Raw genomic sequence first — 55,904 nt, forward strand, 5'->3', positions numbered from 1 at the left:
CGGGGCACAGCTTCCCGGTGAACTCGGGGAAGTTGTTGGTGGCGTGCAGCCGCTCGATGGCCTCGTGCCAGTCGGTGCGGTAGACCAGGTCGTTCCACTCGGGGATGAGGTTGCCGAGCGGGCAGCCCTGGTGGCAGAACGGGATGCCGCAGTCCATGCAGCGGCTCGCCTGCTTCTCCAGCCTCTCCTTGCCGAAGTCCTCGTAGACCTCCGACCAGGACCTGATGCGCACGTCGACCGGGCGGCGCTGCGGGAGCTCCCGCTGGACGGTCAGGAAACCCTTCGGGTCTGCCATGGCGAGTCCCCCTCTCAGCTCTGCGCGGCGGCCATGATGGCCTCGTCGACGTCCCGGCCCTCGGCGCGGGCGGCCTCGGCCGCCTGCAGCACCCGCCGGTAGTCCCGCGGCATGATCTTGGTGAAGCGGGCCGCGGACGCGTCCCAGTCGGCCAGCAGCTTCTCGGCCACGTCCGAGCCGGTCTCGGCCAGGTGCCGTTCCACCAGCCCGCGCACGAACTGCGCGTCCTCGGCGGTGAGCGGCTCCAGGTCGACCATCTCGGGGTTGACCCGTTCGGCCACCAGGTCCAGCAGGTAGGCGATGCCGCCCGACATGCCGGCCGCCACGTTGCGCCCGGCCGGGCCGAGGATCACCGCGCGGCCGCCGGTCATGTACTCCAGCGCGTGGTCGCCGACGCCCTCCACGACCGCGGTCGCGCCCGAGTTGCGGACGCAGAACCGCTCGCCGACGACGCCGCGGGCGAACAGCTCGCCCGAGGTGGCGCCGTACAGGATCACGTTGCCGCCGATGATCTGCGTCGCCGGGTCGAACGCGGCCTCCGCCGGGGTGCGCAGGACGATCCGGCCCCCCGACAGGCCCTTGCCGACGTAGTCGTTGGCGTCGCCGTTCAGCCGCAGCGTGATGCCGCGGGGCACGAACGCGCCGAAGGAGTTGCCGGCCGACCCGGTGAAGGTGATGTCGATGGTGTCGTCGGGCAGGCCCTCGCCGCCCCACTTGCGGGTGATCTCGTGGCCGAGCATCGTGCCGACGGTGCGGTTGACGTTGCGGATCGGCAGGTCCAGCGTCACCTTGTCGCCGAACGCGATCGCGCCCTCGGCGAGCTGGATCAGCGTGTTGTCCAGCGCCTTGTCCAGGCCGTGGTCCTGGACGGTGGTCTGCCGCAGCGACGCGCCCTCGGCCACCTGCGGCCGGTGCAGGATCGGCGTCAGGTCCAGCCCGGCGGCCTTCCAGTGGTCCACCGCCTGCCGGGCGTCGATCATCTCGACGTGCCCGATGGCCTCCTCCAGCGAGCGGAAGCCGAGAGCCGCCAGGTACTCGCGGACCTCCTGCGCGATGAACTCGAAGAAGTTGACCACGAACTCGGGCTTGCCGGTGAAGCGCTCGCGCAGCACCGGGTTCTGCGTCGCGACGCCGACCGGGCAGGTGTCCAGGTGGCACACCCGCATCATCACGCAGCCCGACACCACCAGCGGGGCGGTGGCGAAGCCGTACTCCTCGGCGCCGAGCAGCGCCGCGACGACCACGTCGCGGCCGGTCTTCATCTGCCCGTCGGCCTGCACCACGATGCGGTCGCGCAACCCGTTCAGCAGCAGCGTCTGCTGGGTCTCGGCCAGGCCGAGCTCCCACGGCGCGCCCGCGTGCTTCAGCGAGGTGAGCGGCGAGGCGCCGGTGCCGCCGTCGTGCCCGGAGATCAGCACCACGTCGGCGTGCGCCTTGGACACCCCCGCCGCGACCGTGCCGACCCCGACCTCGGCGACGAGCTTGACGTGCACGCGCGCCTGCGGGTTGGCGTTCTTCAGGTCGTGGATGAGCTGGGCCAGGTCCTCGATCGAGTAGATGTCGTGGTGCGGCGGCGGCGAGATCAGGCCGACGCCCGGCGTGGAGTGCCGCGTCTTGGCGATCCACGGGTACACCTTGTGGCCGGGCAGCTGCCCGCCCTCGCCGGGCTTGGCGCCCTGCGCCATCTTGATCTGGATGTCGTCGGCGTTGGTCAGGTACTCCGACGTCACGCCGAACCGGCCCGAGGCCACCTGCTTGATGGAGCTGCGGCGCAGGTCGCCGTTCTCGTCGGCGACGAACCGGCGCGGGTCCTCGCCGCCCTCACCGGTGTTGGACTTGCCGCCGAGGCGGTTCATCGCGATGGCCAGGGTCTCGTGCGCCTCGGCCGAGATCGAGCCGTAGGACATCGCGCCGGTGGAGAACCGCTTGACGATCTCCGATACCGGCTCGACCTCCTCGATCGGCACCGGCGGGCGCACGCCCTCGCGCAGCTCGAACAGGCCGCGCAGCGTCATCAGCCGCTCCGCCTGGGAGTCCACCTGGCCGGTGTACTCCTTGAAGATCTCGTAGCGGCGGGTGCGGGTGGCGTGCTGCAGCTTGAACACCGTGTCGGGGTTGAACAGGTGCAGCTCGCCCTCGCGGCGCCACTGGTACTCGCCGCCGACCTCCAGGGTGCGGTGCGCGGCGTCGTTGCCGTTCAGCGGGTAGGCGCGGCGGTGCCGCTCGGCGACCTCGGCCGCGATGACGTCGAAGCCGACGCCGCCGAGCCGGGAGGTGGTGCCGGTGAAGCAGCGCGCCACGACCTGCTCGCCGAGGCCGATCGCCTCGAAGATCTGCGCGCCGGTGTAGGACGCCACCGTGGACACGCCGATCTTCGACATGACCTTCAGGACGCCCTTGCCGTAGGCCTTCACCAGGTTGCGCACGGCCTTGACCGGGTCCAGGCCGGGCAGCGCGCCGGTGCGGATCAGGTCCTCGACGGTCTCGATCGCCAGGTAGGGGTTGATCGCCGAGGCGCCGTAGCCGATGAGCAGCGCCATGTGGTGCGCCTCGCGGGCCTCGGCGGTCTCGATGACCAGGCCGACCTGGGTGCGGGTCTTCTCCCGGATCAGGTGGTGGTGCACCGCGCCGGTGAGCAGCAGCGCCGGGATCGCGGCCTTGGCCGAGTCCGAGCCGCGGTCGGACAGGACGATGATGCGCGCGCCGGCCGCGATGACCCGCGACACCTCCGAGCAGATCTCCTCCAGGCGCGCCTCCAGGGCCTCGCCGCCGCCGGCCACGTCGTACAGGCCGTGCACGACGTGGGCCTGCAGGTGCGGCAGGGAGCCCTCGTCGTTGATGTGGATGATCTTGGAGAGCTCGTCGTTGTCCAGGATCGGCGTCGGCAGCACCAGCCGCCGGCACGAGTCGGGGCCCGGCTCCAGCAGGTTGCCCTCGGGGCCGAGGGTGGACTGCAGGCTGGTCACCAGCTCCTCGCGGATGGCGTCCAGCGGCGGGTTGGTGACCTGCGCGAACAGCTGCTTGAAGTAGTCGAACAGCAGCCGCGGGCGCTCCGACAGCACCGCGATCGGGGTGTCGGTGCCCATCGAGCCGATCGGCTCGGCGCCGGTCCGCGCCATCGGGGTCAAGATGACCCGCTGCTCCTCCAGGGTGTACCCGAAGGTCTGCTGGCGCTTGACCAGGGTCTCGTGGGTCGGCACCTCGCGCTCGCGCTGCGGGAGCTCCTCGAAGCGGACCAGGCCCTCGTGCAGCCACTCGCCGTAGGGGTGCTCGGCGGCCAGCTCGGCCTTGACCTCGTCGTCCTCGACGATCCGGCCGGCCGCGGTGTCCACCAGGAAGATCCGGCCCGGCTGCAGCCGGCCCTTGCGGACCACGTTGCCGACCGGGATGTCCAGCACGCCCGACTCGCTGGACAGCACGACGAAGCCCTCGTCGGTCACCCAGTAGCGGCCGGGGCGCAGGCCGTTGCGGTCCAGCACGGCGCCGACGACGGTGCCGTCGGTGAAGGTCACGCTCGCCGGGCCGTCCCAGGCCTCCATGAGCGTGGAGTGGAACTCGTAGAAGGCCCGGCGCGCCGGGTCCATCTCGGTGTGGTTCTCCCACGCCTCGGGGATCATCATCAGCACCGCGTGCGGCAGCGACCGGCCGCCCAGGTGCAGCAGCTCCAGGCACTCGTCGAACGAGGCGGTGTCGCTGGCCTCGATGTCGATCACCGGGTAGATGCGGGACAGGTCGCCGGGGATGAGGTCGGACTTCAGCAGCGCCTCGCGGGCGCGCATCCAGTTCCGGTTGCCCTTGACGGTGTTGATCTCGCCGTTGTGCGCGACGAACCGGTACGGGTGCGCCAGCTCCCACGCCGGGAAGGTGTTGGTGGAGAACCGCGAGTGCACCAGCGCGATGGCCGACTGGAAGCGCGGGTCCGACAGGTCGGGGAAGAAGGGCTCCAGCTGCGGCGTGGTCAGCATGCCCTTGTAGACGAGGGTGCGGCTGGACAGGCTCGGGAAGTACACCCGCACGTCCTGCTCGGCGCGCTCGCGCATGCAGAACACCGCGCGGTCCAGCTCCAGGCCGGTCTTGCCGGTGTGCAGGCCGCGGGCGGCCGGCGCCACGAACAGCTGCGCGAAGTGCGGCATGGCGCGGCGCGCGGCCGGGCCGGCGAAGTTCGGGTCGGTCGGCAGCTCGCGCCAGCCGAGGACGGTGAGGCCCTCCTCGACGCAGAGCGTCTCGACGTGCGCCACCGCGGCGGCGCGCTCGTCGGCGTCCGCCGGGAGGAAGGCGATGCCGGCGGCGTACGCGCCGGCCTCGGGCAGCGCGAAGTCGCAGACCTCGCGGAAGAAGGCGTCCGGGACCTGGACGAGGATGCCGACGCCGTCGCCGTCGTCGGGCTCCGCGCCCACGGCGCCCCGGTGGTCCAGGTTCTTCAGGACGGTCAGGGCGTTCTGGACGATGTCGTGGCTCTTGCGACCGTGCAGGTCCGCCACCATGCCGACGCCGCAGGCGTCGTGCTCGTTGGCCGGGTCGTACAGCCCCTGGGTCTCGGGGCGGCCCGGCGTGAGGGCAGCAGCAGCCATCAACCCTCCCGTCGTCGTCGTGTCACTGTTCGATGTCAGTGCAGTCCGGGACGACGTTGGCCCTGCTGCGGTGTCATGACATTACATCACTGCCGGGATCATGCCCGACTCGACCAGATCGCGAAACTTCTCGGCGGGGTCGAGTTCCTGGGCGGTCCGTAGTGGTTTAGACCAGGATACCGGCGGGTTTTTCCGGGAAAACGCGCTGACCTCGGTGATCATCGTCACCGGGCGCCGATGTTTGACCCGCCGGTAACACGATACGTGACCGGGCGGATGCGCCGCCAGGGGCCCGGGAGGGGCCCGGATCAGTGCGCGGCGGCGACGCGGCCGAGCACCGCGGGCTGCTTGCCGCCCTCGATCAGCAGCGACAGCAGCGTCTCGTCGCGCCCGTCGCCCTTGCCGTCCAGGCGCTGCGCCCACGACACCACCGCGTAGTGGCCCATGGCCAGGCCGCGCGCCATGCCGTACCCGCGCCCGAACCGGTCCAGCGGCGCCGGGGCCGGAAGCGGCCGCACGAACCCGCCGCCGCGGCCGGCGCCGAGCCCGGCGACGACCCGGTCGGCCTCCGCCGCGCTCGCCAGGTTGAACACCGTCACCGACAGGGCGTAGCCGGCCCTGGTGTCGGCGTACAGGGCGCGCGCCGCCTGCGTGCAGCCCGCGCGGACCAGGTCGTCGGCCAGGGCGCCGCCCCAGACCGCCGCCGAGCACTCGCCGTCGAGCCGTTTGCCCTTCAGCGCCGGGCGGGCGCCGCCGCCGGCCGGGCGCAGCGTGCGCGCCGCGTCGGGGAAGGCCTCCTCGGCCGTCAGCGGGCCGCCGTCGGCGGCGCGCTGCGCGATCGGCGCGAACACGCCGGTGGAGGGGGCGCTGGAGTAGGACTCCGGCGACGGGCCGCTGTCGGCGGGCCGCACCGCTGCGTGGAAGGACGTGCCCCGGCGCGCCTTGCCGTCCTCGCCGCCGGTGACCGCCACCAGCACCGCGGCGAGGGCGACCGCCAGGCCGAGCGCCAGCGCCGCGCCGAAGTACAGCGCCCGGTGCCCGGAGCGGCGCGCGCGTTTCGCCGGCGCCTTCGGGGCGCGGGGTTCGGGACGCGGCGGGGCCGCGGGGCGGGCCGCTCCCCCGCCGCGCACCGCGGCGGTACGGCGGGGGGCGCCGCGGCGGGCGGGCTGACGCCGGCCACCGCCGCGGGTCGCCTGGGCTCGCCTTCGATCGTGGTCCACGACGGCGCAGACTACCGATCCCCGGCCGGTGCCGCGTCCCGGCGGGCCGGGGTCACTTCCCGCTCACCATCTGCAGCCGGGCCCACACGAAGTCGGCCGGGCCCTCGATCGGGATGCTCGCGTTGATCGCCTCGGTGAGGTTGGCGGGGTCGGCGCCGCCCGCCCGCTGCACCCAGCTGACCACGGCGTAGTGCCCGAAGGTCTTGGCGTAGGCGGCGCTGAAGCCCTTGGTGAACGCCGGCGCGCCGGGCGCGGCGAGGGGCAGCACGAAGCCCGAGGACGTCGCCGGGTCCAGCACGCGCAGGATCTGCCGGACGCCGTCCTGGTCCTGCATGTTGATCGCGATGAACTGGCCGACGTAGCGCTTGTCCTGGCTGACGTAGGAGCCGCGGGCGATCTGGCTGCAGCCGTGCTTGGCCAGGTCCTCCTGCAGCCGCGCGCCCCAGGTCACGGACTTGCAGTCGGACGCCACGTCCGAGGCCGCCAGCGTGTAGGCGTAGCCGCCGCCCTTCAGCGCCTTGGCGTCGGCGCCGAACACCTCGTCGGCGGTGAACGGCCGGGCGTCGGCGTCGCGCCGCGCCAGCTTGGCCATGCCCTCGCCGTCGTAGTCGGGGGTGTAGGCGACCGGCGATATCTGCGCGCCGTTCGCCGGGCCCGCGGGCTTCTTCTTCTCGCCGCCGCCGCCCAGCAGGACCACGCCGGCGACCACCGCCAGCGCGACCACCAGGGCGGCCGCGCCGCCGATCAGCACCTTCGGGCCGGGCCCCTTACGGCCGGGCCGGTCCTGCCGCCCGCCGGAGGCGGCGGGGGCTGCATCGGTGTCACGCGCCTCGATCACAGTCCGGGAGCTTATCGGCACCGCCACCCCGCGCGCTCCCAAAAGGGCGTTTTGTCACCTTGGTGGGGCGGCGGTCAGACGGCGCCGCCGCCGATCAGCGCCCCCACCCCGAAGGTGAGGGCCGCCGCCGCGCCGCCGAGCGCGAGCTGGCGCAGCCCGCTGAACCACCAGCTGCGGCTGGTGACCCGCGACACCAGCGCGCCCGCGCCGAACAGCCCGAGCGCCGACACGATCGCGGCGGGCCACAGGTTCACCGCGCCGAGCAGGTACGGCAGCACCGGCAGCAGCGCGCCCACCGCGAACGACACGAACGACGACGCGGCCGCCAGGACCGGCGAGGGCAGCTCGCCCGGCGCCACGCCGAGCTCCTCGCGGGCGTGCACCTCCAGGGCGTCCTCGGGGTCGCGCGACAGCTGCCGGGCCACCTCGGCGGCCGTCTCGGCGTCCACGCCGCGCTTCTCGAACACCGCGGCCAGCTCGCGCTGCTCGGCCACCGGGTGCCGGGCCAGCTCCAGCCGCTCGATCTCGATCTCGGCGGCGGCGAGCTCGGACTGCGAGGCGACCGAGATGTACTCCCCCGCCGCCATCGAGAACGCGCCCGCCGCCAGGCCGGCCAGGCCGGCCAGCAGCACGACCCGCTGGGACGCCTGCCCGCCGGCGATGCCGGCGATCAGCGCGAAGTTGGACACCAGCCCGTCCATCGCCCCGAACACCGCGGGCCGCAGCCAGCCCCCGGTGACGTCGCGGTGCTGGTGGTGGATCTCGGCGTCCAACCGGGTCTCCCTGCTCGATCAGGTGGTGGTGGCGTCCTGCGCCGTCTCCGCCCGGCCCGCGGCCTTGGCGCCGGGGTCCTTCTTGGGCTCGGCCTCGGCCTTGTCCTCGGCCTCGGGCTCCGGCCGGCCGGCGGGTCCCTCCCCGGGGCCCTCCGGCACGGCGCCGCCCTCGTCCGGCCCGGCCTCGGCGGAGACGTCGCCGCCATTGTCCCCGGCGGGGGCGGGCGCGTCCTCGGCGGGGTCGCCCGCGGGCTCCGCGGCGGCCTTCGGCGCGGGGTCCTTCTTGGACTCGGCCTCGGCCCGCTCCTCGGGCTCGGCGGCGGGCACGGGCTCCGTGGCGGCCTCGGGCCCGTCCACGGGCTCGGGCTCTGCGGCGGGCTCGGGCTCTGCGGCGGGCTCGGGCTCTGCGGCGGGCTCGGGCTCCCGGACGGGCGCGGGCTCCGCGGCGGGCTCGGGCTCCTCGACCACCGTCTCGGCCGCCGGCTCGGGCTCCGCAGCGGGCAGGGGCTCTTCGACCGCAGTTTCGGCCGCCAGCTCGGGCTCCGCGGCGGGCTCGGGCTCCTCGACCGCCGTCTCGGCCGCCGGCTCGGGCTTCTCCATGGCCACCGGCTGCGGCTCGGGCTCCTCGGCGGCCGGCTCGACGGCCGTCGCGGCCGGCGGAGCGGGCTCGGCGAGCGTCGCGGCCGGCTCCGCGGCCGTGGCCGTCGCGGCCGGCTCGGCCACGGGGACGTCGTCCACCGGAGCGGGGGCGTCCGCCGGGGCGGGGGTGCCGACGTTCTCCGGGCCGGTCTTGTTCCGCGCCCAGTACAGGTAGCCGACGGCGCCGAGGAACACCACCAGGCAGGTCCAGTCGTTCAGGCGCAGGCCGAGGATGACGTGGGCGTCGTCGATGCGCAGCCACTCCACCCAGGCGCGGCCGACGGTGTAGGCGGCCACGTAGAGGGCGAACGCGCGGCCGTGGGTGAGCTTGTAGCGGCGGTCGGCCCACAGCACCAGCACGGCGACGCCGAGGCACCACAGCGACTCGTACAGGAACGTGGGGTGGTAGGTCGCGACGTCGGCGTACTTGGGGTCGATCGCGCCGCCGTCCAGGCGCGGCCGGTGCGCGGGGTCGATCTCCAGGGCCCAGAAGGCGTCCAGCGGCCGCCCGTACAGCTCCTGGTTCCAGTAGTTGCCCCAGCGGCCGATCGCCTGCGCCAGGGCGATCCCGGGCGCGATGGCGTCGCCGAGGGCCAGCACCGACACCCCGTGCCGGCGGCAGCCGATCACCGCGCCGAGCGCGCCGAGCGCGACCGCGCCCCAGATGCCGAGGCCGCCCTCCCAGACCTTCAGCGCCCGCACCGGGTCGCCGCCCGCGCCGAAGTAGCGCTGGTAGTCGGTGATCACGTGGTAGAGGCGGCCGCCGACCAGGCCGAACGGCACGGCCCACACCGCCACGTCGATGATCACACCGGGGGCGCCGCCCTTGGCGGCCCAGCGCCGCTCGCCGAGCCATACCGCGACGACGATGCCAATGATGATCATGATGGCGTAGGCACGGATCGGGAGGGGCCCGAGGTGCCAGACACCCTGTGAGGGACTCGGGATGAAGGCGAGCGGCTGCATGAGCGATGACGTTACCGCCTCCGGCGGCCGCGGGCCGAACCTGCCGGCCGGTGATCCACGCCCGGGCCCGCGCGCCGTCCCCGGGCACGCCGAAGGGCGCGGCCGGCGGCCGCGCCCTTCACCGTCGGCCCCGCCCTAGGACTTGGCCTTCTTGCTGGACGTGCTCGGGCTCGGCGCGCCCGGGGAGGCCGGGGCGGCGGCGAGCAGCTCGCGCTCCAGGCCCTGCGGGTCGAACATGGCGTTCTGGCTGACCGGCTTGCCGTTCACCAGCATCGACGGGGTGCCGGCCTGGCGGCCGAGCTTCTCCTGCAGCAGCTTCAGGCCGGCCTCGGTGTTCTGCTTCACCTGGCCCGCGAACTGCTGGCCCGCCACGCAGGAGTCGTACTTGCCGCCGATCCCGGCGTCCTTGCCGAACTTCTTCAGCTGGTCGACGGTGAGCGCCTCGCGCTCGTCGGGCTGCTTGCGGTAGGCCACGTCGTGGAACTGGACGAACTTGCCCTCGTCGGCGGCGCACTTGCCGGCCACGGCGGCGCGCGTGGAGCCCTCGGGGTTGACGAAGGCGAGCACGTGGTAGGTGACCTTGATCTTGCCCTGGGCGGCGAGCTTCTTCAGCACGTCGCCGCTCTTGCCCTCGAACTCCTTGCAGATCGGGCACTGGAAGTCCTCGTAGAGGTCCACCGCCGCGCCGGTCGCGTTCGGCTGCGCCATGACGACCGCGCCGTCGGGCTGCACCGAGGTGGGGGCGAGCGCGCCCTGGTACCCCACCTTGTTCTCCTTGCCCTTGTTGTTCTGGATGATCACCGCGGCGACCACGACGACGGCGATCACGACGACCGCAGCGACACCGACCAGCAGGGCGCGCGTCCGCTTCTCCTTGGCGGCCTGGCGCTTGCGCTCCTCGGCCAGCCGCTCCCGGGCGGTCCGTTCCCGCGCGGCCTTACTCATCTGTTCTCCTTAGGGAAACTCACGTCGGGTGTCAGTGCTGCCCGGAGGGGGTCCCCCGGTCAGTCCTCGTGCAGGCCGAGGAGGCGGTCCACCGCGAACCTGCCCGGCGGCCGCATCGCGGTCCAGGCCGCGAGGGCGAGGAACCCGGTGTCCCGGAGGATCTCGCCCAGGTACTGGGGGTCGGCGGCCTTGCCGCCGCCCCCGAAACAGCCGCAGTCGATCTTCAGCCCGCGGGCCCACGCCTGCGCGATGCCCACGATGAACACCGCCATGAGCAGCCCGGACAGGATCGCGATGACGCGGGTGGCGAAGCCGGCGAGCAGCAGCACCGCGAGCACGATCTCCAGGATGGGCAGCGCGGTGGCGACGATGGAGGCGGCGCCGTCGGGCATCACCTGGTAGCCCTTGACGGCGACCTTCTGCACCTCGGCCGCCTGGCCGAACTTCACCAGGCCGGCCCAGCCGAGGACCACCGCGAGGCCCACCCGGGCCGCGAGGGTGATCCACGGGGCGTCCAGCCGGGCCCGCGCGGCGTACAGCAGCACCGCGACGATGCCGAGCCCGCCGGCGACGCCGATCCACTCCTGGTCGACCTTGGCCCAGGCCGTCCAGGCGAGCATGACCGCGAGGCCGAGGGCCGCGGCGGCGACGATCCAGGGCAGCGTGGACCCGGCGGAACCGGGCGTACCGGGCCCGGAGTCCTGCCTCGCCTGTTCTGTAACCACCGTCTCCTCATCTCACTCGGGGGGCCGCGGGGCGGCGGACCGCGACCACCCTAGAGGGCCGCGCGTAAACGCACCGTCAGAACGCGGCCCCCATCCTGCCATGAGAGAGGCGGGCGAGCGGGTCAGGCGCGGCCGCGGACCCCGGCGGCGAGGTCGGCGGTGAGCTCGCGGACCCCGGCCAGGCCACCGGCCGGGTCGGGGGCGTCCAGCAGGCGGCGGATGAACGCCGAGCCCACGATGACGCCGTCGGCGAAGCGGGCGACCTCGGCGGCCTGCGCGCCGTTGCCGACGCCGAGGCCGAGGCCGACCGGCAGGTCGCCGCCGTTCTTGGCGATGATCTGGCGGGTCCGCTCCACCAGCCGCGGCGCGCCGGTGTCGACCGCGCTGCGGGCGCCGGTGACGCCCATCAGCGAGGCGGCGTAGACGAAGCCCCGGCTGGCCCGGGTGATCTTGTCGATGCGCTCGTCGGTGGAGCTGAGCGCGACCAGGAAGACCCGGTCCAGGTCGTGGGCGTCGGACGCCTCGATCCAGGGGCCGGCCTCCTCGGGGGTGAGGTCGGGCGTGATGAGCCCGGACCCGCCGGCGGAGGCCAGGTCGCGCGCGAAGGCGTCCACGCCGTAGCGGTCGACCGGGTTCCAGTAGGTCATGACCAGGGTCGGCACGCCGGTGGCGGCGACCGCCTCGACGGTGGTGAACACGTCGGCGACGCGGGCGCCGCCGACCAGTGCCTGGTGCACCGCGTCCTGGATGGTCGGGCCGTCCATCATCGGGTCGGAGTAGGGCAGGCCGATCTCGATGACGTCGCAGCCGGCGTCGACCATGGCCTTGGCGGCCTCGATCGCGCCCTCGCGGGAGGGGAACCCCGCGGGCAGGTAGCCGACGAGCGCGGCGCGCCCCTCGGCCGCGGCCTTGTCGTAGGCGGGCTTGACGCTCATTCGGCCGTTCCCCCGGGCATGAGGCCGAAGTACTCGGCGGCGGTGTGCATGTCCTTGTCGCCGCGGCCCGACAGGCACACGACGATGACGGCGCCGGGGCCGAGCTCCTTGCCGACCTTCAGGGCGCCGGCCAGGGCGTGCGCCGACTCGATGGCCGGGATGATGCCCTCGGTGCGGCACAGCAGCGCGAACGCCTCCATCGCCTCGGCGTCGGTGATCGGCGCGTAGGTGGCGCGGCCGGTGTCGTGCAGCCAGGAGTGCTCGGGGCCGATGCCGGGATAGTCCAGGCCCGCCGAGATCGAGTGCGACTCGATGGTCTGGCCGTCCTCGTCCTGCAGCAGGTAGGTGCGCATGCCGTGGATGACGCCGACCGAGCCGCCGGAGATGGTGGCGGCGTGCCGGCCGGTCTCCACGCCGTCGCCCGCGGCCTCGAACCCGTAGAGCCGGACGCCCTCGTCGGGCACGAACGCGTGGAAGGCGCCCATGGAGTTGGAGCCGCCGCCGACGCACGCCACGACCGCGTCGGGCAGCTTGCCGGTGAGCTCCAGCACCTGGGCGCGGGCCTCGACGCCGATGATGCGCTGCAGGTCGCGGACCATGGCCGGGAACGGGTGCGGGCCCATGGTGGAGCCGACGCAGTAGTGGGTGTGGCCGACGGTGGCGACCCAGTCGCGGAACGCCTCGTTGCAGGCGTCCTTGAGGGTGCGGCTGCCGGTCAGGACCGGCACCACCTCGGCGCCCAGCATCCGCATCCGCGCCACGTTCAGGGCCTGGCGCTCGGTGTCGAGCTCGCCCATGAACACGGTGCACTCCAGGCCGAGCAGCGCGGCGGCGGTGGCGGTGGCCACGCCGTGCTGGCCGGCGCCGGTCTCGGCGATGAGGCGGGTCTTGCCCATGCGGCGGGCCAGCAGCGCCTGCCCCAGCACGTTGTTGATCTTGTGCGAGCCGGTGTGGTTGAGGTCCTCGCGCTTCAGCAGCACCCGGGCGCCGCCCGCGTGCTCGGCGAACCGCTTGGCCTCGGTGAGCAGGCTGGGGCGGCCCGCGTAGTTCTTCAGCAGGTCGTCCAGCTCGGCGGTGAAGGCCGGGTCGGACTTGGCGGCGGTGAACTCGCGGTCCAGCTCGTCCAGCGCGGCCATGAGGGCCTCGGGGGCGAAGCGCCCGCCGTAGATGCCGAAGTGGCCTTCGGCGTCGGGCACGGGCGCGCCGGCACCGCGCGCGGTGTCGATGGTCATCTGAATTCTCGTCCTGTCGTACGGAGAGGGCCTATCCGGTCAGTGAGACGTCGGACAAGCGCGCCATCGTTCGCGCAGCGGTTCCATGGGCATGGCCGTACCTTATCGGCTCCCGTCAGTTTCCCTGGCGGAGGGCGGGGTGGGCGCCGGCGGCGACCAGGTCGGCCACCGCGGTGCGCGGGTCGCGGCCGATGACCAGGCTCTCGCCGACCAGCACCGCGTCGGCGCCGGCGGAGGCGTAGGCGAGCAGGTCGTGCGGGCCGCGCACACCGGACTCGGCGATCTTGACGACGTCCTTGGGGATGAGCGGCGCGAGCCGGCCGAACACCGTGCGGTCGACCTTGAGGGTCTTCAGGTCGCGGGCGTTGACGCCGACGACCTTGGCGCCGGCGGCCAGGGCGCGCTCGACCTCGTCCTCGCTGTGCACCTCCACCAGCGGCAGCAGCCCGATCGACTCGGCCCGCTCCACCAGCGAGACCAGGGCGTCCTGCTCCAGCGCGGCCACGATCAGCAGCGCCACGTCGGCGCCGTGCGCGCGGGCCTCCCACAGCTGGTAGGAGGTGACGATGAAGTCCTTGCGCAGCACCGCGATGTCGACGTTGGCGCGCACCGCGGCCAGGTCCTCCAGGCTGCCGCCGAAGCGGCGCCGCTCGGTGAGCACGCTGATGACCTTGGCGCCGCCGGCCTCGTAGTCGCGGGCGAGGGCCGCCGGGTCGGCGATCGCGGCGAGCGCGCCCTTGGAGGGGCTGCTCCGCTTGACCTCGGCGATGACCCCGACGCCCTGGCCGCGCAGCGCGGCGAGCGCGTCGCGCGGGGCGGGGGCCGCGGCCGCCCGCTCCTTGAGCTCGTCCAGGGAGATCTCTCGCTGCCTTTCGGCGAGATCGGCCCGCACGCCCTCAATGATCTCGTCGAGCACACTCACGCGCTAGGCCCCCTATGTTCCGGCGGATGAAGCTCCGGTCGATCCGTGCACCGATCGTAGCCGCACCCGTCGCGGGCCCTCCAATCCGGGCCGCGCGGAGAAAGTCACATACCGGGTCAGGGCGCCAGGACATGGGCGAACGGCAGGTTGCGCACGACGCCGTAGCCGATGACGACGGCGAGCAGCACGCCCCAGAACGCCGGGCGGAACAACCGGGTGCGCATCGGCTCGCCGTGCGCCGCCAGCCACGTCCAGCGCCCCCACAGGTAGACCGGCAGGGCCAGCAGGACGAGCAGCAGCGGGTTGGACCCGAACGCGGCGGCCACGTCCCCGTGGACCAGGGAGTTCACCATCCGCAGGCCGCCGCAGCCCGGGCAGTAGTACCCGGTCAGGGCGAGCAGCGGGCAGGTCGGGTAGTGGCCCGGCTCGTGCGGGTCGACCAGGCCCACCACGGCGGTCGCGGCGGCGAGGCCGGCCGCGACGGCGGCGGGGGCGAGCAGCGCCCGGCCGGGCCGGGCCGCCCGCGGGCGCGGGGCGGGCGGTGCGGGTACGCGGGTCACGCCCCCAGCCTAGGACGGTACGGCCTAGGGCGCGTCCAGGACGTAGCCGACGCCGCGCACGGTGCGGATCGGGCTGCCCGCGCCGAGCTTGGCGCGCAGCTGCGCGACGTGCACGTCCACGGTGCGGCTGCCGGCGCCCGCGCCGGGCCCCCAGGCGGCCTCCAGCAGCTGCTCGCGGGTGAAGACGCGGCCGGGGTTGCCCATCAGGAACTCCAGCAGGTCGAACTCGGTGCCGGTGAGGGCGACCGGCCGCTCCCCCACCGTCGCGGTGCGGGCGTCGGGGTCCAGGGCGAGCGGGCCGGCGCGCAGCGGCCCCGGGCCGGGCTCCGGGACGCCGCCGCCGCGCAGCGCCGCCGCGACGGCCGCCACCAGCACCCGGGGGCTGAACGGGCGCGTCACCCAGTGGTCGGTGAACCCGGGGCCGCCGGGCGGGCCCGGCCGGCCGGCCCCCGCCGCCGTCACCGCCACCACGGGGGCGGGGCGGGCCGCCTCGGCGACCCGCCGGTACAGCTCGGCGGGCAGCGGCGCGGTGGACAGGTCGAGCACCACCGCGTCGGGGCGGATCCGGGCGGCGGTGGCGGGCGCCTGCGCCGGATCGCCCTCGATCTCGACGCCGTACCCCTCGCGGGCCAGGTAGCGGCGCTGCAGCTCGGCCACCGCGGGCTCGTGCTCGGCGACCAGGACCAGGCCGCCGCCCTCGTGGCCCGCGCGGGCGCTCACCGCCGGCGCTCGGCGGGCGCCGGCCCGTCCCCCGCGGTGGGGTCCTCGCCGCGGTCCAGGGACTTCCACAGGCCCGCGGCGTCGTCGTCGCGCGGGGCGGCGGGGGCGGGCGCGTCCGCGCGCTCGTAGCGCGAGGACATGCCGGGCCAGCGGGTGCTGCGGGCGAGGACGGCCAGGCCGGCGAGCACCAGCAGGACGCCGCCGGTGACCGAGACCATCCACCACAGGTTGACGTCCATCGCGGCGGCGGCGCCGAGCTTCAGCAGCGCGCGCTTGTCGCCAGCGACGTCCAGCACGTGGTCGCGCTGGACGCTGGTGACCGAGGCGTACACGGCGCCGGCGCCGAACGCGGCCAGCAGCGCCCCGACGGCCTGGCGGACCCGGCCCCGGGTGGCGAACAGCGCGGCCAGCCCGGCCAGCGCGGCCAGGCCGAGCGCGCCGGCGGCGCCGCCGAGGTCGCGGCCGGTCACGTGCTCGGTGAAGGGGGTGATGGCGCCGGCGGCGCGCACCGTGGCCCACACCCGCCCGGCCGCCAGCAGCACCAGGCCGGCGCCGGCGGCGCACAGCAGCGCGGTCAGGCCGCGCTCGCGGCCGGGGCTCATGACCCCTCGGCGGGCCGTTCCCCGACGACCGCGTCCAGCACGTCGGCGTCCCAGCAGGTGCGGTCGCCGGTGTGGCAGGCCGCGCCGACCTGGTCGACCTTCACCAGGATGGCGTCGGCGTCGCAGTCCAGGGCGACGGACTTGACCCACTGCTGGTGGCCGGAGGTCTCCCCCTTCACCCAGTACTCCTGGCGGCTGCGCGACCAGTAGGTGCAGCGGCCGGTGGTGAGGGTGCGGTGCAGGGCCTCGTCGTCCATCCAGCCGAGCATGAGCACCTCACCGGTGTCGTACTGCTGGCAGATGGCGGGGACGAGGCCGTCGGCGTCCCGCTTGAGGCGGTCGGCGATCTTGGGGTCCAGATTGGACGGGCGAGCGGACATGGGGTCCATTGTGCCGCCTCCCGGTGGTGAACGTACTGCGGTGGACACGCCGCGGACACGAAAGGACCCGCATCCCGGGCGGATGCGGGTCCTGACGTACGACTGGGTCTTACAGGGGGACGACCTGGTCGGCCTGCGGGCCCCGGTTGCCCTGCGTGACCTCGAACTGGACGCGCTGGTTCTCGTCCAGCGTGCGGTACCCGGAGGACTGGATCGCCGAGTAGTGCACGAAGACGTCGGGTCCACCGCCGTCCACGGCGATGAAGCCGAAGCCCTTTTCGGCGTTGAACCACTTCACGGTGCCCTGCTGGGGCATGTCTTTCTCCTTGCGGCAAAACATGGGCCCACACCTCGCGGGCCCGGCGCGGTCACTGCGGAACGCCCTCGCAACTCCGTACGGTCCCGGAAAAGCCAAAACGCCCGCTGCCATCAGTCCGCGGGCGTCCGTACAAACGATCGAGAACCACGACTGCAACCGACGGCCCCACCGTATCACCGGTTCCGGCTAAAGCGGAGGAGCCGCATCCCTTCTTGATTGCCATGCCGGAGAAGTCCCCGGTTAAAGGCTTCGACCACTCTGGTCCAGGGTCTTGACAGCCGCCGTGGCGCCCGCGAGCAGAAGGCGTCCGAACGCGCGCCGCAGCCGCCCGGACGCGCACAGCTGTCCAGAACCGGAAACTTTCTCAGGACATAACGGTCAATTCTTATCGGGTGTTCCAGCACTTCCCCGAAGAGGGGCGCAGTGACCTGCACCGGCGCCTCGCCCGCGCCGCGCGCATCTCCTCTAGGTGAACAAAGAACTCCATGCGGTGGATGATTTTGTACCCGCCAGGACTCATGCGATGACAACTCCAACGCCCCCGGCGAATCGTCCGCCCCGACCATCACAGAACGGCATCACTTCGTCGCGGACCGCATCCGGGCGGCCGCGGCCCGCCGGGTCCGCAGGCCGCCGTCCGACCCGTACGGGAATAGGCACCGGCGCCGGATGGTAGGCATTACCGGGCCCAACCCACCCGCAGCGCCCCCGACGGGTGGATCCCCGGGGCCCGTCGTATGTGAACAGGAGTGTGCTGTGCCACCAGGGTCTGAGCGCGTCAACCCGCGAATACTGCGTGAAGGGATCCGGGTACTGGCCGTCGCGATCCGCGCCGAGCCCCGCGTCTTCACGCTGTCGGTGCTCGCCAGCGCCCTCTACGCGGCGATGACGGTCGGCACCGCGCAGGTGCTCGGCTGGGTGACCGAGGACGTGGTGCTGCCCGCGTTCGCGTCCGGGCACACCACCGCCGGGGCGCTGACGGGCGCCGCCGCCGCGATCGTCGGGGTGGCGTTCTTCAAGGCCCTCGGCGTCGCCGGCCGCCGCTTCTACGCCGGGCTCATGCAGTACCGGATGCAGGCCCGGTACCGGCGCGAGGTGACCCGCCAGTACCTGCGGCTGCCGCTCGCCTGGCACCACCGGCACCCGACCGGGCAGCTGCTGTCCAACGCCAACGCCGACGTGGAGGCGTCCTGGGCGCCGCTCGCGCCGCTGCCGATGGCGGTCGGCGTGCTGTTCATGCTGGTGATCGCGGCGGTGTCGATCGTGCTCACCGACGTGACGGTGGCGATCGTGGGGTTCCTGGTGTTCCCGGCGATCGCGATGCTGAACGTGGTGTACCAGCGGCGCCTCGCGCCGGTGGCGACCCGCGCGCAGCAGCTGCGCGCCGAGGTCAGCGAGGTCGCGCACGAGAGCTTCGAGGGCGGCCTGGTGGTCAAGACCCTCGGCCGCGAGGACGCCGAGACCGCGCGATTCACCGCCCGCGCCCACGCGCTGCGCGACGCCAACGTCGCGGTCGGCCGGGTGCGCGGGCTGTTCGACCCCGTCCTGGAGGCGCTGCCGAACCTCGGCGTGCTGGCGGTGCTGCTGATCGGCTCGATGCGGCTGCAGAGCCACGCGATGACGGCGGGCGACCTGGTGCACGTGGCGTACCTGTTCACCCTGCTGGCGTGGCCGATCCGCGCGCTCGGCTGGGTGCTGGCCGAGGTGCCGCGCAGCGTCGTCGGCTGGAACCGGGTGCGCGGCGTGCTGGACGCCGGCGGGTCGCTGCCCTACGGCGAGCAGGAGCTGGCCGCCGGCGGCCCGGCCGCGCTGGAGGTCCGCGCGGTGCGCTTCGGCTACGAGGACGGCGCGCGGGTCCTGCACGACGTCTCCTTCGAGGCCGGCGCCGGGCGCACGATCGCGCTGGTCGGGCCGACCGGGTCGGGCAAGTCCACCCTGACGAACCTGCTGGTGCGGCTGGTGGACCCGGCGGACGGCTCGGTGCTGCTGGACGGCGTCGACGCCCGCGACGTGCGGGCCGGCGGCGTCGCCGCGACCGCCGCGCTGGTCCCCCAGCAGACGTTCCTGTTCGACGACACCGTGCGCGGCAACGTCACGCTCGGCCTGGACCTGCCCGACGAGCGGGTCTGGGAGGCGCTCCGCCTCGCCCAGGCCGAGGGCTTCGTCGCGGCGCTGCCGGACGGCCTGGACACCCGGGTCGGCGAGCGCGGCGCCACGCTGTCGGGCGGCCAGCGCCAGCGCCTGGCGCTCGCCCGCGCCCTGGTGCGGCGGCCCCGGCTGCTGGTCCTGGACGACGCGACCTCCAGCGTCGACCCGCAGGTCGAGGAGCGGATCCTGGCGGCCCTGCGCGAGCGCGACGCGGGCGCCACCGTCCTGGTGGTCGCCTACCGCAAGGCCACCATCGCCCTCGCCGACGAGGTCGTCTACCTGGACCACGGGCGGGTGACGGCGCGCGGCTCCCACGCCGAGCTGCTGGAACGGTCCGAGGGGTACCGCAACCTGGTCAACGCCTACGAGCGGGCCGAAGCGGAGCACGAGGCGATCGACCACGAAGCGATCGAGACCGGCGGCGAGGAGGCCCTGCGATGACGACCCTCAGTGAGGCGGCCGGGACCGAGGGGGCGCTGCACACGCTGCGGCGCGGCCTGCGGCTCACCCCCGAGTTCCGGGCCGGGCTGGCCGGGACGCTGCTGCTCGCCCTGGTGTCCACGGCGGGCCGGATCGTGGTGCCGATCGCGGTCCAGCAGACCATCGACAAGGGCCTCGGCCACGCCGGCGGCCCCGACATCGGCTTCATCCGCACCGCCGTCGTCCTCTGCGCCGTCGCGGTGCTGCTGACGGCGCTCAGCGCCTACGCGATGAACGTGCGGCTCTACAAGACCACCGAGGGCGGCCTGGCCACCCTGCGGATCCGGGCGTTCCGGCACGTGCACGACCTGTCGATGCTCACCCAGAGCGGCGAGCGGCGCGGCGCCCTGGTGTCGCGGGTGACCGGCGACGTCGACCAGATCAGCCAGTTCATGCAGTGGGGCGGGCTGATGATGATCGTCTCGCTCGGCCAGCTGGTGGTGGCGAGCGTGCTGATGGCGGTCTACTCCTGGCCGCTGGCGCTGCTGGTGTGGGCCTCGTTCCTGCCGCTGGCGTTCGCGCTGCGCCGGTTCCAGCGGCTGGTCTCGGCCGCCTACACCCGGGTGCGCGAGCGGACCGGCGACCTGCTGGCCGTGGTCGGCGAGTCGGTGGTGGGCGCCTCGGTGATCCGCTCCTACGCCGCCGAGGAGCGCACCGCGCGGCGCGTCGACGAGACCGTCGCGGCGACCCGGCACGCGCAGACCCGCGCGCAGGGCCTGGTCGCGCTGACGTTCCCCGTGAGCGAGCTGGTCGCGGCGCTGGCGACCGCCGCCGTCGTGGTGGCCGGGACGCTGCTCGGCGTCGGCGGCCACCTGACGGCCGGCGAGCTGATCGCGTTCCTGTTCCTGGTCACGCTGTTCGTCAGCCCCATGCAGACCGCCACCGAGGTCCTCAACGAGGCGCAGAACGCGATCGCGGGGTGGCGGCGCGTGCTCGGCGTGCTGGACACCGTCCCCGACGTCGCCGACCCCGGCGAGCGCGGCGAGACGCTGCCGCGCGGGCCGATCGAGGTGCGCTTCGAGGACGTGGGGTTCGCCTACCCCGGCGGGCCGCCGGTGCTGCACGGGGTGAACGCCGAGATCGCGCCGCGCAGCCGCGTCGCGATCGTCGGCGAGACCGGGTCGGGCAAGACGACCTTCGCCAAGCTGCTGACCCGGCTGATGGACCCCACGAGCGGCCGGGTGCTGGTGGACGGCGTCCCGCTGAAGGACGTGCGGTTCTCCTCGCTGCGCGAGCGGATCGTCATGGTGCCCCAGGACGGGTTCCTGTTCGACGCCACGCTCGCCGACAACATCCGCTACGGCCGCCAGGACGCCACCGACGCCGACCTGGAGCTGGCGCTGACCGAGCTCGGCCTCGCCGACTGGCTGGAGGGCCTGCCGCGCGGCCTGGCCACCCCGGTCGGGCAGCGCGGCGAGTCGCTGTCGGCCGGCGAGCGGCAGCTGGTCGCGCTCGCCCGCGCCTACGTCGCGGCCCCCGACCTGCTGGTGCTGGACGAGGCGACCTCGGCCGTCGACCCGGCCACCGAGGTCCGCATCCAGCGGGCCCTGGAGGGGGTGACGCGGGGCCGCACCGCCATCTCGATCGCGCACCGGCTGTCCACCGCCGAGGCCGCCGACGAGGTCATCGTGTTCGACGCGGGGCGGATCGTGCAGCGCGGCCCGCACGCCGAGCTGGCCGCCGTGCCGGGCGTCTACGCCGACCTGTACGCGTCCTGGGTCGCGCAACGGAGCATCTGATGCGGGGTTTTGACACGGGTATACGGACGGGCGCTAAAGCACTTGCCCGATATCTGTTCGCCTGCGCATTCTGCTGGGGTGAGCATTGAGGTCATGAGTGAATCGGCGGGCACCCTGCACGGTCAGCTGCAGCGGGGCCTCGGCAGGGCCGCGCGGCGCGCGGCCGGCAAGCCCGGCGCGGGCGAGTACGTGTACGACTGCGTGCGCCGGGATCCGCGCTGGGACTGGCAGTGCGAGTCGCGGTCGCTGTACTACGCCCGGTTGATGGTGGATCTCGAGCTGCCGGTCGGGCCGCTGGCCGAGCACCTGTTCGACCCGGCCGACCACGCCGACGAGGACGACCGCCGGGTGGGGCTGACCCTGCGGGTGCTGGCGGAGATGGTGCGGCTCAGCCGGCGTGAGGCCGCGGCGGTGCTGCGCGACTACGCCGAGGACGGCATGCACTGGTACGACGCGCTGAACGCGCTGGTGGACGCGGGCGATCCGGCGCTCACCGCCGGGCTGGACGAGCTGGTCGTGGCGCGCTGCGACGAGCCGGCGCTGGAGTCCCTGGTCGCCGGGCCGCGCAATCCGGTGATCGAGAGCTGGGCCGCGCGGCAGCCGCAGATCGCCGCGGCGGTGCGGCGGCAGCGGACCAGGCCGCCGATGCGCCGTCCGGCGTCGCAGGCCACGGACCGCTCCGCGTTCACCGACGCCGAGCTGCTGCGGCTGGCGCGCGGCGGTGACGACGCGGCGCTATCCGCTTTGTTCGAGCTGGGGCGCAGGCGCGCCCCGGCTCTTTTGGAGCTGGCCGACGAGCTGCTGCCGCAGCAGCCGGGCCGCTGGCGGAGCGCGCTGTTCCGGCCGCTGACGGATTTCGGCCCGGCCGCACTCCCCTACGCCCGCGTCTGGGCCACCACCGACGACGGGCGCGCTCCCATGGGGATGCACATCCTGGCGGCCCACGGGACCCGCCAGGACATCCCCATCCTGATGAAAGAACTGACCGAGACGATGGAAGAGGGCTACTGGCGCGGCGCCGCCGACCCGATCGAGGGCCTCGGGCGGCTGCGCGCCGGTGAGGCCGTCCCGCTGCTGAAGACCGCTTGGACCGAAACGCCCTATGCCCATCTGCGGCCCCGGGTGCTGACCGCGCTCATCCGGACAGCGCCGCACACCGCCGAGGCCTACGCCGTCGAGGGCCTGTGGGACTGCCAGTCCGGCGCCCGCGAGATCGCCGCCGGGTCTGCGCCGCTCACCGACGACACCCGGATCCGGTTGCAACGCCTGGAGCACGACGCCGCCGAGGAGCCCGAGGTGCGGGCCGCGGCCGCCGCCCGGGCGATCTGACCCCCTGAACCCCGCGCCGCGAGCGCGCGTACCTCCCACCGATCGCGTACCCCGGCGAGAGGATGGGCCATGCACCACCCCGGAGCGGCGCTGCTCGGCGGCGCCCTGCTGACACTGCCTGTGCTGGCACTGGCCGCGGCCTGCGGCGGCGCGGCGGGAGCCGGGCACGCCGGCCACACGGCCGCGCCGCCCGCCACGATCGAGCAGCTGGCCGCGAAATCCGGCTGCAGGCTGACCGGCACCCGCGGGGCGGAGGAGCTGCGGCAGGGCGCCTGCCGGACGGCCCGGGGCCGCTACACCCTCGTCGGGTTCACCACCGACCAGGGGCAGCGGGCGTGGCTGGCGGAGGCCAGGCCCTGGGGCGGGACGTACCTGGTCGGGACGCGGTGGGTGGCGGTCGGCCCGGAGCCGACGCTGCGGTCGCTGCGCGGCGAGCTCGGCGGCGACATCCTGTCCGGCGACGCACACCACGGCTGATCGGTTCCCCGCGCCGGGAAGGTCGAGGCCTGATCACCGCCGGGTACTACACGCGGCCGGCCCGGTTCCCCCCACAGGAGGGCGAAAGAGGCGTCACGCGCTCCCTAGACTCCCCGTCATGACCGTTTCCGCACGCCGTTCCCTCGCCGTTCTCGCCCTCGCGCTGCTGCCGCTCGGCGCGGTCACCGCCTGCGAGGGCCAGAACAGCAAGACCGACTGCGGGATCAACTCCTGCACCGTCACCTTCGACCGCGGCGTGGACGCGAGCGCGAACATCCTCGGCGTGAAGGCCAAGCTGGTGAGCGTGCAGAACGAGACCGTCACGCTGCAGGTCGGCGGCCAGCAGATCAACGTGCCGGTCGGCGACGGGCAGCAGCAGACCGACGGCGGGTTCAGCGTGTCGGTGCAGTCGGTCACCAAGGACAACGTGGTGGTGAAGATCAGCCACAACGGCTGATCCTGTCCTACCCCCGGCGTAGGGTCGCGCCATGCGCGATTTCAGTGCCCGGGAGCGGCGGGCCCGTCTGGCCGTCCGGCACCGGCTGGCCCCGTCCGCACGCACCGGCGACGTCCTGGAGATCGCCCGCTCGCTGGTGGCGCTGCACGCCACCGACCCGGCGACGGTGTTCCTCAGCGTCGCGGCGCGCAGCGGCACCGCCGGCCCGGCCGATGTGGAGGCGGCCCTCTACGACGACCGGACGCTGCTGCGGATGCTCGCCATGCGGCGGACCATGTTCGTGGTGCCGGTCGAGCTGCTGCCGGTGCTGCAGGCGGCCTGCGCCGACGCGCTCGCCGTCAAGCAGCGGCGCACCTACACCCGGTTCATCGAGCAGGCGGGCGTGGCCGACGACGCGGCCGCCTTCTTCGACGACGTCGCCGAGGGCGCGCACCGGGCGCTGCTGGAGCTCGGCGAGGCGACCGGCGCGCAGATCAGCGCCGCCGAGCCCCGGCTGCGCACCCAGATCGACACCGCGCCCGGCAAGTCCTACTCCAAGCCGACCTCCATCACCACCTGGGTGCTGGTGACGCTCGGCGTGGAGGGCCGGATCGTGCGCGGCCGCCCGAACGGGTCGTGGGCGAGCAGCCAGTACAAGTGGTCGCCGGTGGAGAAGTGGCTGCCCGGCGGCGTCCCCTCCGTCCCGGCCGACCAGGCGCGCGCCGAGCTGGTGCGCGCGTGGCTGCACGCGTTCGGCCCGGCCACGGCCGCCGACGTCAAGTGGTGGACGGGCTGGTCGGCGACCGAGGTCCGCAAGGCCCTCGCCCTGCTGGACACCGTAGAGGTGACCATGGACGGCGCGCCCGGCCTGGTCCTCGCCGGCGATCTGGAGCCGGCCGCCGAGCCCGAGCCCTGGGCGGCGCTGCTGCCCGCCCTCGACCCGACCGCGATGGGCTGGCAGGAGCGCGGCTGGTACCTCGGCGCCCACAAGGAGGCGCTGTTCGACAAGAACGGCAACATCGGCCCGTCGGTGTGGTGGGACGGCCGGATCGTCGGCGGCTGGGCCCAGCGCGCCGACGGCGAGCTGGTGGTGCGGCTGCTGGAGGACGCCGGCGCGGACGCGGTCGCCGCGATCGAGGCCGAGACCGCCCGCATGACCGCGTTCTACGGCGGCGTGCGGGCCGTCCCGCGCTTCCGCACCCCGCTGGAGCGCGAGCTCACCGGCTGATCCGCGAAGATGGGGGGCATGCCAGCAGAACGCATGCTTCCCACCCCTGAAGCAGAAGAACTCATCGCGCTGACCCGCGACATCGCCGCCAAGGAGCTGGCGCCGCGCGCCGCCGCCGCCGAGGCGGCCGCCGAGTTCCCCCGCGAGGTGTTCCGGCTGCTCGGCCGGTCCGGCCTGCTCGGTCTCCCCTACCCCGAGGAGCACGGCGGCGGCGGGCAGCCCTACGAGGTCTACCTGCAGGTCCTGGAGGAGATCGCGTCGGTGTGGGCGTCGGTCGCGGTCGGCGTCAGCGTGCACACCCTCGCCTGCTTCCCGCTGTTCAACTACGGCACGCCCGAGCAGCTGGAGCTGCTGCCGGACATGCTCGGCGGCGAGCTGCTCGGCGGGTACGCGCTGTCGGAGGCGCAGGCCGGGTCCGACGCGGCCGCGCTCGGCACCCGCGCGGTCCGCGAGGGCGACGCCTACCGGATCACCGGCACCAAGTCGTGGATCACCCACGGCGGCGAGGCCGACTTCTACGTGCTGTTCGCGCGCACCTCCGACGACGGCGGCCGCGGCATCTCCTGCTTCCTCACCGAGGGACAGGTGCCCGGCCTGACGTTCGGGCCGCCCGAGCGCAAGATGGGCCTCACCGGCTCGACGACCGCGCAGCTGCACTTCGACGGCGCGCTCGTCCCCGCCGGGCGGCGCCTGGCCGGGGAGGGGCAGGGCTTCCCGATCGCGCTGGCGGCGCTGGACTCGGGGCGGCTCGGCATCGCCGCGTGCGCGGTCGGACTGGCGCAGGGCGCGCTGGACCACGCCGTCGCCTACGCCGCCGAGCGGCGCCAGTTCGGCCGCCCGATCATCGACAACCAGGGGCTGGCGTTCCTGCTCGCCGACATGGCCGCGGCCGTGGAGACGGCGCGCGCCGCCTACCTGGAGGCGGCGCGGCGCAAGGACCGGGGGCTGCCGTTCGCGCGGCAGGCCTCGATCGCCAAGCTCGTCGCGACCGACGCGGCGATGAAGGTCACCACCGACGCGGTGCAGGTCCTCGGCGGCTACGGCTACACCCGCGACTTCCCGGTGGAGCGGTACATGCGCGAGGCCAAGGTGATGCAGATCTTCGAGGGCACCAACCAGATCCAGCGCATGGTCATCGCCCGCCACCTGGCCAAGGGCGTCAGGTAAGGGGCCACCGACCCGGCGGCCGGGGCGGATCGGTAGCCTGCCCTGCGGATCCCCCGAGGAGGCGCCCGTGCCGTCACTGCCGGAGCTGGAACCGGGCACGCTGCCGCCCGGGACGGCCGGCCTGCGCGCGCGGGTGCGGTCGTTCCTGGCGGAGGCGTCGTTCACGCCGCGCTGCGACAGCTGGCTGACCGGCGCCGACCCGGCGTTCAGCCGCGCCCTCGGCGCGCGCGGCTGGCTCGGCATGACGCTGCCGGCCCGCGCCGGCGGCCACGGCCGCTCGCCGCTGGAACGGTTCGTGGTGATCGAGGAGCTGCTGGCCGCCGGGGCGCCGGTCGCCGCGCACTGGATCGCCGACCGGCAGGTCGGCCCGAGCCTGCTGCACAACGGGACGCCGGAGCAGCAGCGGCGGTTCCTGCCGGGGATCGTGCGCGGCGAGTGCTTCTTCGCGATCGGGATGAGCGAGCCCGACTCCGGTTCCGACCTCGCCTCGGTCCGCACCCGCGCCGAACGCACCCGTGGTGGCGAGCACGGCGACGGCTGGCGTCTCACCGGCACCAAGGTGTGGACGAGCGGCGCGCATCTGGCGCACGCGATCCTCGTGCTGGCGCGCAGCGAAAGGGGCAGCGAGCGGCACGCCGGGCTGACCCAGTTCATCGTGCCGCTGCCCGCCGAGGGCGTGACGATCCGCCCCATCGCGTCCCTGTCGGGCGAGCATCACTTCAACGAGGTCGTGTTCGACGGCGCGTTCGTCCCCGACGCGCTCGTCCTCGGCAAGCCCGGCGACGGATGGCGGCAGGTGACCGCCGAGCTGGCCTACGAGCGGAGCGGCCCCGAGCGCCTGCTCAGCACGTTCCTGCTGCTGCGGCTGCTGCACGAGCGGGGCGCGGACCCGCGCGCGCTCGGGCGGCTCCTGGCGCGGCTGTGGGCCCTGCGGCAGGCGTCCCTCGGCGTCGCCGGGGCGCTCGCGCAGGGCCGCACGCCCGACGTCGCCGCCGCCCTGGTCAAGGACCTGGGGACGCGGTTCGAGTCCGAGGTGATCGAGGCCGCCCGCGATCACGCCGGCGCCGAGCCCGACCCCGGCTCCCCCGACCCGCTGGCCCGCGCGCTCGCCCAGGCGGTCGTGCAGGCGCCGGGGTTCACGCTGCGCGGCGGCACCAACGAGATCCTGCGCGGCATCGTCGCGCGCGGCCTGGGAGTGCGCTGATGGACGACCCGCTGCTGGCCGCGACCGCGGACGAGATCCTCGCCGCCGCCGACCCCTGGCCCGCGCTGGAGGAGGCCGGGCTCACCGCCGTCGGCGTCCCCGAGGAGGCGGGCGGCAGCGGCGGCACCCTCGCCGACGCGGCCGTGCTGCTGCGCGCGTCCGGCTACCACGCGGCCGCGGTGCCGCTCGCCGAGACCGGCTGGCTCGCCGGGCGGGCGCTCGCCGAGGCGGGCCTGCCGGTGCCGCCCGGCCCGCTGACGGCCTGTGCCGATCCGCGCCGGGTCCCGTGGGCGCGCGGGGCGCACCGGATCGTCGTCGTGCGGGACGGCGAGGCGCGGGTGTACGACCCGGCCGGCCTGGAGATCGTCCCGGGCGCGAACCTGGCGGGCGAGCCGCGCGACGAGATCGTCCTCGGCGGGGCGCGGCCCGTGGCGGCCGGGCCCTGCGGCGCCGACCTGCGGCTGCGCGGCGCGCTGGCGCGGGCGGTGCAGCTCACCGGCGCGATGCGGCGGGCGCTGGAGCTGTCGGTGCGGTACGCGGGCGAACGGGAGCAGTTCGGGCGGCCGATCGGCCGGTTCCAGGCCGTCCAGCAGGCCCTGGCCGAGCTGGCGGGCGAGGTCGCGATCGCCGACGTCGCGGTCCGGGCGGCCGTCCGCACGCCCGACGATCCGGTGGCGGTCGGGGCGGCCAAGGCGAACGCCTCCCGCGCCGCAGGGACCGTCGCTTCGATCGCTCATCAGGTGCACGGCGCGCTGGGCGTCACCGCAGAGCATCCTTTGCACACGATCACCCTGCGATTGTGGTCCTGGCGCGAGGAATTCGGCGGCGAGGCCTTCTGGGCGGGCGATCTCGGCGGCCGGGCGGCCGGTTCGCGCGATCCCTGGCCGTTCCTGATCGGTATGTGAGGGCATACCGTGGTTACCAGGCAGTAGCAACCCGTCGGGAGACCGCATGGCCATCAGGGACCGCCTGACCGCTCCGCAGCTCCGCCTGCCCCGCTACACCGTCCAGCGCGACCTGCCGGTGAGGATGCCGGACGGGGTGACGCTCCTCGCCGACCGCTACATCCCGCTCGGCGTGCGCCGCCCGCCGCCCACCATCCTGGTCCGCACCCCCTACGGACGCCGCGGACCCGCGTCGGTGCTGAACGGGCTGCCGTTCGTGCCGTTCGGGTTCCAGCTCCTCGTGCAGAGCGCGCGCGGGACGTTCGGGTCGGGCGGCGAGTTCGACCCGCTCGGCAGCGAACACGACGACGGCGTGGCCACCGTCGAGTGGCTGAAGAAGCAGCCCTGGTTCAACGGGTCGTTCGCCACCTACGGCGCCAGCTACCTCGGCTATTCGGCCTGGGCCCTGGCCGCCGACGCGGGCCCGGAGCTGAAGGCGATGTCGCTGCAGATCACCGCGTCGTCGTTCCGCGACGCCGCCTACGTCGGCGGGTCGTTCGCGCTGGAGTCCACGCTGACCTGGACCGAGCTCACCCACCGGCAGCAGCAGCCGTTCGGGCTGCTGACCGCGCCGCTGCTGTCGCGGCGCCGCGCGGTGCGCGCGGCCCGCTCCGGCCGCCCCCTCGCCGAACTGGACCTGGCGGCCGGCGGCGAGCCGATGCGCTTCTACCAGGACCTGATCTCCAACCACGGGGCGGCCAACCACGGCACCGGCGACCACGGGCCGGGCGACGCCTACTGGGCCAAGCGCGACTTCAGCGCCACCGTCGGCTCGGTCGAGGCGCCCGTCGCGCTGCTCGGCGGCTGGTACGACGTGTTCCTGCCCTGGCTGGTCAAGGACTACCTGGCGCTGCGCGCGGCCGGGCACCGGCCCCACCTGACGATCGGCCCGTGGTGGCACACCGACGCCCGGCACGGCCTGGTGTCGTTCCGCGAGTCCCTCGCCTGGTTCCGCGCGCACCTGCGCGGCGACTCCTCCGGGGTGCGCGCCGACCCCGTCCGGGTCTACGTCACCGGCGCCCGCGAGTGGCGCGACTATCAGGACTGGCCGCCGCCGGGCACCCGGACCGAGCGCTGGCACCTGCACGCGGGCGGCGGCCTCGGCCCCGGCGGCCCGCAGGACCACGAGCCGTCGCGGTACCGCTTCGACCCGGCGCGGCCGACGCCCGCGCTCGGCGGCCCGACGCTGCTCGGCAGCTCCAAGCCCGTCGACAACCGGCCGCTGGAGAAGCGCGACGACGTCCTGGTGTTCACCTCGCCGGTATTGACCGAGGACACCGATATCGTCGGGCCGGTCGCGGCGGAGCTGTACGTCCGCTCGTCGCGCGCGCACACCGACTTCATCGTGCGCCTCTGCGACGTCGCGCCGGACGGGGCGTCGCGCAACGTCTGCGAGGGCGGCCTGCGGCTGCTGCCCGCCGACGGCGACGTGCGGCGCGTCACGGTCGACATGTGGCCGGCCGGGCACCGCTTCCGCAAGGGCCACCGCGTCCGCGTGCACGTGGCGAGCGGTGCCTACCCCAAGGTCGCGGTCAACCCCGGCACCGGCGAGCCGCTCGGCGCCGCCCGCACCATGGTCGCCGCCGACCAGGAGGTCTTCCACGACCCCGAGCACCCCTCGGCGATCCTGCTGCCGTGCGCCGGCCGCTCCCCCGCGCCCGCCATCCCCGACCCCGCCGCCGAGCGGTGACTCACAGGCGCGCGGCGATGGCCTTGGCGAAGCGGTCGGCGGAGCCGGGGCCGTGCTCCAGGAACAGCGCGGGCTCGGTCAGCTCCAACTCCAGGACGACCGGCGAGCCGTCCGGGCCCGGGACCAGGTCCACGCGCGCGTAGAGCAGGTCGCCCTGGACTGCGGCCAGGGCCTGCCGGGCGACCGCGAGCTGCTCGGGCGTCGCCGCGGCGGCGGTGACCTCGCCGCCGCGCGGGGCGCCCACCACGCCGGTGCCCCGCTGCAGGATCGGGGCCTTGCGGGCGGCGTGGCTGAACTCGCCGTCGCAGAACAGCAGCGCCGTCTCGCCCTCGGTGTCGACGCCCGGCAGGTAGGGCTGCACCATGACCGTACGGCCGCGCAGGGACCGCAGGTGGGCGCGGGCCCGGTCCTCCTCCCCCGCGCGCCAGCGGGCGGTGCCGAGGGAACCGGCGGACACGGCGGGCTTGATGACGTACTCGTCCCAGTCGCCCGGGACGTCCGCGGGGTCCCAGCGCGTCGGGACGACCGGGACGCCCCGCTCCGCCAGGTCGCGCAGGTAGCGCTTGTCGGTGTTCCAGCGCAGCACCGGCGCCGGGTTCAGCAGCCGCGGGACCGAATCCGCCCAGGCCAGGAACTCGGCCGCGCGCTCGGTGTAGTCCCAGGTGGAGCGGACCACGACCAGGTCGTAGGCCGCCCAGTCGGCGCGCGAGTCCCACACGACCGGCACCGCGTCCACGCCGTCCACCGCGAGCGCGGTGCGGATCTGGACCGCGTCGTCGCTGCCGCCGGGCAGCGCGGCGCAGGTGGCGAGCGCGACCGTCACCGCACCACGCTCCCGGCGGCGCGCAGCTCGTCCTTGACCTGCCCGATGGTCATCTCGCCGAAGTGGAAGACGCTGGCGGCCAGCACCGCGTCGGCGCCCGCCGCCACGGCCGGCGCGAAGTGCTCCAGCGCGCCCGCGCCGCCCGAGGCGATCACCGGGACGGTGACCTGCGCCCGGACCCGGCGCAGCATCTCCAGGTCGAAGCCGGCCTTGGTGCCGTCGGCGTCCATCGAGTTCAGCAGGATCTCGCCGACGCCGAGCTCCTCGCCGCGCCGGGCCCACTCGATCGCGTCGATGCCGGTGCCCTTGCGGCCGCCGTGCGTGGTGACCTCGTAGCCGGACGCGGTGCCGGCCGCGCGGCGGGCGTCCACCGACAGCACGATGCACTGCGACCCGTAGCGGTGCGCGGCCTCGCGCAGGAACTCCGGGCGCGCGATCGCGGCGGTGTTGATCGACACCTTGTCGGCGCCCGCCCGCAGCAGCCGGTCCACGTCGTCCACGGTGCGCACGCCGCCGCCGACGGTGAGCGGGATGAACACCTGCTCGGCGGTGCGCCGCACCACCTCGTAGGTGGTGGAGCGGTCGCCCGAGGACGCGGTGATGTCCAGGAACGTCAGCTCGTCGGCGCCCTCGGCGTCGTAGCGGCGGGCCAGCTCGACCGGGTCGCCGGCGTCGCGCAGGTTCTGGAAGTTGACGCCCTTGACCACCCGGCCGGCGTCGACGTCCAGGCACGGGATGACCCGGACCGCGACGGTCATTTGACGGCCGCCAGGGCCTCTTCGAGGGTGAACGCCTGCGCGTACAGGGCCTTGCCGACGATGGCGCCCTCCACGCCGTCGCCGGTGAGGGCGGCGAGCGCGCGCAGGTCGTCCAGCGAGGACACCCCGCCTGAGGCGATGACGGGCTTGTCGGTGCGGGAGCACACCTCGCGCAGCAGTTCGGTGTTCGGGCCGCGCAGCGTGCCGTCCTTGGTCACGTCGGTGACGACGTAGCGGGGGCAGCCGTCGGCCTCCAGCCGGTCCAGCACCTCCCACAGGTCGCCGCCCTCGCGGGTCCAGCCGCGCGCGGCGAGCGTGGTGCCGCGCACGTCCAGCCCGACCGCGATCCTGTCGCCGTACTCGGCGATGATCTTGCGGCACCAGGCGGGGTCCTCCAGCGCGGCGGTGCCGATGTTGACCCGGGCGCAGCCGGTGGCCAGGGCGGCCTCCAGCGAGGCGTCGTCGCGGATGCCGCCCGACAGCTCCACCTTCACGTCCAGGCGGCCGGTGAGCTCGGCGAGCAGCTCGCGGTTGGAGCCGCGGCCGAACGCGGCGTCCAGGTCCACCAGGTGGATCCACTCCGCCCCCGCGCGCTGCCAGGCCAGCGCGGCGTCCAGCGGCGCGCCGTAGGAGGTCTCGGTGCCGGCCTCGCCCTGCACCAGGCGGACCGCCTGGCCATCGGCGACGTCGACGGCGGGAAGAAGGGTGAGAGTCATTGTTCGCAACCTTTGTCGGGGCCGTCAGGAGAGGGTGGAGAGCCAGTTCTTCAGCAGCTGGGCGCCGGCGTCGCCGGACTTCTCCGGGTGGAACTGGGTCGCGCAGAGCGGGCCGTTCTCCACCGCGGCGACGAACCGGTCGCCGTGCTCGGCCCAGGTGACCAGCGGCGGCTTCAGGTGGCCGGTCGGGTCGGGCCGCAGCTCCCAGCGCCGTACCCCGTAGGAGTGCACGAAGTAGAAGCGGGTGGCGGGGTCCATGCCCTGGAACAGCACGGTGCCCTCCGGGGCGTCCACGGTGTTCCACCCCATGTGCGGCAGGACGGGCGCGTCCAGGCGCTCCACCGTGCCGGGCCACTCGTCGCAGCCCGCGGTGGTGACGCCGTGCTCGACGCCCTCGCCGAACAGGATCTGCATGCCGACGCAGATGCCGAGGACCGGGCGGCCCCCGGCGAGGCGGCGGCCGATGATCTGCTCGCCGCGGATGGCGCGCAGGCCCGCCATGCACGCGGCGAACGCGCCGACGCCGGGCACCACCAGGCCGTCGGCGGCCAGGGCGGTGTCCCAGTCGGCGGTGACGGTCACCTCCACGCCGTGCCGGGCGATGGCGCGCTCGGCCGAGCGCAGGTTGCCCGAACCGTAGTCCAGGACGACGATCGAGGGGCTCACAGCCACATCACTCCTCCGAGGGCGGCGAGGGCCGCCAGTGCCAGCGCGACCAGCGCGCCGGCCTTCAGGCCCTGCCGGACCAGGCTGTACACGCCCGCCAGCAGGAAGGCCGCCAGGGCGAACAGCAGCAGGCTGGCGTAGGTCACTACAGCGATCCCTTGGTGGACGGGACGCCGTGCACCTTGGGGTCGAAGGCGACGGCGTCGCGCAGCGCGCGCGCCAGCGCCTTGAACTGCGCCTCCACGATGTGGTGGGCGTTGCGGCCGTAGGGGACGTGCACGTGCAGCGCGACCTGGGCGTTGGACACGAACGACTCGAAGATGTGCCGGGTCATCGTGGTGTCGTACTCGGGCCCGATCATCGGGGCCATCCCGGCGGGCTCGGTGTGCACCAGGTAGGGGCGGCCCGACACGTCCACGGTGACCTGCGCGAGGGCCTCGTCCAGCGGGATCGAGGCGTCGGCGAAGCGGCGGATGCCGGCCTTGTCGCCGAGCGCCTGCCGGAACGCCTGGCCGAGCGCGATCGCGGTGTCCTCGATGGTGTGGTGGCTGTCGATGTGCAGGTCGCCCCGCGTCTTGACGGTCAGGTCGAACGAGCCGTGCTTGCCGAGCTGGGCCAGCATGTGGTCGTAGAACCCGACGCCGGTCGCGACGTCGACCTCGCCGGTGCCGTCCAGGTCGATCTCGACCAGGACGCTGGTCTCCTTGGTCCCCCGCTCGACGCGGCCCTTGCGGCTCACAGACTCTCCTTCAATGCGGTACGGAAGGCGGCCATCTCTTCCGGGGTGCCGACGCTGACCCGCAGCCACTCGGGCGGTCCCACCTCCCGGATCAGCACGCCCCGGTCCAGCAGGTCCTGCCAGACCCTCCGGCGGTCGGGGAACGTCCCGAACAGGACGAAGTTGGCGTCGGAGTCGGCCACCGTGAAGCCCTCGGCGCGCAGCCAGGCGACCAGGGCGTCGCGCTCGGCGCGCAGCGCGGCGACCGAGCCGAGCAGCTCCTCGCCGTGCGCGACCGCGGTGCGCGCCACCGCCTGGGTGACGGCCGACAGGTGGTAGGGCAGCCGCACCAGCAGCAGCGCGTCGATGACGGCGGGGTCGGCGGCCAGGTAGCCGAGGCGGGTGCCGGCCATCGCGAACGCCTTGGACATCGTGCGGGTGACGATGAGGCGCGGGTTGCCGGGCAGCAGCGTCAGCGCGGACGGGGTCTCGGCGCGGCGGAACTCGCCGTAGGCCTCGTCGACCACCACCATGCCGGGCGCGACCTTCAGCACCGCCTCGATCGCCTCCAGCGGCAGCGCGGTGCCGGTGGGGTTGTTCGGCGAGGTCAGGAACACCACGTCGGGGCGGTGCTCCTGCACGACCTTCACGGCGCGCTCGGGCTCCAGGCCGAAGTCCGCGTCGCGGTGCGCGTCGATCCACCGGGTGTTGGTCACATGCGTGATCATCGGGTGCATCGCGTAGGACGGCTCGAAGCCGAGCGCGCAGCGGCCCGGCCCGCCGAACGCCTGCAGGATCTGCTGGATGATCTCGTTGGAGCCGTTGGCGGCCCACACCTGGCGGCCGGTCAGTCCGGCGCCGGGCGTGTCGGTGTTCAAAAACGTGGCGAGGTCCTCGCGCAGCGCGACCGCGTCGCGGTCGGGGTAGCGGTTCAGCGTCCCCGCCACCTCCGCGACGGCCTCGCCGAGCGCCTTCACCAGCCGCTCGGACGGCGGATAGGGGTTCTCGTTGGTGTTCAGCGCGTACGGGACGTCCAGCTGGAGTGCCCCGTAGGGCTCCCGGCCCCGCAGGTCGTCGCGGATCGGGAGCTCGTTCAAACCGGTCACGAAGGGATCTCCCAGTCGAAGCGGGCCTTGAGGGCGGCGCCGTGCGCGGGCAGGTCCTCGGCCTCGGCGAGCGTGACGACACGGGCGGTCGCCTCGGCCAGCGCGGCCTCGTCGTACTCCACGACATGGATGCCGCGCAGGAACGACTGGACCGACAGGCCCGAGGAGTGGCAGGCGCAGCCGCCGGTCGGCAGCACGTGGTTGGAGCCGGCCAGGTAGTCGCCGAGCGACACCGGGGCGTGCGGGCCGACGAAGACCGCGCCGGCGTTGCGCACCCGGGCGGCGACGGCGGCGGCGTCCGCGGTCTGGATCTCCAGGTGCTCGGCGGCGTAGGCGTCCACGACCGCCAGGCCGGCCTCGACGTCGTCGACCAGCACGATGCCCGACTGGCGCCCGGCGAGCGCGGCGGTGACCCGCTCGGCGTGCTTGGTGCGGGCGACCTGCGCGCGCAGCTCGTCCTCCACCGCGCTCGCCAGCTCGGGCGAGTCGGTGACCAGCACCGCGGCGGCGAGCACGTCGTGCTCGGCCTGGCTGATCAGGTCGGCGGCCACGTGCACCGGGTCGGCGGTGGCGTCGGCCAGGATCGCGATCTCGGTCGGGCCGGCCTCGGAGTCGATGCCGATGACGCCCTTCAGCAGCCGCTTGGCCGCCGCGACGTAGATGTTGCCGGGGCCGGTCACCAGGTCGGCGCGCGGGCACTCGTCGGTGCCGTAGGCGAACATCGCGATCGCCTGGGCGCCGCCGGCGGCGTAGACCTCGTCCACCCCGAGCAGCGCGCACGCGGCCAGGATCGCCGGGTGCGGCCGGCCGCCGAACCCCTTCTGCGCGGGCGAGGTGACCGCGAGGGAGCCGACGCCCGCCTCCTGCGCGGGCACCACGTTCATGACCACGCTGGAGGGGTAGACGGCGTTGCCGCCCGGCACGTACAGGCCGACGCGGCCGACCGGCACCCACCGCTCGGTGACCGTGCCGCCCGGCACGACCTGGGTGGTGGTGTCGGTACGGCGCTGGTCGCGGTGCACCTTGCGGGCGCGCCGGATGCTCTCCTCCAGCGCGTCGCGGACGGCCGGGTCGAGCGTGGCGAGCGCCTCGTGGACCACTTCGACGGGCACGCGGGTGCGCTCCAGCTCCACGCCGTCGAACGCATGGGTGTGCTCCCGTACCGCCGCCGAGCCGCGATGGCGCACGTCCTCGCAGATGGGCCGCACCTTCTCCAGGGCGGCCTCGACGTCGAAGTCGGCGCGGGGCAGCGTGGCGCGCAGGTCGCCCGGAAGCGAGCCGCGCAGGTCGATACGGGAAATCACCCGGCCAGTCTACGGAGTGACCACGCCCCGGCGCGCATCGTCTCAGGTGACGAGACGTGTCGTCAGACGCGCGGCCCGTCAGACGCGCAGCGTGCCGTCCAGCACCGTGACGGCCCGCCCCGACAGCACGACCCGGTCGCCGCGCAGCTCGGTGCGCACGTACCCGCCGCGCGCGGACGCCTGGTAGCCGGTGAGGGCGTCGCGGCCGAGGCGCTCCGCCCAGAACGGGGCCAGGGCGCAGTGCGCCGAGCCGGTCACCGGGTCCTCGCCGTCGCCTTCCAGGACGCGGGCGCCGAAGAATCGGGACACGAAATCGTGCTCCCGCCCGGGCGTGGCGCGGGCGGTGGGGACGACGCCGCGCGCGTCGATCCGGCCGAGCGCGGCGATGTCGGGCCGCAGCTCGCGGACGGTCTCCTCGTCGGCGAGCTCGGCCACCACGTCGTTCTGCGCGGTGCGGCCCACCCAGCGGAGCGGGGCGCCGAGCGCCTCGGCCAGGCCGTCCGGCGCGGCCGCCTCGGCGGGCGGGGTGGCGGGGAAGTCCATCCGCAGGCCGCCGTCCGCGGCGCGGGTGACGGTGAGGACGCCGCTGCGCAGCGTCCGGAAGCGGATCGGCCGGTCCGCCGGCACCGCCCCGGAGGTGAACAGGGCGTGCGCCGAGGCCAGGGTGGCGTGCCCGCAGAGCGCCACCTCCACCAGCGGGGTGAACCAGCGCAGCTCGTAGTCCTCTTCCCCTTCGGCGAGGGGGCGCACGAACGCGGTCTCGGAGTGCTTCATCTCGGCGGCGACGTGCTGCATCCAGGCGGCGTCCGCGGCCTGGTCCAGCAGGCAGACCCCGGCGGGGTTGCCGCGGAAGGGAGCGTCGGTGAAGGCGTCGACCACGAAGATCCTCATGGTCTCGACGCTAACCGGACCCCGGCGACCACAAAACGGCCATTCGCCGTAAGTGGCCTCAAACGCGGCCGGGCAGCCGGCGCAGGGGCGGCGGCAGGTCCCCGGGCACGGTGTCGTCCTCGGTGAAGCGGGCGTCCCAGCGGCGCGGGCACGCGGCGATCCAGCCGAGGACGAAGCCGACGGCCAGGCTGGCCGCGCTCAGGATGATCAGGTTGAGCCACATGTGGCGGGTCTCCAGGGTCGGTCCGGGGGAGCGACCCCCGGGTCGGCACCGACCGTAGTCCCGCGCGCACGGGAAGGTGGCCGGTTCGGCGCGGACTGGCCCAGGGTGACCAGGGCGCATGCCCCGAACGGGTGACATTGAGATTCCCAGTCGAAACCCCAGAAAGCTTCAGACTATGAGAATCCAGGCACCCATGACCGCCGTTCCGAACGTAGGCTGGCCGCATGGGCGTCCGGAGGGGGTGGCGGTGACCGAGCGGCTGGCGCTGTTCCCGCTCGGGACCGTGCTGTTCCCCGGCCTGGTGCTGCCGCTGCACCTGTTCGAGGAGCGCTACCGGCTGCTGATCCGCGACCTGCTGGAGCGCCCCGGGCCGCGCTGCTTCGGGGTCGTCGCCATCGAGCTCGGGCACGAGGTGGGCGCGCAGGGCGCGCGGCGCCTCGCCGAGGTCGGCTGCGTCGCCGAGGTGCGGGAGGCGCGCGAGCACGACGACGGGCGCTTCGACATCGTCACCGTCGGCACCCGCCGCTTCCGGCTGAAGAGCGTGGACCGCTCGCGCCCCTACCTGCAGGGCGAGGTGGACCTGCTGCCCGAGGAGGCCGGGCCGGGCGCCGCGCCGCTGGCCGTGCGGGCCGGGCGGCTGTTCGCGCTGTACCGCGAGCGGCTCGCCGCGGCCGGCGCCGCGGCGGCCGAGGCGCTCGACCCGCCGGACGATCCGGTGACGCTGTCGTACCTGATCGCGGCGACCGCGGTCCTGGACGGCCACGACAAGCAGCGCCTGCTGGCCGCCGAGAACGCCGCGCTGCGGCTGCGCGCCGCGCTCGGCCTGCTGGCCCGCGAGACCCGCCTGCTGGCGGCGCTGCCCACGGTGCCCGCCGGGCAGTTCCTGGACGGATCGGTCCACCCGAACTGATCACGGCACGGCAGACTGGCCCCATGAGCACAGCGCGGAACAAGGGCGGCAAGGGGACCCCGGCGACGGTCGCCGCCGCCAAGGCGAAGATCGATTTCACGCTGCACCCCTACGAGGCGGACCCGGCGGCCGAGTCCTACGGGCAGGCGGCGGCCGACGCGCTCGGGGTGCCGCACGAGCGGCTGTTCAAGACGCTGCTCGCCGAGGTGGACGGCGCGCTCACCGTCGGCGTCGTGCCGGTCTCGGCGTCGCTGGACCTGAAGGCGCTCGCCGCGGCGGCCGGCGGCAAGAAGGCGCGGATGGCCGACCCGCAGGACGCCGAGCGCGCCACCGGCTACGTGGTCGGCGGGATCAGCCCGCTCGGGCAGCGGCGGCGGCTGCCGACGGTGCTGGACGCCTCCGCCTCAGGATTCGCCACGATCTACGTCTCGGCCGGTCGGCGCGGCCTGCAGATCGAGCTCGCCCCCGCCGACCTGGTCTGCCTCACCGGCGCGCGCGAGGCCGCCATCGCCCGCGGGTAGCCGCTTGACCAGCAGCTCCAGCACCCCGTACGCGGCGACGGCGAGCAGCGGCCAGAACACCAGGACGCCGGTGGCGCGCAGGTCGGCGACGCCGGTGACGGTCCGCCCGTCGGGCGCGCCGCGCACCGCCCGCTCGAACCCGGCGAGGCCGACGTGGTGGCCGGTGCGCCAGGCCAGCACCGCCGCGGCCAGGCCGCCGGCCGCCAGGGCCAGGATCAGCGCCGCGTCGTTGCCGCGGCCGCCGAACAGGTAGGCCACGGCGCCGCAGCCGAGGCCGGCGGCCACCGCGATCAGCGCGAACCGGGCGTCGGCCCCGATCGGGCCCTGCCCGTCGGGGTCGGCGAGCAGCGGCTCGCCCTGCACCACCACGTACCGGACGGCGGGGGCGATCCTCGCCCACAGCAGCCCGGCCAGGGGGCCGAGCACGGTCACGATCGCGGTGGTGACCGCCCAGGTCCGCAAGGCCCTCACGGTCGCTCCCCGCACCTCGTACGCTCCTTGTAGACGCCCATCATCCGTCGGCGAAAGCCTAACCCTCCCCCGTCCACCGATCGACTCCCGGCAGGTGTCCGATTCACACCCCCGACCGGCCCGATTCTTGGGATAATGTGCCCGACATGTCCGGATTCAGTCCTGCGTTCGAACGCCTCGGCGCCGCGCTCGCCGCGGTGGTGCTCCACCAGCAGGAGACGCTGGCGGAGTTCCTGCCGCGCGAGGACTGGAGCGCCGACCTCACCGCGCGCAGCTACGTCAGCGGCGGTGTCGGCGTGCGCGTCTCGCTGCTCGGCAGCTACGCGGCGCGCGAGCGGACCTGGCTGTGGGGCTGGGCCAACCCGCAGTTCGGCGACGACCATCCGGCGGTCGCGCCGACCCTGGCCATCCGCGCCCTCGGCGAGCGCCTCGGCATCCCCGAGTTCGTCACCCCCGAGGTCGACCTCGGCTGGTACGACGGCCCGGCCGGGCACGGCGGCGAACTGATCGCGATGGCCGCCGGCGGCGTCCTCGGCGGCGGCGGCTACATCGGCGCCGGCTACGACGGCGGCTCGGCCTACCTGCACGTGGACGACCCCAAGGCGCCGCCCGCGGCCTGGGACCCGGTCCCGGTGCCCCGGCTGCTCACCACCGCGGCCGCCCTCTTCCCCCGCGACCCGCGCCTCACCCTCGCCCGCCTGCTCAGCCACCACCGCGTCCCCTACCGGGACGCCGACGGGGTCATGGAGATCGCCCTCCCGTCCGGCGGCACCGCCCGCGCCTACTTCGACGGCCTCGGCCGCTTCGCCGAATGGCAGGCCGAGCTCGTCCCCGCCACCCTGTGACCCGCCGCCCGGGCCCGTGCGGGCCCGGGCGCGTGGGGACGCACTACCCCAGGCAGGACGGGCCCAGCAGCTGCTTCAGGTCGCCCATCAGCGCCGGGGACGGCGCGACCCGCAGCTTGTCGTCCAGGCGGACCACCGTGGTGCGCGGCCCGTTCTGCAGGTGCAGGTGCACCTCGGACGTGCCCGGGTGGCTGACCAGCACCTCCTTCAGGCCCGCCACGATCGGCGGGGTGCAGCGGCCGAGCGGCAGGGTCACCGCGAGCGGCCCGAACGCGTCGCTGATGGTCAGGTCCGGCTGGGTCACCTCCATCGCGATGATCTTGGCGACGTCCTCGCGGCGGTCCAGCCGGCCCTTGACGGTCAAGATGGCGTCCTCGGCCAGCAGCGTGGAGCACAGCTGGTAGGACGAGGGGAAGCACATGACCTCGATCGACCCGGCCAGGTCCTCCAGCTGGAACATCGCCCACGAGTTGCCCTGCTTGGTGACCTTGCGCTGCAGCCCCGACAGCAGGCCCGCGACGGTCACCACCTGCCCGTCGGGCCGCTCCCCCTCGTTCAGCGACGCGATGGTGCAGTCGGCCTCGCGCTCCAGGATGTGCTCGATGCCGAGCAGCGGGTGGTCGGACACGTACAGGCCGAGCATCTCCCGCTCGAACGCCAGCAGCGTCGTCTTGTCCCACTCCTCGTTCTCGGGGATCGCCACCGCGAAGGCGTCGTCGCCGCCGTCGTTCTCCAGCGCCCCGAACAGCGAGTCCTGGCCGATGGCCTCCTTGCGCTTGATGTCGATGACCGAGTCGATCGCCTGCTCGTGCACCATCAGCAGCGCCTTGCGCTGGTGGCCGAGCTCGTCGAACGCGCCCGCCTTGATCAGCGACTCCACCACGCGCTTGTTGCACACGATCGGCGGGACCTTGCCGAGGAAGTCGTTGAAGTCGGTGTAGGCGCCCTTCTCCTTGCGCGCCGCGACGATGCCGTCGACCACGTTGGTGCCGACGTTGCGGACCGCCGACAGGCCGAAGCGGATCTCGGTGTCGCCCATCGGGGTGAAGTCGGCCTCGGAGGTGTTGACGTCGGGCGGCAGCACCTTCAGGCCCATGCGGCGGCACTCGTTCAGGTAGAGCGCGCTCTTGTCCTTGTCGTCGCCGACGGAGGTGAGCAGGCCCGCCATGTACTCGGCCGGGTAGTTGGCCTTCAGGTACGCCGTCCAGTACGACACCAGGCCGTAGGCGGCCGAGTGCGCCTTGTTGAAGGCGTAGTCGGAGAAGGGGACCAGGATGTCCCACAGCGTCTTGACGGCCTCCTTGGAGAAGCCGTTGTCGATCATGCCCTGCTCGAAGCCGACGAACTGGGCGTCCAGCTCGGCCTTCTTCTTCTTGCCCATCACCCGGCGCAGCAGGTCGGCCTTGCCGAGCGTGTACCCGGCCACCTTCTGCGCGATCGCCATGACCTGCTCCTGGTAGACGATCAGGCCGTAGGTGGTGTCCAGGATCTCCCGGAGCGGCTCCTCCAGCTCGGGGTGGATCGGCGTGATCTCCTGCAGGCCGTTCTTGCGCAGCGCGTAGTTGGTGTGGGAGTTGGCGCCCATCGGGCCGGGCCGGTACAGCGCGCCGACCGCGGAGATGTCCTCGAAGTTGTCGGGCTTCATCAGCCGCAGCAGCGCCCGCATCGGGCCGCCGTCGAACTGGAAGACGCCGAGGGTGTCGCCGCGCGACAGCAGCTCGTAGGTCTTGGGGTCGGTCAGCTCCAGCGAGAGCAGGTCGACCTTGTGGCCCTTGTTCTTCTCGATGCCCTTCAGCGCGTCGTCGATGATCGTCAGGTTGCGCAGGCCCAGGAAGTCCATCTTCAGCAGGCCGAGCGTCTCGCAGGTCGGGTAGTCGAACTGCGTGATGATCGCGCCGTCGGCGTCGCGGCGCATGATCGGCACATGGTCGGTGATCGTCTCACCGGCCATGATGATCCCGGCCGCGTGCACGCCGGTCTGCCGGATCAGCCCCTCCAGGCCCTGCGCCAGATCGATGATCTGCTTGACGTCGGCCTCCTCCTCGTACAGCTTGCGCAGCTCGCCGGCCTCGCCGTACCGCGGGTGCTTGTCGTCGAAGATGCCCGACAGCGGGATGTCCTTGCCCATCACCGCGGGCGGGAACGCCTTGGAGATCCGGTCGCCGAGGGCGTAGGGGAAGCCGAGGACGCGGCCGGCGTCCTTCACGGCCGCCTTCGCCTTGATGGTGCCGAAGGTGGCGATGAAGGAGACCTTGTCGGCGCCCCACTTCTCGGTGGTGTACCGGATCACCTCCGCCCGCCGGTCTTCCGGGAAGTCGATGTCGATGTCGGGCATCGACGCGCGCTCGGGGTTGAGGAACCGCTCGAAGATCAGGCCGTGCGGGAGCGGGTCCAGGTCGGTGATGCCCATCGCGTAGGCGATCAGCGAGCCCGCCGCGCTGCCGCGGCCCGGCCCGACCAGGATGCCGTTGTTCTTGGCCCACATGATGAAGTCGGCCACGACCAGGAAGTACGAGGGGTACCCCTTGCCGAGGATGACGTCCATCTCGTACTCGGCCTGCTTGACGTACTCCTCGGGGATGCCGCCGGGGAAGCGCCGCTTCAGGCCCTCCCAGACCTCCTTGCGGAACCAGCTCTCCTCGGTCTCGCCCTCGGGCACCGGGAACCGCGGGCTGAGGTCGCGGTACTCGAACATCCCGGCCGGGTCGACCTTCTCGGCGATCAGCAGGGTGTTGCGGCACCCCTCGGCCCAGAAGTCGGAGGAGTCGATGGCGCGCATCTCGTCGGCGGTCTTGATGTAGTAGCCGCTGCCGTCGAACCGGAACCGGTCGGGGTCGGCGAGCTGCTTGCCGACCTGGACGCACAGCAGCGCGTCGTGCGCGGTCGCCTCCGACTCGTGGGTGTAGTGCGAGTCGTTGGTCACCACCGGCGGGATGTTCAGCTTCTTACTGATCTCGATCAGGCCGTCGCGGACCCGGCGCTCGATGTCCAGCCCGTGGTCCATGACCTCCAGGAAGTAGTTCTCCTTGCCGAAGATGTCCTGGAACGTCGCGGCGGCCTTCAGCGCCTCGTCGAACTGGCCGAGCCGCAGCCGCGTCTGGATCTTGCCCGACGGGCAGCCCGTCGTCGCCATCAGGCCCGCGGCGTGCTCGGCGAGCAGCTCCTCGTCCATCCGCGCGTACTTGAAGACGAACCCCTCCATGTAGGCGCGGCTGGAGAGCTTGAACAGGTTGTGCAGGCCCTCCTTGTTGCGGGCCCACAGCGTCTTGTGGTTGATCAGGCCGCCGCCGGAGACGTCGTCGCGCTTCTGGCTGGGCTCGCCCCACTGCACCTTCTTCTTGTGAAAGCGCGATTCTGGGGCCATATAGGCCTCAATGCCGATGATCGGGACAACGCCCGCTTTCGTCGCGTGCTTGTGGAAGTCGTAGGCGCCGTGCATGTTGCCGTGGTCGGTCATCGCGATCGCCGGCATCTTCTGACGTTCGACCTCTTCGAACATCTGCTTCAGCCGGGCGGCTCCGTCGAGCATGGAGTACTCGGTGTGCACGTGCAGGTGAACGAACGAGTCGTCGGCCACGGTTGATGCGCCTCCTAGGTGCATGCGACCGCCCGCCCGTCGACGCGAAGGGTCGGCGGACCTGGCGTTATCCGGTCCCGGGGGAAGATCATCGTTCCGGTTCGGCGGCCGGGACGATGCGGTTCTGAGAGCCTAACCCGACCTGCCGACCGTCCGTGCCCGGACACTCCGGTTCCCCATCGGCCCCACCCGCACCGTCACGCTGCGTGCCGGGCCGGTGGCGTCAGGCGGTGGCGGGGGCGTCCCCGGGGGGCGGGTCGGGGTGTTCGGCGGGGGTGGGTTCGGGGGTGCCGCGCAGGGCGGGCCAGGCGCGGTAGACGACCGCGACGATCGGGACGGCGCCCGCCGCCCCCGGGATGCCGCCGAGGACGCCGCCGACCGTGATGGCCAGGATGATGGCGAGCGGGTGCAGCCGGACCCAGCGGCCGACGACCAGGGGCTGCAGCAGGTGGCTCTCCAGCTGGTGCTCGACGATCAGGACGCCGAGGAAGATCAGCGCGGCCGTGCCGCCCTTGGCGCCGAAGGTGACCGCGACGGCCAGGGCGCCGCCGACCAGGATGCCCACGATCGGGATGAAGCTGCCCAGGAAGATCACCACGGCGAGCGGGGCGACCAGGGGGACGCCGAGGACCGCCAGCACGACCGCGAGGACGACGGCGTGGATCGCGGCGACCAGGACGGTGCCGTGCACGTACTGCGACAGCGTCTCCCAGGCGGCGCGGCCGGCCCGGTCGATCCGGCCGGTGTAGCGGCCCGACCCGCTGGTGAGCCAGGCCCAGATGCGCGAGCCGTCCTTCAGCAGGAAGAAGGTGACGAACAGGATGAAGACCAGGGCGGCCAGGATCTCGGCGGTGAGGGTGCCGGCCTGCAGGGCGGTGCTGACCAGCTGGCCGCGCCGCTCCTCCATGTACTTGACGCCCGCGTTCATGGAGTCCTGGAGCTGGGAGTGGCGGATGTGCAGGGGGCCCTGCTCCAGCCAGTGCTGGATCTGCTGGGTGGTGACCTGGATCTCCGAGGCCAGCTTGGGGAACTCCTCGTTGGCCTGGACGCCGACGTAGGTGCCGACGCCGCCGAGGACGGTGAGGGCGAACAGCAGGGTGATCCAGGTGGCGGCGAGCGGCGGCAGGCCCATGCCCTCCAGGCGGGCGGTCATGGGGCGCAGCAGCGCGCACAGGAACAGCGCGATGGCGCAGGACAGCACCACGATGTGCAGCATGCCGACGACGCGGCCGAGGCCGTAGAAGACGACGCCGATGACGATGAGGCGCCAGGACCACGCCGCCGCCAGGGCGAGCAGCGGGGGGATCGCGGGCGCGTCCTCGTCGTGCTTGCGTAGGTCCACCATGCCGTCACCGCCGTTCGCCCGGGTTGCTCCTACCCTGCACCCCTGAGGGGCCGAGGGGAACGGCGGCGCGCCGGTGCGTTCAGCCGGTCCGGCCGCGCTGGTAGGCCCCGGGCGGGACGCCCACGCTGCGCTTGAAGTGGCGGGTCAGGTGCGCCTGGTCGGCGAAGCCGGTCCGGGCGGCGACGTCGGCGGGCCGCAGCCCCTGGTCGAGCAGCTCCCGGGCGCTGCGGACGCGGAGCTGGTTGAGGTAGGCGTGCGGGGGCAGGCCGGTCGCGGTGCGGAAGGCCCGCAGCAGCTGGAACGGGCCCGTCCCGGTGGCCGCGGCCAGCTCCTCCAGCGTCGGCGGGTCGAGCTGGCGGGCGTGCAGGATGTCGCGGGCGGCGCGCACCTCGGCGGTCAGCGCGGCGGGCTCGGCGGGGGTGTGGCGGGCGTGCCGGAGCAGGTGCGCGAGGGCGCGGCGCATCAGGGTGGAGGCGGCGAGCGCGTCGCCCTGCTCCCCGGCCCGGTGCGCGGCCCGCAGCAGCGCGGCGGCGGCGGGGTCGTCGATGACGGCGTCGGAGAAGGACGGCGTGCCGCGCGGGCCGCCGAGCTCGGCGGCCACGTCCGCCATCACCTGGACCGACGGGTACAGGACGCGGTAGGTCCAGCCGCCGGGGACGCCGGCCTGGCCGGTGTGCACCGTCTCGGGGTTGACGACGGCGATCGAGCCGCGGCCGGCGCGTTCCAGCGTCCCGGCGCGCTCGAACTCCTCCACGCCGGACTCGATGAGGCCGAGCGTGTAGCCCTCGTGCACGTGCCGGGTGAACCGGTAGGTGACGTAGCGGGCCCGCATGAGGTCGACGCCGGGCAGGGCGGGGTGCCTCCAGTGGTGCGCGAACTCCGGCCGGGTCATGCCGGAATGGTATGCCGGTGCGCGGACCCGCCGGATGTCTCAGCATCCGGGACGGACGTCCCGGGAGGCGGCGGGGTCGCCTACCATTGCGGGCATGGGACGTCGCTATTTCGGCTTTACGCAGCCGGCTCCGGGTGAGCCGGTCGGCGCATCGACCTGAGCGACGACCCCGGAGCCGGCACAAGGGCAGAGTCACCCGACTCTGCCTTTTCTCATGACCTGTGCGGCCCCGGGCATCTTCTCCCTGCGCGGCCGGCCGCCGCGAGAAGGGACCCCGCCATGCCCGACCAGATGATCATCGCCGAGGACGCGCTGCGCCTGCCGTGCCCCGCCGGCATCGACTCCCTGCCCGCCGCCCGGGCGGCCATCGACGAGATCGACGCCGCCCTCGCCACGCTGCTGGAGCGCCGCGCCGAGGTCGCCGGGGTGGTGCAGCGGCTGAAGCCGGTCGGCGGCTTCGCCGGGCGCAACCCCGAGCGGGAGGCGCAGATCGTCGCGGCGATGGCCGCGCACGCGCCCGGTCTCGGCGCGGCCCGGCTCGCCCGGATCATGAACGCGGTCATCGAGACCGGCCTGGAGCTGGCCGAGGAGCGCGCCGGCGTCCGCTGACCGGCGCAAGAACGTTCAATACCGGGACGTTCCCGGCGCCCTACCGTCGCTGGCATGGTGATGACGGAGACCGCGCCGGCGCCGCGCCGGGCGGCGGTGCGCGACGGGCTGGGCGTGGGCCTGGCCGTGGGGATATCGGGGCTGGCGTTCGGGGCGGCGGCGGTGACCGCGGGGCTGTCGGTGGCGCAGGCGTGCGCGCTCAGCCTGCTGGCCTTCACCGGCGCCTCCCAGTTCGCGCTGGTCGGCGTGATCGGCGGGGGCGGCGCCCTGGTGACCGGGGTGCTCGGCGCGGTGCTGCTCGGCAGCCGCAACGCGCTGTACGGGATGCGCCTGGCGGACCTGCTGCGGGTGCGCGGCGCGCGCCGGCTGCTGACGGCCCACCTGGTGATCGACGAGACGGCCGCCGTCGCGACGGCCCAGCCCGACCGCGCCTCGGCCCGGACCGGCTTCTACGTCACCGCGGTCACCCTGCTGCTGAACTGGAACCTCACCACGCTGCTCGGCGCGCTCGGCGCCGCCCGGCTCGGCGACCCCGAGACCATCGGGCTGGACGTGCTCGGCCCGGCGGTGTTCCTGGCCCTGCTGTGGCCGCGGCTCACCGCGGGCCGCACCGAGCTGCGGGTCGCCGCGGCCGCCGCGGCGATCGCGCTGGTGGCGACGCCGCTGCTGCCGCCCGGCGTGCCGGTCATGCTCGCCGCCGTCGCCGCGCTGATCGGGGCGGCCCGGTGAACGTGTGGATCGCGATCGCGGCGACCGCGCTCGGCTGCTACGCGCTGAAGCTCGGCGGCCTGGTCACGCCGCAGCGGGTGCTGGCCGACCCGCGGGTGCGCCGGTTCACCGACCTGGTCCCGGTCGCGCTGCTGACCGCCCTGGTCGCGGTGCAGGCCCTCGCCCACGGCAAGGCCCTGGAGCTGGACGGGCCGCGCCTGGCCGGCCTCGGCGCGGCCGTCGCCGCCCTGCTGCTGCGCGCCCCGTTCCTGGTGGTGCTGGCGGTCGCCGCCGGCACCGCCGCGCTGCTGCGGCTCGTGTTCTAGGACCCGTGCCCGAGGACCCGTGCCCTAGGACTCGTCGGAGACGATCTCCAGGGCGCGGGCCAGGTCGTCGGGGTAGGGGCTCTCGAACTGGACCCACTCGCCCCGGGTGGGGTGCTCGAAGCCGAGCCGCGCCGCGTGCAGCCACTGGTGCGTCATGCCGAGCCGGGCGGCCAGGGTGGGGTCGGCGCCGTAGGCCAGGTCGCCGACGATGGGGTGGCGGATCGCCGACATGTGCACCCGGATCTGGTGGGTGCGGCCGGTCTCCAGGTCGATGTCGAGCAGCGAGGCCGCCCGGAACGCCTCGGCGGTGTCGTAGTGCGTCACCGACGGCTTGCCGCCCGCGACGACGGCGAACCGGCCGTCGCCCGCGGGATGCCGGTCGATCGGGGCGTCCACGGTGCCGCGGAACGGGTCCGGGTGGCCCTGCACCAGCGCCTGGTAGCGCTTGTCGATGCGGCGCTCCTTGAAGGCCCGCTTCAGCCGCGAGTAGGCGATCTCGCTCTTGGCGACCACCATCGCGCCGGTGGTGTTGGCGTCCAGCCGGTGCACGATGCCCTGGCGCTCGGCCGCGCCGCTGGTCGCGATGGTGTGCCCGGCGCCGAGCAGGCCGCCGAGGATGGTCGGGCCGGTCCAGCCGGTGGTGGGGTGGGCGGCGACGCCGATCGGCTTGTCGACCACCACGATGTCGTCGTCCTCGTACAGGATGCCCATGCCGGGGACGGCCTCGGGGACGGGGGCGGGCGCCGCGGGCGGCGGCGGGAGGGTGACCTCCAGCCAGGCGCCGGCGTGCAGCCGGTCGGACTTGGCGGCCTCGCGGCCGTCCAGCAGCATGTCGCCGGCCGCGATGACCTCGGCGGCGCGGCCCCGGGACAGGCCGAACAGGCGCGACAGCGCCGCGTCGGCGCGCTCGCCCTCCAGCCCGTCGGGCACCGGCAGCGATCGCAGGTCGCCCATCAGGACCTCCCCTCGGCCTCGTCCGCCGCGTCCCCGGCCTTCTCCGGCTCCGCCGCCGCGGGCTTGCGGGGCTCCTCGGGCTCGCCGGTCTCCTCGCCCACCCGGGTGCCGTCGAGCTGCAGGCCGCGCGCGGCCAGCAGCACCGCGAGCACGCCGCCGCAGACGATCGCCGAGTCGGCGAGGTTGAACACCGGCCAGTGCGGCAGCTCGATCCAGTCGACGACATGGCCGCGGAACAGCCCCGGGGCGCGCAGCACCCGGTCGACCAGGTTGCCGAACGCGCCGCCGAGCAGCAGCCCGAGGCAGACCGCCCAGGGCAGGCTGCGCAGGTTGCGCGCGGTGCGCAGGATGGCCGCGACCACCCCGCAGGCGATCACCGTGAAGATCAGGGTGTAGCCGGTGCCGATCGAGAACGCGGCGCCGCTGTTGCGCGTCTCGCGCAGCATCAGCAGCCCGCCGAGCAGTTCGACCGGCGGCTTGTCCTGCAGCGTGGCCACCACGACGACCTTGGACACCACGTCCAGGGCCAGCGCGGCCACCGCCACCGCCACCAGCACACCGATGCGGCGCGGCCGGGGGGTCCCCTCGGGAGCCCCGGCCGCGTCCTTGCCTGAGTTCGTTGAGTCGCTCAGCGACGTTCCTCGCGTGTTTTGCATGGCACGCACATCGTCGCACGGGGGAACGCCTGCAGGCGCGCCTTGCCGATCGGCTTGGCGCACGACTCGCAGACGCCGTAGGTGCCGGCGTCCATGCGCTGGACCGCCCGTTCGTTCTGTGCGATCAGGTCACGCGCATTGTAGGTCATGGACAGCTCGTGCTCGCGCGCGTAGGTCTTGGCGCCCACGTCGGCCTGGTCGTCGCCCGCGCCGTCGGCGGAGTCGCCCTCGGCGATCTGGCTCGCGGCCGCCACGATGTCGGCCTCCAGCTCGGCGATCTGCGACCGCAGCGCCACCCGCACCTCCGACAGCTCGGCGTCGGTCCAGCGGTCCTCGCCCTCGCGGACCGGCAGCCGCTTGGCGGGCACCTTCGCGGCGGCCTCCCGGGCGGGCGGCCGCCCCTGCGCGGGCGGCTTGGCGGCCGGAGAGGCGGCCTTGACCTTGCCCTTCGCCCGGGCGGCGGCCGTGGCGCCGCCCTGCGCGGGCGGCTTCTCGACCCCCGTGCCCTTCGCCACCGCGCTCTTGGCGCCCGTGCTCTTGGCCACCGTGCTCTTGGCCCCAGCGCTCTTGGCCCGCGGCCTCCCGGCGGCCGGCCCGGCCTCCTTGGTGCTGGTCTCCTCGACGGGCAGTGCGGGCAGCATGGGTTCCCCTTTCCGGCACAACGGACAACCTGGCCGCGACCTGGCTGAGTTACACGCCGCATATGCCCGGTGACGCCCGCCCGAGAAACCCGACGGCCAGGCAAAACCAAAAGTGATGTACGCCACATCGCCGCGAACGTGCGCCCCGGGCGCCGATCACCGGTGCGATATAGTGGAGCATTCTGAGCCGAGGCAGGCCCTGACGGGGACACCTGCCGCCGCGAGCGGCCATGAGCGATCCGGGGACGGTGCGAGCCCGGGGGCGAGCCCGGCGGTCCGATCACCCCTGAGCCGCCGGAAGAACCGTCCCGGGACGTCCGCGGGGCGCAGTAGACCCGGCAGCCGAGACTCCAACGAAGCGGGCCGCACCCGGTACGGGCGCGGCCAAGGAGGGTGGTACCGCGGGGCCCCGCACGGGCGCCTCGTCCCTCCGGTCCACGTGCAGTCACGCGTCGATCCGGAGGTCCCATCCCGTGAGCCGCCAGTTCCGGCCCCTGCCCGCGCAGGTAGACCTGCCCGCCCTGGAGCGGGACATGCTGCGCCGCTGGCAGCAAGGCGATGTCTTCGAGCGGTCCCTGGAGCGCACCGCGTCCGGGCCGCGCTGGGTCTTCTACGAGGGCCCGCCCACCGCCAACGGCATGCCCGGCGTGCACCACGTCGAGGCCCGCGTCTTCAAGGACATCTTCCCCCGGTTCAAGACCATGCAGGGCTACCACGTGCCCCGCAAGGCCGGCTGGGACTGCCACGGCCTGCCCGTCGAGGTCGCGGTGGAGAAGGAGCTCGGCCTCACCGGCAAGAAGGACATCGAGGAGTACGGCGTCGCCGAGTTCAACGACCGCTGCCGCGAGTCGGTGCAGCGGCACGTGGACGCCTTCGAGGAGATGACCGAGCGGATGGGCTACTGGGTGGACATGTCCCAGGCCTACCGCACGATGGACCCCGACTACGTCGAGGCCGTCTGGTGGTCGCTGAAGGTCGTGTTCGACAAGGGCCTGCTGTTCCGCGACTTCCGCATCACCCCGTACTGCCCGCGCTGCGGCACCGGCCTGTCCGACCACGAGCTCGGCCAGCCCGGCGGGTACGAGACGGTGACCAGCCCGTCGGTGTACGTGCGGATGCCCGTCACCGCGGGCCCGCTGGCCGACCTCGGCGCCTCGCTGCTCATCTGGACGACCACCCCGTGGACGCTGGTGTCCAACACCGCCGTCGCGGTGCACCCCGACGTCACCTACATCGCGGCCCGCCCGGCCGGGTCCGACGAGGTCCTCGTCGTGGCCGAGCCGCTGCTGGAGCAGGTCCTCGGCGAGGGCGCCGAGCGCCTGGCCTCCTTCTCCGGCCGCGACCTGGAGCGCACCCCCTACCGGCGCCCGTTCGACCTGGTGGAGATCCCCGACGCCCACTACGTGGTGCTCGGCGACTACGTCACCGTCGAGGACGGCACCGGCCTGGTCCACCAGGCCCCCGCGTTCGGCGCCGACGACATGAGCGTCTGCAAGAACTACGGCATGCCCGTGGTCAACCCGGTCGGCCCCGACGGCAGGTTCCTGCTGACCGTCCCGCTGGTCGGCGGCAAGTTCTTCAAGGACGCCGACGAGGCCCTGACCGACGACCTGCGCGCGCGCGGGCTGCTGTTCCGCGGCGGCCACTTCGAGCACAGCTACCCGCACTGCTGGCGCTGCCACACCGCCCTGCTCTACTACGCGCTGCCCGCCTGGTACATCCGGACCACCGAGATCAAGAACCGCCTCCTGGAGGAGAACCAGAAGACCAACTGGTTCCCCGAGACGGTCAAGGAGGGCCGGTTCGGCGAGTGGCTGCGCAACAACGTCGACTGGTCGCTGTCGCGCAGCCGCTACTGGGGCACGCCGCTGCCGCTGTGGGTGTGCGGTGAGGACGACGGGCACATCACCTGCGTCGGGTCCCTGGCCGAGCTCGGCGAGCTGGCCGGGCAGGACCTGTCCAAGCTCGACCCGCACCGCCCCTACGTCGACGACGTGGTGCTGCCCTGCCCGCAGTGCGGCGCCGAGGCGCGGCGCGTCCCCGACGTCATCGACGCCTGGTACGACTCGGGCTCGATGCCGTTCGCGCAGTGGGGCTCCCCGCACCGCAACGAGGACGTGTTCGAGCAGTCCTACCCCGCGCAGTACATCTGCGAGGCGCAGGACCAGACCCGCGGCTGGTTCTACTCGCTGATGGCCGTCGGCACGCTGGTGTTCGACCGCTCGTCCTACGAGAACGTGCTCTGCCTCGGCCTGATCCTCGCCGAGGACGGCCGCAAGATGAGCAAGCACCTCGGCAACGTGCTGCGCCCGATCCCGCTGATGGACCAGCACGGCGCCGACGCGCTGCGCTGGTACATGCTGGCCGCCGGGCTGCCGTGGGCGTCGCGGCGCATCGGCCACGCGGGCCTGGAGGAGATCGTCCGCAAGGTGCTCCTCACCTACTGGAACACCGCCTCCTTCTTCGTCCTCTACGCCAACGCCGCCGCCTCCCAAGGCCGCGCCTGGACGCCGGACCGGCTCGCCGAGGCGCCCGCCCCGGCCGACCGGCCGCTGCTGGACCGCTGGGCGCTCGCCGAGCTGCACCGCACCACCGGCGAGGTCACCGAGGCGCTGGAGCAGTTCGACACCGCCCGCGCCGGGCGGCGGCTCGCCGAGTTCGTCGACGACCTGTCCAACTGGTACGTGCGGCGGTCGCGGCGGCGGTTCTGGCAGGGCGCCGAGACCCCCGAGGGCGCCGCGGCGTTCGCGACCCTGTACGAGTGCCTGGAGACCCTCACCCGGCTGATGGCGCCGATGGTGCCGTTCATCACCGACCACGTGTGGGACGTCATCCGCACCGAGGACGCCCCGTCCTCGGTGCACCTGGCCGACTGGCCGAAGGTCGACCAGGACCTGCTCGACGCCCGCCTCACCGGCCAGATGGCGCTGGTGCGGCGGCTGGTCGAGCTCGGCCGGTCCGCCCGCGCCGCCAGCTCGGTGCGCACCCGCCAGCCGCTCGGCCGCGCGCTGGTCGGCGCGTCCGGCTGGGCCGATCTGCCCGCCGAGCTGCGCGGGCAGATCGCCGACGAGCTGAACGTGCAGGGGTTCGAGGAGCTGGCCTCGGTCGGCGGCGACCTGGTCGAGTACGAGGTCAAGCCGAACTTCCGCGAGCTCGGCAAGCGGTACGCCAAGGACACCCCCAAGGTCGCCAAGGCCGTCACCGCCGCCGACCCGGCCGCCCTGGTCGCCGCGCTGCGCGCGGACGGCGCCGCCACCGTGGCGGCCGAGGGCGTCGGGCCGGTGGAGCTCGCCCCCGGCGACGTGATCGTCACCGAGCGGCCGCGCAGCGGCTGGGCGGTGGAGAGCGCCGGCGGCGAGACCGTCGCGCTGGACCTCACGGTCACCCCCGGGCTGCGCCGCGCCGGCCTGGTCCGCGAGGCCGTCCGGCTGATCCAGGAGGCCCGCAAGGCCACCGGCCTGGAGGTCACCGACCGGATCGAGCTGTGGTGGCGGGCCGCCGGCGACGACCTGGCCGAGGCGCTGCGCGCGCACGGCGCCGAGGTCGCCGCCGAGGTGCTGGCCGTGGCCGCGCACGAGGGGCGCCCCGAGGGCGACCTGCCGCAGCGGCACGACGAGGAGCTCGGCCTGACGTTCTGGATCACCCGGACGGCCTGACCCGCCGGGAACGCCCTGACCTGGGGCGTCGCGCGCCGGAGCCACATCCGGCCGCGCGGCGCCCCAGCCGGATCCCGCCAAGGGGTTCAACACGACACATCGCGTTTGCGATGATGGCGGGGTGAACGTTCCAGAAGACTCCCCCTCCCCTGGGGCGGCGCCGGTCCCGGCCGGGCCCGCGGGCATGCGCGCCTCCGACGCCGACCGCGACCGGGTCGCGAACCGGCTCCGCGAGGCCCTCGCCGAAGGCCGCATCACGCCCGACGAGCACGCCGAGCGCATCGACGCCGTCTACCAGGCCAAGACCTACGCCGAACTCGAACCGGTCCTCAGCGACCTGCCCGCCGACCCGGCCGACGCCCGGGCGCCCGCCGCGCCGGGGATCTCCCTGCGCAAGGAGGGCGGCCCGCCCGCGCCCGCCGCGCAGTCGGCGACCATGGTGGCGGTCTTCTCCGGCAGCCAGCGCAAGGGCCGCTGGCTGGTCGAGCCGCGCACCAACGTCACCTGCGTGTTCGGCGGCGTGGAGCTGGACTTCCGGCAGGCGGTGCTGACCCAGCGCGAGGTGACCGTGAACGTCGCCTGCGTGTTCGGCGGCGTCGACATCACCGTCCCGCCGGGCGTGCGGGTGATCAACTCGATCTCGGCGGTCTTCGGCGGCGTGGACGTCCCGCACGACGACCCGCTGGAACCGGACGCGCCCGTCATCCGGCTCACCGGGATGGCGCTGTTCGGCGGGGTGTCGGTCAAGCGCCGCGAGCCCGGCGCGGACGGCCTGCTGGACCGCGTCAACGAGCGCGTCCAGCGCGAGCTGGCGCGCCACGGGCTCGCCCACGAGCGCCGGGACGCGCGCCGCGACCGGCTGCGGGAGCTGCGCGAGGAGCGCCGGCACCGCGGCTGAACGGGCGCCGGAGACGACGACGGCCGCGCTCCGCGGGGCGGGTGCCCCGGGACGCGGCCGGTCGGGCGAGGGTCAGTCGCGGGCGTGCTCGCGGTCGGGCTGGCAGACCAGGCACGGCGTGCAGCCGCGGGCCTTGGCCTCCGCGCGCGACAGCGACTCCAGGTCGTCGGCCTCGTCGCCGATGTCCTCGATCAGCGCGCAGTCGACCCGGTGGTAGCGCTTGGTGCCGCTGAGGATCCGCACCTGCGGGCCCTCGTCCCCGTGCGCCGGCTCGGCGGGCCGGCGGTCCTCGTCCCGCGCGGCGGAGAACGTGGGCGTCTCCGCGGCCGGCTCGTCGTCCTCCAGGGCCTTGACCAGCAGCGGCGTGGCGTCGCCGGACTCGCGCGGACGCGGCGCGCTCGGCGCCGGCTCGTCCGCGGGGCCCGTGTTCGCCGAGGCCGTGTGCTCCGGCCCCGTGTGCTCCGGCGCCGCGTGCTCCGGCCCCGTGTTCGCGGGCGGCGTGCGCTCCGGCGCCGGGCTCTCGGACGCCGGGCTCTGGGGGGCCGCGTCCGCGGCGGGCGCGGCCGTGCCGCCGGCGACGGGCAGGTCCGTCACGGTCGGCGGGGTGTGCCGGGGCCGGAAGGGCGCCGGCTCGTCCTGCGCCGGCTCGTCCTGCGCCGGCCCGCCGAACGCGGCCGACGCGCCGGGCGCGGGCCAGGCCGACGGCAGCGGCCCGGTCGTGAAGGGCTCGGGCTCGGGCGACCCGGTCTCCGCCGGCCCCTGGCCGAGCGGCCCGCGGCCGGCGGACCCGGGCCTGCCCGGCTCGGGCTCGGCCGGCCCGGTCTGCAGCGGCTTCAGGCCGGCGGCGGGGAACTCGGCGGTCTTGGCGGGCTCGGCGGCCTTGGACAGGCCGGCCGGCGCGGAGTCGTCCGCACCCTTGCTCGCGGCCCTCCCGCCCTTGCGGGCGGGCGGGGCCGGGACCGACACCGCGGCGCGCGCCGCCAGTGCGGTGTCGGGCATGCAGGCGGTACAGGGGCTGAAGCCCTCTTCCCGCGCCTCGACGTAGGTGAGTTCCTCGGTCTCCCGCCCGGCGAGCTGCCGGCAGGTCTCCAGGTGGTAGCGCTTGCGGCCGCGCACGACGAACACCTCGGCGTCGTCGGGCACCTCGACCGGCTGGGCCGGGAGGGCGATCTCCTCGTCCGCGGGATCGGCCGGCGCGGGCTTGGCGTCCTTGCCGTCCTTGGCGCCTGCCGCCGGGACGGGGGCGGGGGCCGGCTTCTTCTTGCGGTCCGCCTTCTTGCCGCCCTTGGCCGGCTTGGCGGCCGACGCGCCGGCGCCGAACAGCTCGCGGCGCCGCAGGAACACCCCGATGAGCAGGCATACCAGGGAGACCATGCTGACCGCGATCGAAATGTAGATCACGACCAGGGCGTCCAGGCCGAAGACCTGGGCGCTGTCCCCGTTTCCGGCGACGATTCCCGCCACGAGCAGCGCGATCGCCACCACCACTAGTACGCCACTCAGGATGATCACAGGGGTTCTCTCCCTCTACAGGCACGCACCCGAGCCGTCGTCCCGGCCCGGGAGGTCGCCGCCGACGTTCCGAAACGCCGCCGGGATGGCGCCAGGGCCATCCACGGCGCGGCGATCGGGAAGACACTATCGCCTGCGGGGGCTGCCCTTAACGCCTCTCGTGCGGCGGGTTGTCCCCGCCGGCGTGGAACGCGCCGGTCGCCGAGTGCTGGACCTGCTGGGCGTGCTGCGCGGGCTCGGCGGGCGTGGGGAACGGGTTCGCACCGGTCTGCCCCGATCCCTGGCCGCCGCGGTTGTCACCGTGCGGAAGGGCCGCCTGCGGGCCGGTCTGCGGTCCGGCGGGCATGGCCGCGGCGCCACCGCCGCCACCGGGGTTGACCGGGAACGCGCCGGTCTCGGTGCTGCCGGCCTCCAGGTCGCGCAGCTGGCCCTCCAGGTACACCTTCAGCCGGCTGCGGTACTCGCGCTCGAACGCGCGCAGGTTGTCGACCTCGCGCTCGAGCTCCTCGCGCTGCTGCACGAGCGAGCCCATGACCTGGCGGTGCCGCTCCTGGGCGTCACGGTCCAGGGCCTCGGCGCGCGAGCGGGCCTCGCTGACGATCTGGTCGGCCTGCCGGCGGGCCTTGCCGAGGATCTCCTCGGCCTCGCGGCGGGCGCGGCCGAGCGTCTCGTCGGCCTCGCGGCGGGCGTCGGC

At 74.1% G+C, this 55,904-nt stretch carries 54 protein-coding genes (2 of these 54 running past the window's edge); 18 read left to right on the forward strand and 36 right to left on the reverse strand.

Features of this window, described 5'->3' with window-relative positions:
* The 17 genes from ACRB68_RS01445 to ACRB68_RS01525 all read right to left on the reverse strand — a co-directional run.
* Positions 1–295, reverse strand: the 5' portion of a protein-coding gene (locus ACRB68_RS01445) for a glutamate synthase subunit beta (protein ID WP_153530502.1). It extends 1,169 nt beyond the left edge of the window; 295 of the gene's 1,464 nt are visible here — the first part of the coding sequence; it begins with the start codon at positions 293–295; its stop codon lies beyond the left edge, outside the window.
* 14 nt (positions 296–309) lie between these two features.
* A complete protein-coding gene (gene gltB, locus ACRB68_RS01450; RefSeq protein ID WP_194293170.1) occupies positions 310–4,866 on the reverse strand; it encodes a glutamate synthase large subunit in 4,557 nt (1,518 codons plus the stop codon).
* An 81-nt stretch (positions 4,867–4,947) separates the two neighbouring features.
* Entirely contained in the window at positions 4,948–5,094 is a 147-nt protein-coding gene (locus ACRB68_RS01455) for a hypothetical protein (protein WP_153530503.1), read from the reverse strand.
* Between the two features lie 80 nt (positions 5,095–5,174).
* Positions 5,175–6,086, reverse strand: a complete 912-nt coding sequence (locus ACRB68_RS01460) for a hypothetical protein (RefSeq protein WP_153530504.1) — start codon at positions 6,084–6,086, stop codon at positions 5,175–5,177.
* Between the two features lie 52 nt (positions 6,087–6,138).
* Positions 6,139–6,924, reverse strand: coding sequence for a hypothetical protein (locus ACRB68_RS01465; RefSeq protein ID WP_235958697.1), 786 nt, complete (start codon positions 6,922–6,924; stop codon positions 6,139–6,141).
* 74 nt (positions 6,925–6,998) lie between these two features.
* A complete protein-coding gene (locus ACRB68_RS01470; RefSeq protein WP_235958698.1) occupies positions 6,999–7,697 on the reverse strand; it encodes a VIT1/CCC1 transporter family protein in 699 nt (232 codons plus the stop codon).
* Positions 7,698–7,715: 18 nt separating this feature from the next.
* Entirely contained in the window at positions 7,716–9,221 is a 1,506-nt protein-coding gene (gene lgt / locus ACRB68_RS42340; RefSeq protein ID WP_407924273.1) for a prolipoprotein diacylglyceryl transferase, read from the reverse strand.
* Positions 9,222–9,437: 216 nt separating this feature from the next.
* Positions 9,438–10,247 carry a DsbA family protein gene (locus tag ACRB68_RS01480; RefSeq protein ID WP_153530507.1) on the reverse strand — a complete coding sequence of 270 codons (810 nt, stop codon included), beginning with the start codon at positions 10,245–10,247 and terminating at the stop codon, positions 9,438–9,440.
* A gap of 59 nt (positions 10,248–10,306) precedes the next feature.
* Positions 10,307–10,972 carry a MauE/DoxX family redox-associated membrane protein gene (locus ACRB68_RS01485; RefSeq protein WP_328593596.1) on the reverse strand — a complete coding sequence of 222 codons (666 nt, stop codon included), beginning with the start codon at positions 10,970–10,972 and terminating at the stop codon, positions 10,307–10,309.
* Between the two features lie 122 nt (positions 10,973–11,094).
* Positions 11,095–11,907, reverse strand: coding sequence for a tryptophan synthase subunit alpha (gene trpA, locus ACRB68_RS01490; protein WP_153530508.1), 813 nt, complete (start codon positions 11,905–11,907; stop codon positions 11,095–11,097).
* On the reverse strand, positions 11,904–13,139 hold the full coding sequence (gene trpB, locus ACRB68_RS01495) for a tryptophan synthase subunit beta (protein ID WP_153530509.1): 1,236 nt from the start codon (positions 13,137–13,139) through the stop codon (positions 11,904–11,906). Before trpB ends, trpA begins: the two co-directional genes overlap by 4 nt.
* A gap of 115 nt (positions 13,140–13,254) precedes the next feature.
* The gene (trpC, locus tag ACRB68_RS01500) at positions 13,255–14,061 is read right to left on the reverse strand and encodes an indole-3-glycerol phosphate synthase TrpC (protein ID WP_328593597.1); all 807 of its coding nucleotides are present in this window, start codon (positions 14,059–14,061) and stop codon (positions 13,255–13,257) included.
* Positions 14,062–14,177: 116 nt separating this feature from the next.
* On the reverse strand, positions 14,178–14,621 hold the full coding sequence (locus ACRB68_RS01505) for a DUF2752 domain-containing protein (protein ID WP_328593598.1): 444 nt from the start codon (positions 14,619–14,621) through the stop codon (positions 14,178–14,180).
* Between the two features lie 24 nt (positions 14,622–14,645).
* Positions 14,646–15,341: a response regulator transcription factor gene (locus ACRB68_RS01510; RefSeq protein ID WP_328593599.1), complete on the reverse strand. Its 696-nt coding sequence runs from the start codon at positions 15,339–15,341 to the stop codon at positions 14,646–14,648.
* The gene (locus ACRB68_RS01515) at positions 15,338–15,943 is read right to left on the reverse strand and encodes a Trp biosynthesis-associated membrane protein (RefSeq protein WP_153530510.1); all 606 of its coding nucleotides are present in this window, start codon (positions 15,941–15,943) and stop codon (positions 15,338–15,340) included. Before ACRB68_RS01515 ends, ACRB68_RS01510 begins: the two co-directional genes overlap by 4 nt.
* Complete coding sequence (hisI, locus tag ACRB68_RS01520) at positions 15,940–16,323, reverse strand: phosphoribosyl-AMP cyclohydrolase (RefSeq protein ID WP_207709552.1); 384 nt, start codon at positions 16,321–16,323, stop codon at positions 15,940–15,942. The genes ACRB68_RS01515 and hisI overlap by 4 nt, the downstream gene beginning before the upstream one ends.
* 109 nt (positions 16,324–16,432) lie before the next feature.
* Complete coding sequence (locus ACRB68_RS01525; RefSeq protein ID WP_018657218.1) at positions 16,433–16,639, reverse strand: cold-shock protein; 207 nt, start codon at positions 16,637–16,639, stop codon at positions 16,433–16,435.
* Between the two features lie 672 nt (positions 16,640–17,311).
* On the opposite strand from ACRB68_RS01525, the gene ACRB68_RS01530 reads away from it, so the two are divergent.
* The 10 genes from ACRB68_RS01530 (at position 17,312) to ACRB68_RS01575 (ending at position 29,484) form a co-directional block, all read left to right on the forward strand.
* Positions 17,312–19,231: an ABC transporter ATP-binding protein gene (locus tag ACRB68_RS01530; protein WP_153530512.1), complete on the forward strand. Its 1,920-nt coding sequence runs from the start codon at positions 17,312–17,314 to the stop codon at positions 19,229–19,231.
* Entirely contained in the window at positions 19,228–21,009 is a 1,782-nt protein-coding gene (locus ACRB68_RS01535) for an ABC transporter ATP-binding protein (RefSeq protein WP_153530513.1), read from the forward strand. The genes ACRB68_RS01530 and ACRB68_RS01535 overlap by 4 nt, the downstream gene beginning before the upstream one ends.
* Positions 21,010–21,102: 93 nt before the next feature.
* Complete coding sequence (locus tag ACRB68_RS01540) at positions 21,103–22,338, forward strand: hypothetical protein (RefSeq protein WP_153530514.1); 1,236 nt, start codon at positions 21,103–21,105, stop codon at positions 22,336–22,338.
* Positions 22,339–22,407: 69 nt separating this feature from the next.
* On the forward strand, positions 22,408–22,815 hold the full coding sequence (locus tag ACRB68_RS01545; RefSeq protein ID WP_194293171.1) for a hypothetical protein: 408 nt from the start codon (positions 22,408–22,410) through the stop codon (positions 22,813–22,815).
* 118 nt (positions 22,816–22,933) lie between these two features.
* Positions 22,934–23,272 carry a hypothetical protein gene (locus ACRB68_RS01550; protein ID WP_153530515.1) on the forward strand — a complete coding sequence of 113 codons (339 nt, stop codon included), beginning with the start codon at positions 22,934–22,936 and terminating at the stop codon, positions 23,270–23,272.
* 31 nt (positions 23,273–23,303) lie between these two features.
* Complete coding sequence (locus ACRB68_RS01555) at positions 23,304–24,479, forward strand: winged helix DNA-binding domain-containing protein (protein WP_153530516.1); 1,176 nt, start codon at positions 23,304–23,306, stop codon at positions 24,477–24,479.
* Positions 24,480–24,497: 18 nt separating this feature from the next.
* Positions 24,498–25,646, forward strand: a complete 1,149-nt coding sequence (locus tag ACRB68_RS01560) for an acyl-CoA dehydrogenase family protein (RefSeq protein ID WP_153530517.1) — start codon at positions 24,498–24,500, stop codon at positions 25,644–25,646.
* Between the two features lie 67 nt (positions 25,647–25,713).
* A complete protein-coding gene (locus ACRB68_RS01565; protein ID WP_207709553.1) occupies positions 25,714–26,850 on the forward strand; it encodes an acyl-CoA dehydrogenase family protein in 1,137 nt (378 codons plus the stop codon).
* Positions 26,850–27,755: an acyl-CoA dehydrogenase family protein gene (locus ACRB68_RS01570; RefSeq protein WP_153530518.1), complete on the forward strand. Its 906-nt coding sequence runs from the start codon at positions 26,850–26,852 to the stop codon at positions 27,753–27,755. The genes ACRB68_RS01565 and ACRB68_RS01570 overlap by 1 nt, the downstream gene beginning before the upstream one ends.
* Positions 27,756–27,801: 46 nt before the next feature.
* Entirely contained in the window at positions 27,802–29,484 is a 1,683-nt protein-coding gene (locus ACRB68_RS01575) for a CocE/NonD family hydrolase (protein ID WP_153530519.1), read from the forward strand.
* 1 nt (position 29,485) lies between these two features.
* Here the strand turns inward: ACRB68_RS01575 and ACRB68_RS01580 are convergent, their stop codons facing one another.
* The 10 genes from ACRB68_RS01580 to ACRB68_RS01625 all read right to left on the reverse strand — a co-directional run bounded on the left by ACRB68_RS01580 (position 29,486) and on the right by ACRB68_RS01625 (position 36,689).
* Positions 29,486–30,307, reverse strand: a complete 822-nt coding sequence (locus ACRB68_RS01580) for an ATP-grasp domain-containing protein (protein ID WP_207709554.1) — start codon at positions 30,305–30,307, stop codon at positions 29,486–29,488.
* Positions 30,304–31,065 (reverse strand): imidazole glycerol phosphate synthase subunit HisF, encoded by a 762-nt coding sequence (gene hisF, locus ACRB68_RS01585; protein ID WP_153530520.1) that lies wholly within the window; start codon positions 31,063–31,065, stop codon positions 30,304–30,306. The genes ACRB68_RS01580 and hisF overlap by 4 nt, the downstream gene beginning before the upstream one ends.
* Positions 31,062–31,781 carry a bifunctional 1-(5-phosphoribosyl)-5-((5-phosphoribosylamino)methylideneamino)imidazole-4-carboxamide isomerase/phosphoribosylanthranilate isomerase PriA gene (gene priA / locus ACRB68_RS01590; protein ID WP_153530521.1) on the reverse strand — a complete coding sequence of 240 codons (720 nt, stop codon included), beginning with the start codon at positions 31,779–31,781 and terminating at the stop codon, positions 31,062–31,064. Before priA ends, hisF begins: the two co-directional genes overlap by 4 nt.
* Before the next feature lie 24 nt (positions 31,782–31,805).
* Positions 31,806–32,447: an imidazole glycerol phosphate synthase subunit HisH gene (gene hisH, locus ACRB68_RS01595; RefSeq protein WP_328593601.1), complete on the reverse strand. Its 642-nt coding sequence runs from the start codon at positions 32,445–32,447 to the stop codon at positions 31,806–31,808.
* On the reverse strand, positions 32,444–32,593 hold the full coding sequence (locus ACRB68_RS01600) for a hypothetical protein (RefSeq protein ID WP_153530522.1): 150 nt from the start codon (positions 32,591–32,593) through the stop codon (positions 32,444–32,446). The genes hisH and ACRB68_RS01600 overlap by 4 nt, the downstream gene beginning before the upstream one ends.
* Positions 32,593–33,186, reverse strand: a complete 594-nt coding sequence (hisB, locus tag ACRB68_RS01605; RefSeq protein ID WP_328593602.1) for an imidazoleglycerol-phosphate dehydratase HisB — start codon at positions 33,184–33,186, stop codon at positions 32,593–32,595. The genes ACRB68_RS01600 and hisB overlap by 1 nt, the downstream gene beginning before the upstream one ends.
* Positions 33,183–34,271, reverse strand: coding sequence for a histidinol-phosphate transaminase (locus ACRB68_RS40885; RefSeq protein WP_153530523.1), 1,089 nt, complete (start codon positions 34,269–34,271; stop codon positions 33,183–33,185). The genes hisB and ACRB68_RS40885 overlap by 4 nt, the downstream gene beginning before the upstream one ends.
* Positions 34,268–35,575: a histidinol dehydrogenase gene (hisD, locus tag ACRB68_RS01615; RefSeq protein ID WP_153530524.1), complete on the reverse strand. Its 1,308-nt coding sequence runs from the start codon at positions 35,573–35,575 to the stop codon at positions 34,268–34,270. The genes ACRB68_RS40885 and hisD overlap by 4 nt, the downstream gene beginning before the upstream one ends.
* Positions 35,576–35,653: 78 nt before the next feature.
* Positions 35,654–36,466 carry a PhzF family phenazine biosynthesis protein gene (locus tag ACRB68_RS01620; RefSeq protein WP_153530525.1) on the reverse strand — a complete coding sequence of 271 codons (813 nt, stop codon included), beginning with the start codon at positions 36,464–36,466 and terminating at the stop codon, positions 35,654–35,656.
* 58 nt (positions 36,467–36,524) lie between these two features.
* Entirely contained in the window at positions 36,525–36,689 is a 165-nt protein-coding gene (locus ACRB68_RS01625) for a hypothetical protein (protein ID WP_153530526.1), read from the reverse strand.
* 247 nt (positions 36,690–36,936) lie between these two features.
* Between ACRB68_RS01625 and ACRB68_RS01630 the strand changes: the two genes are divergently transcribed.
* Together ACRB68_RS01630 and ybaK are read left to right on the forward strand one after the other, a co-directional pair.
* Positions 36,937–37,599 (forward strand): LON peptidase substrate-binding domain-containing protein, encoded by a 663-nt coding sequence (locus ACRB68_RS01630; protein WP_328593603.1) that lies wholly within the window; start codon positions 36,937–36,939, stop codon positions 37,597–37,599.
* 23 nt (positions 37,600–37,622) lie between these two features.
* Entirely contained in the window at positions 37,623–38,120 is a 498-nt protein-coding gene (ybaK, locus tag ACRB68_RS01635; RefSeq protein WP_153530528.1) for a Cys-tRNA(Pro) deacylase, read from the forward strand.
* On the opposite strand, the gene ACRB68_RS01640 is transcribed toward ybaK, so the two are convergent.
* On the reverse strand, positions 38,004–38,591 hold the full coding sequence (locus ACRB68_RS01640; protein WP_328593604.1) for a hypothetical protein: 588 nt from the start codon (positions 38,589–38,591) through the stop codon (positions 38,004–38,006). The genes ybaK and ACRB68_RS01640 overlap by 117 nt on opposite strands.
* A 146-nt stretch (positions 38,592–38,737) precedes the next feature.
* Between ACRB68_RS01640 and ACRB68_RS01645 the strand changes: the two genes are divergently transcribed.
* Positions 38,738–39,436 (forward strand): DUF6882 domain-containing protein, encoded by a 699-nt coding sequence (locus tag ACRB68_RS01645; RefSeq protein ID WP_153530529.1) that lies wholly within the window; start codon positions 38,738–38,740, stop codon positions 39,434–39,436.
* Between the two features lie 43 nt (positions 39,437–39,479).
* Here the strand turns inward: ACRB68_RS01645 and dnaE are convergent, their stop codons facing one another.
* From dnaE to ACRB68_RS01660, 3 genes are all read right to left on the reverse strand, one after another.
* Positions 39,480–42,965 (reverse strand): DNA polymerase III subunit alpha, encoded by a 3,486-nt coding sequence (gene dnaE, locus ACRB68_RS01650; RefSeq protein WP_235958909.1) that lies wholly within the window; start codon positions 42,963–42,965, stop codon positions 39,480–39,482.
* Positions 42,966–43,236: 271 nt separating this feature from the next.
* Entirely contained in the window at positions 43,237–44,358 is a 1,122-nt protein-coding gene (locus ACRB68_RS01655; RefSeq protein ID WP_153530531.1) for an AI-2E family transporter, read from the reverse strand.
* 79 nt (positions 44,359–44,437) lie between these two features.
* The gene (locus ACRB68_RS01660) at positions 44,438–45,250 is read right to left on the reverse strand and encodes an AraC family transcriptional regulator (protein ID WP_153530532.1); all 813 of its coding nucleotides are present in this window, start codon (positions 45,248–45,250) and stop codon (positions 44,438–44,440) included.
* Between the two features lie 279 nt (positions 45,251–45,529).
* Here ACRB68_RS01660 and ACRB68_RS01665 point away from each other — a divergent pair, with 279 nt between their 5' ends.
* From ACRB68_RS01665 to ACRB68_RS01675, 3 genes are read left to right on the forward strand one after another with little or no spacing between them, the layout of a single operon-like run.
* A complete protein-coding gene (locus tag ACRB68_RS01665) occupies positions 45,530–45,859 on the forward strand; it encodes a chorismate mutase (protein WP_153530533.1) in 330 nt (109 codons plus the stop codon).
* Between the two features lie 54 nt (positions 45,860–45,913).
* On the forward strand, positions 45,914–46,588 hold the full coding sequence (locus ACRB68_RS01670) for an AzlC family ABC transporter permease (protein ID WP_153530534.1): 675 nt from the start codon (positions 45,914–45,916) through the stop codon (positions 46,586–46,588).
* Entirely contained in the window at positions 46,585–46,893 is a 309-nt protein-coding gene (locus tag ACRB68_RS01675) for an AzlD domain-containing protein (RefSeq protein WP_328593606.1), read from the forward strand. Before ACRB68_RS01670 ends, ACRB68_RS01675 begins: the two co-directional genes overlap by 4 nt.
* 24 nt (positions 46,894–46,917) lie before the next feature.
* Here the strand turns inward: ACRB68_RS01675 and ACRB68_RS01680 are convergent, their stop codons facing one another.
* Genes ACRB68_RS01680 through ACRB68_RS40890 form a run of 3 tightly spaced genes read right to left on the reverse strand, consistent with a single transcriptional unit; the run spans position 46,918 to position 48,871 of the window.
* A complete protein-coding gene (locus tag ACRB68_RS01680) occupies positions 46,918–47,847 on the reverse strand; it encodes an RluA family pseudouridine synthase (RefSeq protein ID WP_153530535.1) in 930 nt (309 codons plus the stop codon).
* Complete coding sequence (locus ACRB68_RS01685) at positions 47,847–48,503, reverse strand: signal peptidase II (protein ID WP_153530536.1); 657 nt, start codon at positions 48,501–48,503, stop codon at positions 47,847–47,849. Before ACRB68_RS01685 ends, ACRB68_RS01680 begins: the two co-directional genes overlap by 1 nt.
* Positions 48,476–48,871, reverse strand: a complete 396-nt coding sequence (locus tag ACRB68_RS40890; RefSeq protein WP_328594060.1) for a TraR/DksA family transcriptional regulator — start codon at positions 48,869–48,871, stop codon at positions 48,476–48,478. The genes ACRB68_RS01685 and ACRB68_RS40890 overlap by 28 nt, the downstream gene beginning before the upstream one ends.
* Before the next feature lie 746 nt (positions 48,872–49,617).
* On the opposite strand from ACRB68_RS40890, the gene ileS reads away from it, so the two are divergent.
* Together ileS and ACRB68_RS01700 are read left to right on the forward strand one after the other, a co-directional pair.
* Positions 49,618–52,800 (forward strand): isoleucine--tRNA ligase, encoded by a 3,183-nt coding sequence (ileS, locus tag ACRB68_RS01695; RefSeq protein WP_328593607.1) that lies wholly within the window; start codon positions 49,618–49,620, stop codon positions 52,798–52,800.
* A gap of 121 nt (positions 52,801–52,921) precedes the next feature.
* Positions 52,922–53,698: a DUF1707 SHOCT-like domain-containing protein gene (locus ACRB68_RS01700; protein ID WP_328593608.1), complete on the forward strand. Its 777-nt coding sequence runs from the start codon at positions 52,922–52,924 to the stop codon at positions 53,696–53,698.
* Between the two features lie 72 nt (positions 53,699–53,770).
* Here ACRB68_RS01700 and ACRB68_RS01705 read toward each other — a convergent pair whose 3' ends face one another.
* Both ACRB68_RS01705 and ACRB68_RS01710 read right to left on the reverse strand, forming a co-directional pair.
* Positions 53,771–55,210 carry a hypothetical protein gene (locus ACRB68_RS01705; protein ID WP_153530538.1) on the reverse strand — a complete coding sequence of 480 codons (1,440 nt, stop codon included), beginning with the start codon at positions 55,208–55,210 and terminating at the stop codon, positions 53,771–53,773.
* 148 nt (positions 55,211–55,358) lie between these two features.
* Positions 55,359–55,904, reverse strand: the 3' portion of a protein-coding gene (locus ACRB68_RS01710; protein WP_153530539.1) for a DivIVA domain-containing protein. It continues 384 nt past the right edge of the window; only the last 546 of its 930 coding nucleotides appear in the window; its start codon lies beyond the right edge, outside the window — the gene reads right to left on this strand; its stop codon occupies positions 55,359–55,361.

The organism is Actinomadura macrotermitis (genome assembly GCF_009604375.1).
GTDB classification, from domain to species: Bacteria; Actinomycetota; Actinomycetes; order Streptosporangiales; family Streptosporangiaceae; genus Spirillospora; species Spirillospora macrotermitis.

Excerpts from the sequence above, each read along its gene's own strand:
- ACRB68_RS01665 (WP_153530533.1), top strand. The coding sequence starts at position 45,530 with ATGCCCGACCAGATGATCATCGCCGAGGACGCGCTGCGCCTGCCGTGC.
- dnaE (WP_235958909.1), bottom strand. The coding sequence starts at position 42,965 with ATGCTCGACGGAGCCGCCCGGCTGAAGCAGATGTTCGAAGAGGTCGAA.
- trpB (WP_153530509.1), bottom strand. The coding sequence starts at position 13,139 with ATGACCATCGACACCGCGCGCGGTGCCGGCGCGCCCGTGCCCGACGCC.
- ACRB68_RS01575 (WP_153530519.1), top strand. The coding sequence starts at position 27,802 with ATGGCCATCAGGGACCGCCTGACCGCTCCGCAGCTCCGCCTGCCCCGC.
- priA (WP_153530521.1), bottom strand. The coding sequence starts at position 31,781 with ATGACTCTCACCCTTCTTCCCGCCGTCGACGTCGCCGATGGCCAGGCG.
- ACRB68_RS01620 (WP_153530525.1), bottom strand. The coding sequence starts at position 36,466 with ATGAGGATCTTCGTGGTCGACGCCTTCACCGACGCTCCCTTCCGCGGC.
- ACRB68_RS01655 (WP_153530531.1), bottom strand. The coding sequence starts at position 44,358 with ATGGTGGACCTACGCAAGCACGACGAGGACGCGCCCGCGATCCCCCCG.
- ACRB68_RS01680 (WP_153530535.1), bottom strand. The coding sequence starts at position 47,847 with ATGGGCGACCTGCGATCGCTGCCGGTGCCCGACGGGCTGGAGGGCGAG.
- trpA (WP_153530508.1), bottom strand. The coding sequence starts at position 11,907 with ATGAGCGTCAAGCCCGCCTACGACAAGGCCGCGGCCGAGGGGCGCGCC.
- ACRB68_RS01660 (WP_153530532.1), bottom strand. The coding sequence starts at position 45,250 with ATGACCCGGCCGGAGTTCGCGCACCACTGGAGGCACCCCGCCCTGCCC.
- gltB (WP_194293170.1), bottom strand. The coding sequence starts at position 4,866 with ATGGCTGCTGCTGCCCTCACGCCGGGCCGCCCCGAGACCCAGGGGCTG.
- hisI (WP_207709552.1), bottom strand. The coding sequence starts at position 16,323 with ATGTCCGCTCGCCCGTCCAATCTGGACCCCAAGATCGCCGACCGCCTC.
- ACRB68_RS01570 (WP_153530518.1), top strand. The coding sequence starts at position 26,850 with ATGGACGACCCGCTGCTGGCCGCGACCGCGGACGAGATCCTCGCCGCC.
- ACRB68_RS01525 (WP_018657218.1), bottom strand. The coding sequence starts at position 16,639 with ATGCCCCAGCAGGGCACCGTGAAGTGGTTCAACGCCGAAAAGGGCTTC.
- lgt (WP_407924273.1), bottom strand. The coding sequence starts at position 9,221 with ATGATCATCATTGGCATCGTCGTCGCGGTATGGCTCGGCGAGCGGCGC.
- ybaK (WP_153530528.1), top strand. The coding sequence starts at position 37,623 with ATGAGCACAGCGCGGAACAAGGGCGGCAAGGGGACCCCGGCGACGGTC.
- ACRB68_RS01625 (WP_153530526.1), bottom strand. The coding sequence starts at position 36,689 with ATGTGGCTCAACCTGATCATCCTGAGCGCGGCCAGCCTGGCCGTCGGC.
- ACRB68_RS01545 (WP_194293171.1), top strand. The coding sequence starts at position 22,408 with ATGCACCACCCCGGAGCGGCGCTGCTCGGCGGCGCCCTGCTGACACTG.
- hisF (WP_153530520.1), bottom strand. The coding sequence starts at position 31,065 with ATGACCGTCGCGGTCCGGGTCATCCCGTGCCTGGACGTCGACGCCGGC.
- ACRB68_RS01670 (WP_153530534.1), top strand. The coding sequence starts at position 45,914 with ATGGTGATGACGGAGACCGCGCCGGCGCCGCGCCGGGCGGCGGTGCGC.
- ACRB68_RS01645 (WP_153530529.1), top strand. The coding sequence starts at position 38,738 with ATGTCCGGATTCAGTCCTGCGTTCGAACGCCTCGGCGCCGCGCTCGCC.
- ACRB68_RS01550 (WP_153530515.1), top strand. The coding sequence starts at position 22,934 with ATGACCGTTTCCGCACGCCGTTCCCTCGCCGTTCTCGCCCTCGCGCTG.
- ACRB68_RS01555 (WP_153530516.1), top strand. The coding sequence starts at position 23,304 with ATGCGCGATTTCAGTGCCCGGGAGCGGCGGGCCCGTCTGGCCGTCCGG.
- ACRB68_RS01535 (WP_153530513.1), top strand. The coding sequence starts at position 19,228 with ATGACGACCCTCAGTGAGGCGGCCGGGACCGAGGGGGCGCTGCACACG.
- ACRB68_RS01515 (WP_153530510.1), bottom strand. The coding sequence starts at position 15,943 with ATGAGCCCCGGCCGCGAGCGCGGCCTGACCGCGCTGCTGTGCGCCGCC.
- ACRB68_RS01530 (WP_153530512.1), top strand. The coding sequence starts at position 17,312 with ATGGTAGGCATTACCGGGCCCAACCCACCCGCAGCGCCCCCGACGGGT.
- ACRB68_RS01685 (WP_153530536.1), bottom strand. The coding sequence starts at position 48,503 with ATGCAAAACACGCGAGGAACGTCGCTGAGCGACTCAACGAACTCAGGC.
- ACRB68_RS01540 (WP_153530514.1), top strand. The coding sequence starts at position 21,103 with ATGAGTGAATCGGCGGGCACCCTGCACGGTCAGCTGCAGCGGGGCCTC.
- ACRB68_RS01560 (WP_153530517.1), top strand. The coding sequence starts at position 24,498 with ATGCCAGCAGAACGCATGCTTCCCACCCCTGAAGCAGAAGAACTCATC.
- ACRB68_RS01480 (WP_153530507.1), bottom strand. The coding sequence starts at position 10,247 with ATGAGTAAGGCCGCGCGGGAACGGACCGCCCGGGAGCGGCTGGCCGAG.